Consider the following 55,066-nt stretch of genomic DNA (forward strand, 5'->3'; position numbering starts at 1 on the left):
CCGTACGATCCCGCGCCATCGTTCATCCTCGGCGGTCCGTCGTTCGACGGCAGGGTGCGGCCGACGGGCGCGGCGGGCCTCGGCTTCGTGCTCGACCCCACCGTCTTCCGATTCGAGAGGGACTGAGATGACAGACGCCCCCCGCAGCTCTGTGGACCGCAGCTCTGTGGACCGCAACGCCGTGCAGCGCAGCGTGGTCGTGACCGGCAGCGGAAAGGGCATCGGTCGCGCCATCGCCGAACGTCTCACCGCCGACGGGTGGATCGTGGTCGGGCTCGAGCGCTCTCCGGGATCCGGCACGGTCGAAGACGGCATCGTGGCCGAGGTCGTGCTCGGCGACGCCGCCGATCGCGTGGCGCACGAGCGTGCCGCCGCTGCCGCCCGCGCCCGAGCGCCCCTCGCCGGCTGGGTGAACAACGCCGGCATCACCAAGCGCACACCGCTGCACGAGCTCGATGAAGACACCGTGCGCGAGGTGCTCGACATCAACGGCTTCGGCTACATCTGGGGCTGCTCGACCGCGGTCTCGGCCTTCGTCGACCAGGGTGTACCGGGCGCGATCGTGAACATCGGCTCGATCCACGGCCGCGCGTCCTTCACAGACCACGCGGCCTACGAGTTCACCAAGGGCGGCATCGACGCCCTCACCCGCAGCGTGGCCGTGTCGTACGGGGCCCTCGGTATCCGCGCCAACACCGTCGCTCCTGGTGGCGTGCGCACCCCGCACCTCGAAGCCCAGATCGCGCGCGCGGCCGACCCCGAGGCCGAAGAGCGTGCGCTCGCGGAGGGGCCGCCGATGGGGCGCATCGCCCGCGCCGAAGAGGTGGCGTCCATCACGGCGTTCCTGCTGTCGGATGAGGCTCCGTACCTGTCGGGTCAGTCCATCGCGGTCGACGGGGCGTGGACGGCATCCTTCGGGGATATCGCGCTCGACCCGGGGTTGCGGGAGCGCTTCGACGCCTGAGGCACCTCGATAGGTGCAGGGGCACGCGAGCAGGCATCTCCGGTGCTCGGCACGGGCGGAGAACTCTGTCTCGGGCGGAAGATCTGCGCAGGATTCTCCTCCCGACACCGAGTCTTCCTCCCGTCGGGGTGTGCCCCTGACGCGAGGGTGGCGCTCGTCACCGCAGGTACGCGTCCACGAACAGCGCCCCGCGGATGGCCCGCAGCTCGTCGATGATCCGGGCGATGCTCTTCGCGCTCACCGACGACAGCGCCAGGTCGTGCGGACCGAGGGGTTCGAGCTTCCCGGTGCGGATGCGGATGACCTCCCAGCCCGCGGCACGGAGGGCGCGGTCTTTGCGCAGATCGGCATCTTGCCGCTTGCCGACGTGCTCGAGTCCGTGGCGACCGACGGTGTCGTATTCGAGTGCGACCCGCAGCTCCGGAAACACGATGTCGGGCCAGACCTCGGTGTGGCGGAAGAACGGGCGCGACACTTTCACGGCGTTCACGGACGGGTCGAAGGCGATTACCGCCCCGAGCTCCGTTCGCAGGCGGCCCTCGGTCGCGGATGCGGGCTTCGGGGCGCACTCGCTGACGAACGCGGAGCCTGCGGGAAGGTCGGGCGTCTTCGTGCAGAGCGCGGGGGCTGGGCGACGGGGTTTACGGGGGAGGGCGCGGGCTTCGCCGAGCACGACCGGCTGCGGACGGGCGAGCGCAGAGCACTCGGGGCACCATGCGGAGCGGCGCCGGACCTGTCCAGGACGCTCGCGCTGCTCGGTCGGGGTCGCCGCGAACCGGTGCCCGACCGCGCACTCCCAGCACAGGAGCACGTCGGCCGCGAGCGGGATCTGCGACAGCGCGATGCCGTGGTTCAGCTCGGGGTGGTACTGCCGGATCAGCTCCGGATATGCCGCCCACCCGGCACGGTAGGTGCCCACCTCATACGGGACAGCGCGACCGCGGGAGAACTGCCGTCGCGCCCACCACTGCATCACCGGTTCCGGCACGCGCCGACGATATCCGTGAGCACCGACACCGCAACCTCCCGGGCGAGAGGGCGAAGTCGCCACCCATCCCGGTGTCCCCGGTTCGTGCGACGATCCGCACGTCGACAGGAGAACGGGATGCGCGGGGAAGCGACGGTGCTGCACGCCGACCTCGATGCGTTCTACGCCTCTGTCGAGCAGCGTGATGCGCCCGAACTGCGCGGCCGACCCGTCATCGTGGGCGGCGGAGTCGTGCTGGCGGCGAGCTACGAGGCGAAGGCCCGCGGCGTCCGCACCGCGATGGGTGGCCGACAGGCGCGGGAGCTCTGCCCCGATGCCGTGGTCGTCCCGCCGCGCATGGAGGCGTACTCGGCCGCCAGCAAGAACGTGTTCGCGATCTTCCGCGACACCACCCCGCTCGTGGAGGGGCTGTCGATCGACGAGGCGTTCCTCGAGGTCGGGGGTCTGCGACGTATCGCCGGCAGCCCCGAGCAGATCGCGGCACGGCTGCGCGAACGCGTGCGTGACGAGGCGGGACTCGCGATCTCGGTCGGGGTCGCGCGCACCAAGTTCCTCGCCAAGGTCGCCAGTGCCGTGAGCAAGCCCGACGGGCTGCTGGTCGTCGAGCCCGAACGCGAGGAGGAGTTCCTGCTTCCCCTTCCCGTGGAGCGGCTGTGGGGTGTGGGGGTGGTCACGGCCGAGAAGCTGCACCGCTACGGCATCCGCACCGTCGGAGAGCTGGCCGAGCTCGAGGCCGCGACAGCCGAGCGCATGCTGGGCAAGGCCACGGGGGCGCACGTGCACGCGCTCGCTCGTCTGCGGGATCCGCGGCCGGTCGACACCACCCGGCGCCGCGGGTCGATCGGCTCGCAGCGTGCTCTCGGCACCCGTCCTCGCTCGCCCGAGGAACTCGACCTCATCCTCACCCAGATCGTCGACCGGCTCGGTCGCCGACTCCGCGATGGCGACCGTGTCTGCCGCACCGTCGTGCTGCGTCTGCGCTTCGGCGACTTCTCGAAGGCCACCCGCTCCCGCTCACTCCGCGCGCCGACCGACCGCACCGCCGTCCTGCTCACCCTCGCACGCACGCTGCTCGCCGCGGCGCAGAGCGAGATCACCGACCGCGGCATCACCTTGATCGGCATCTCGCTGTCGCAGCTCGACCGCGCCGATCGCGTGCAGCCCGAACTGCCGATCGACTGGGGCGATGAAGCCCGCCTCGACACCGTGCTCGACACCCTGCGCGACCGCTACGGTTCGACTTCGGTGTCGCGGGCGGCTCAGCTGGGTCGTGATCCGGGCTGGTCGTCCCCGATCCTGCCCGAGCACGAGTGAGCCGCACCGCGTGGGGAGGAGAACTCCCTGTCGGGAGGACTCTTCAGCAGGGAGTCTCCTCCCGACGGCGAGTTCTCCTCCCGGGAGGCCAACGGTTCGCTCTCGACGCCGGCTGTAGTGTGATCGCTATCCGGCACCCCCTCCCCGCAAGGAAGAAATGACCTTCGAGAACTACATCGCGATCGCAATCGGACTGGTCGCAGTCGGATGCGGGCCGTTGCTCGTCCGTCATCGAGCCAAGGTCTTCCGGGTCATCGCGGATACGAATCGCGCGTTCGGGGGCGCGGCGGGGCGCGAGGTGGGGAAACGGTCGAGCCCCTGGTGGATAGGTTTCTGCGGCGTGGGCCTCACCCTCATCGGCGTGGTCGCCGTTCTCGTCGGAATCTTCGCGCGGGAGTAGCCGACGATGAGTGCCTTTTCCCTTGCGAACCTTGCCGTCGGTGTTGCCGTCGTGCTCGTCGGTGCCGTGTTGCTCGTCTCGCGCGCGCGGGTGCTGCGCTTCGTCCGTGGGCGATTCGACAAGGTCTACCGCGAAGACCAGCTTTCCGAAGAGGAGATCGCGCGTCGGCTCCCGAAGATGAGCGCGGTAGTGGTGGTCGTCGCGTGCGGGTTCGCGGTCTTCGGGACTGCGCTGATCGTGATCGGCGCCGTCAGCACTCGCTGACGGAGGATTCGAATGCGCTTCCTCAAGGGCATCGGGATGTTGCTGCTCATCCTCGTGCGAGGGTGCGCGCTCTGGGTGATGTTCCCCTTCGCCTTCGTCGCGTGGCTCCTCGTGCATTCCTGGGCGCAGAAGGCATCAGTTCGGCAGGCGCTCTGCTGGTATCACGCTCACCTGCTCGTGCTGCTGCTGAACGGCCCCTTCCGCCCCTTCTTCGCAGCTGACGAGCGACCGCACTTCCGAGACGTGCCGAAGATGAGTGCGGTCGAACCGCACAAGATTCGGCTCATCGGCATGGACGTGGTCTCGCTGGCCGGGTAGGCGAATCGAGTGAGCCGCACCGCGTGGGGAGGAGAACTCCCTGTCGGGAGGACCCTTCAGCGTGGAATCTCCTCCCGACGGCGAGTTCTCCTCCCGGGAGGCTGCCGCGCCTCAAGCCTTGAGCATCGACGCCCGGGCGATCAGCCCCTCGACCACGTCGAACGTTGCGATGGTCTCGGTGGCGATGCCCGCGTTGATGACCTGCTCCTGTGCGACGACCCACCGGGTGCCGAACAGCACGCTGGTCTCGATGACGCACGACAGCTCGGGGTTCTGCAGCCGAGGCTCGTAGAACGCGCGGATGGCGGCCGATCCGACCACGGGTTCGGGCGCGACCCCGGTGATCACGGCATCCTCGGCATAGGTCGCGACGAACGCGTCCAGGTCGTGCGCGTTGAACGCGTCGAGCTGTGCCTGGACGGTGTCGAGTGCGGTGCGGTCGCGTGCGGTGCGGTCAGTCAATGCGAACTCCTCCGTTGACGTCGTAGGTGGCGCCGGTGATGAACCGGGCGCGCTCCGACGCGAGTGATGCGATGATCCAGGCGACGTCTTCCGGCTGTCCGAACGCGCCGAGCGGGATGCCGGCTTCGAGCTTCTCGCGCCCCGCGCCCTGCAGCTGGTCGGTGATCGCGCTCGCGACCGGTCCGGGGGTGACGGCGTTGACGCGGATGCCCTCGGACGCGAGGTGCCGCGCGAAGCTGCGGGTGATCGCGAGGATCGCGCCCTTGCTCGCGGCGTAGTGGATGCCGGTCTGCAGCGCGCCGACCTGGCCAGCGATCGAGGCGATGTTGATCACCGAGCGGTCGCCCTCGGCGGCCCGGAGCAGCGGGAGAGCGCCGCGAGTCAGGAAGAAGGTACCGCGAGCGTTGGTCTCGAGGACCATGTCCCACTCATCGAACTCGATGTCGTCGTACGGGGTGTACGGGCAGACGCCGCCATTGTTGACGAGCACGTGGAGCGATCCCCACGCGTCCGTGATCTCACCGACCAGCGCGTCGATCGACTCGCGCTCGCGCAGGTCGAGGCGCGACACGTGCACCTCGGGCGCCCCAGCCGCACGGCATTCGTCGGCGACGCGGAGGGCCTCCGCCTCGCGTCCGGCATACGTGATCCAGAGGGCGGCACCCTCGCGGGCGAGTTCGAGGGCGGCGGCCGTCCCGATACCGGAACTGGCCCCCGTGATCAGTGCGCGACGAGTCATGGGGTCGATGCTATAGCAAATCTTGCGCCTGTCGAGCAGGCGTGCCCAGAGCGCCGAGGCGAAAACGGAGACCACTCGCGTCGCCTGCGGCGTGTTGTAGCGAGGCGCGCCCGAGCCGGAGCAGTTCGTCTGGGTTTTCGCACGCGCCCCCGCGCCCCCGCGCCCCCGCGCCCCGCGCCCCGCGCCCCCGCGCCCTCGCGCCCCGAGCCCCGCGCCCCGCGCCTGGAGGGGTGCAGCCGCTTGCTAGATGCTATAGCATCGCATCCATGACCGCGCCATTCATCCTCGTCAGCGACTGCGACCTGCCGGGAACCGTCATCGAAGACACCCTCCGACAGGCGGGGCTGCGTGCCGAGCGCGCAGCTTCCGGCAGCCTCGACGACATCGCCGCTCACGGCTCCGACGCCGTGGGACTGGTCGTGCAGTGGGCGCAGATCACCCGCGAGGTGATGGACCGCATGCCGAACCTCCGCATCATCAGCCGCGTCGGCATCGGCTACGACATGGTCGACGTCGAGGCGGCCACCGCCCGCGGCATCGCCGTCGCGAACACCCCGAGCTACTGCATCGAAGAGGTCGCCGCGCACACCATCGCGATGATCATGACCCAGGGCCGCGGCCTCCCCGCCTACGACCGCGCCGTGCGCGCCGGCACGTGGAAGGCCGTCGACGCCCGCCCGCTCGCCGTGCGCCCCTCGGCCACCACGGTCTCGGTGCTCGGCTTCGGCCGCATCGGCTCGATGGTGGCCCGCGGTTGCCGCGCGCTGGGGTTCCGCGTGCTCGTCGCCGACCCGTACGCCTCCGGCGACGCGGTGCGCGAGGCCGACTGTGAACTCGTCGAGATCCCGGATGCCGTGGCGCGGGCCGACATCCTCACCCTCCACGTGCCGCTGAGCGACGACACCCGCCACCTGATCGATGCCGCTGCCCTCGCGACCATGAAGCCGGGAGCGGTCGTGGTGAACACCTGCCGGGGTCCGCTCATCGACGAGGAGGCGCTCGCCGCCTCACTCCGCTCCGGACACCTGGGAGCCGCCGCCCTCGACGTGTTCGCGGGGGAGCCGCTCGCCGCCGACTCCCCGCTGCGTGAGCTCGACAGCGTGCTGCTCACTCCGCACGCCGCCTGGTACTCGCCCGAGGCGCTGGCGGATCTTCCCGTGCACGCGGCCGAGAACATCATCCGGTACCTGGCCGGGGAATCCGTGCCGATCGTCAACCCGACCTCCGCCGACGCGCGCTGACCGAAGGATCGACGTGGAACTCCTGCGACTCGGCCCCACCGGCCACGAACGCCCCTACGTCCGTGAGGGCGGCGTCGTCTACGACCTCGCGCCCCTCACCACTGAGATCGACGGCGCCTTCCTCGCCGCCGACGGCATCGCTCGCGTGCGCGAAGCCCTCGGCCGCGGCGAGCTCCCCACCGCCGATGTCGACGGTCTGCGCATCGGCGCCCCGGTCGCCCGCCCGACCGCGGTGGTTTGCATCGGCCAGAACTACGCAGCCCACGCGGCCGAGTCCGGATCGGAGCCGCCCGGGCATCCGGTGATCTTCTTCAAGCACCCGAACACGGTCGTCGGGCCGAACGACGTCGTGCTGCTGCCACCCGGTGCCGAGAAGGTCGACTGGGAGGTCGAGCTGGCGATCGTGATCGGCAAGACGGCGCGCTACCTGTCGTCACCGGAGGCCGCACGCGATGTCATCGCCGGCTACACGGTCTCGAACGACGTGTCGGAGCGTGCCTACCAGCTCGACGTATCGGGCGGACAGTGGTCGAAGGGCAAGTGTTCCGAGACGTTCAACCCGCTCGGGCCGGCGCTCATCCCCGCCGACGAGGTCGATCCGCAGACGCTGCGGCTGCGGTCCTTCGTGAACGGCGAGCAGCGGCAGGACTCCTCGACTGCCGACATGATCTTCTCCGTGCTGCAGATCGTGCACGAGCTGAGCCACTACTTGGTGCTCGAGCCCGGCGACGTGATCAACACCGGCACCCCGCAGGGCGTCGCGCTGTCGGGCCGGTTCCCGTACCTGCAGGACGGCGATGAGATGACCATCGAGATCGAGGGGCTGGGACGCCAGCACCAGCGCACCGAGCGGGTGCACCTGCGCTGACCTGCGTCATCCACCCGGCGGCCTGTGTCCGGGGCACGGTTCCTTTCGCTGAGTGCACCGTGCCTCGGGCAGAGGTCGTCGGTGTTGCGGGGTCTCAGCCGGCGAACGGCGTGACGGGCATGCCGTGCACGCCCGGTCGCACGGCGAAGAGCGAACCCGCCTCGGTGCCGTGGTCGGGCGAGAGGTCCTGTGCCGACGTCGTGATGTAGAGCGTGCCGAGGTCGTCGTCACCGAACGTGCAGGCGGTCACCTTCGGCACCGGCAGCTCGATGCGCGCGATCACGGCGCCGGTCGCGTCGTAACCGTGCACAGCGCTCCCGTCCCACAGGGCCACCCAGACGCTGCCGTCGGATGCCACGGTGAGCCCGTCCGGCATTCCCTGCCCCTCGGGGAAGCGCACGAAGGCGCGGCGTCCTCGCAGCTCCCCCTCGACCACATCGAACACGTCGACGCGATGGGTCAGGGTGTCGACGTAGTAGGCCCGCCTGCCGTCGGGAGAGAAGCCGATGCCGTTCGACACCGTCGTCTGCGGCAGCACCGTCGTCACCGACAGGGAGGCGTCGATACGCAGGACGGTTCCGGCATCCGCTGTCGCGTCGTAGGCCATCGATCCGGCCAGCAGGCGACCGCGGGGGTCGCAGCACCCGTCGTTCATGCGCACACGGGGGTCGTCGCCCAGCGCGGCGACGGCCCTGGTTCCGCCGTCGACATCATCCGCGAGATAGAGCGTGCGGGCGCCGACGGCCACGAGCCCTCCGCTGGAACGGGGGCGGGCGAAGGCGAGGTACTCGTCGTCGATGTGCTGGCGGGTCACGCCGTCGGGGCGCAGCGTGAGCAGGTCGCCCGCGGTCCCGTCGACCCAGCGCAGTCCACCCCAGCCCGGCCACCAGACGGGGCCTTCGGCATGGTGCGCGACGGGTCCGGTGATGTTCTCCGGGGTCATGCGTCTTCGCGCGGCAGCGTCCGCGGTGGTGCCGGGCGCAGGGGATCGGTGATCGGCAACGGCTGGGCCTCCGCCGCGGGGGCGGGGGCCGCATCGGTCGATGCGTCGGGGGAGGTGCTCGCCGGAGCCGGCAGCTCCCGGGCCACCTGCTTCTCGAGTACCGTGACCGCATCGTCGGAGAGCAGGATGAGCCCATCGAGCTCTTCGCGCACACGCTTGTACGCGACGTTGCGCTCGGCCTGCGTCGCCGATTCGTCCACCGCGACCTTCAGGAGCTGCTGTGCGCGTTCGAGTCTCTTGCGCTCCGGCTCGGTGAAGGTGGAGTCGCGCAGACGCCGGGCATCCTTCTCGGCGATCTCGAACGCGACCGCGTAGTCGCCGACGGCCTGCAGGTACTCGGTGACCTGCTGCTCGGACACCTTGGCGTCGGCAGAGGAGGGACGCAACGCATCCGCCGTCTTCTTCGCGCGCAGGAACGCGGCGGTCAGAGGCTGGCGCCCGTCGCTCATGGCGGGGAAGGCGATGAGCTTCGCGACGTCGAGTTCGTAGTCGAGCCAGCGCGCGGTGATCTCATCGTGCTCGGTGAACAGGCGTGCGACCAGATCGTTCGGCGCGACGGATGCCGTGGTGTCGACGACCGAGGGGCCGCGTTTCGCCTGCCGGGTCAGCGCGCGCGCCTCGATCTCGGCGGTCTTCAGCTGCGCCTTGACCTTGAGCGTCTCGAGGCGTCGCTCGTGACGGCGCTTGGAGCCCCGCTCCCACGCCTTCGCCGCCCCGCCGGCCATTCCCATGATCGGGAAGATGAGCCACCAGAAGTTGCCCGCCCACTGGAAGAACTCTTGCATGATGCGTTCAGCCTACTTCTCGGCGGGCTCCCCGAGAGGGCGGCGGTACCGTTTACGCATGTGGGATGACGACGCGGACCGGTATGCCGTCGTGGTCGCTGCCGAAATCGCGCTCCTCTCCTCGGAGGTACGGACCGACGCAGACCGGGTACAGGCCCTGCTCGCCCCCGATTTCGCGGAGATCGGGGCATCGGGGCGGCGATGGCTGCGGACGGAAACCGTCGTCGAGCTTTCGAACGAGGACAGCAGGGCCGTGCCCGAGACCGCGGATTGGCTCTTCAACGAGCTGTCCCCCGGCATCGTCCTCGTGAACTATCGTCTGATCGCCGAGGGGCGGGAGAGCCGGCGGTCATCGATCTGGCAGCTGTCCGATTCCGGGCCCGTTCTGCGCTTTCATCAGGGGACGGTCATCCCCGGGTGACGGGTCAGTTCTTCGTGAGGTCCTGCGCGAACATCACCAGGATCCCGCTCGGGCCTCGGAGGTACGTGAGCTTGTACACGTCCTGGTAGTTCGCGACGCCGCGGAGCGGGTGGTAGCCGTGGCGGGCGGCGATCGCGAGCGACTCGTCGATGTCGTCGACCGAGAAGGCGATCCGGTGCATGCCGATCTCGTTCGGCAGGGTCGGTTCGGTCTCGATCGCGTCGGGGTGGATGTACTCGAACAGCTCGATCTGGCCGCGTCCGTCCGGAGTCTGCAGTACCGCGATCTTGGCGTGGTTGCCGTCGAGTCCGACCGCGGTCGCCGCCCACTCTCCGCTGACCTCGTCGCGGCCGAGCACCGTGAGGCCCAGGTCGGTGAAGAAGGAGATGGTGGCTTCCAGATCGCGGACGGCGATGCCGACGTTCTCGAGTGTGATGGGCATGGGTGGGATGCTACTCGCGATCGACCCTCGCGTCAGGGCTACCGTCCGAGCTTCTCGGCGCAGGAGACGCAGTACTCCGCGAAGGGGCGGGCTTCGAGGCGGCCGGCCGGGATCGGTCTTCCGCAGTTCGCGCAGAGGCCGTAGGTGCCGGTATCCAGCCGCGCCAGCGCCTCGTCGACCTGGTGCAGCTCGGATGCGGCTGCTTCTGCGAGCCCGGTCAGGCGAGACCACTCCGACGACAGGGTGACGCCCTCGGGGTCGTGCTCGTCGTCGTCGTTCGAGCCCGCGCGGTCGTGGGTGAGTTCATCGAGGGTCGCCGCCGTCGCCTGCACCCGCGCCTCGGCCTGGGCGCGCAGTGCGAGCAGGCGTTCCCGGGCTTCGGCAGTCATGCGCCCACTCTAGGCACGGCCTCTGACGTCGGGGTCGTGCTCCGTGCGGGGCACTGTGTCGGGGCTCCCTGTCGGGCGGAGAACTCCGTGTCGGGCGGAAGCTTCGCCCCGAACCCTCCTCCCAACACGGAGAACTCCGCCGGGCGAGGTGTCTCCGAGATCCCGATCAGGCGGATGTCTCCCGCGTCGGCACCGAGTCGGTCGTGGTCGGAACGGCCACGGCCTTCATGCCGGGGTGGTCGCGTTCGAGCGCCGCTCCCTCCATGTCGACGTTCGGCAGGATGCGGTCGAGCCAGCGCGGCAGCCACCAGGCCGAGCGTCCGAGCAGGTGCATGAGCGCGGGCATCAGCAGCATGCGCACCACGAACGCGTCGAGCAGCACGCCGAACGCGAGACCGAAGCCGATGGAGCGGATGATCGTCGACTCCGAGAAGATGAACCCGCCGAACACCGACACCATGATGAGGGCGGCGGCGATCACGACCGAGCGGCCGGCGCGGAAGCCCTGGGCGACGGCATCCCGCGCCGAGGCGCCGTGCACGTACGCCTCGCGCATGCCGGAGGCGAGGAACAGCTGGTAGTCCATCGCGAGTCCGAACAGGATGCCGACGAGGATCACGGGAAGGAAGCTGAGGATCGGCCCGGTGCTGTGCAGTCCGATGATCTCGGCGCCCCAGCCGAACTGGAACACCGCCACGATCAGGCCGTACGTCGCGAAGAGCGACAGCACGAACCCGCCGGTTGCGATGATGGGCACGAGCAGCGACCGGAACACCACGATCATGATGAGCAGCGAGAGCCCGACCACGACCACGAGGTAGAGCGGCAGGACTCCGGCCAGCGCCTCGGAGATGTCGATGTTGATCGCGGCCTGTCCGGCGACGCCCAGAGTGATGCCGTCGCCGATCGCGGGCATCGAGCGCAGGTCCTGCACGAGCTTCTCGGTCGAGGCGCTGTTCGGTCCCTCCTTCGGCACGACCTGGAACGCGAGCAGCGTGTTGTCGTCGGACGTCGCGATCGGCGCGACGGCCACCACGTCGTCCTGGTCGGCGATGGCCTGGGCGATCGTGACCTGCGTGGAGAGCAGGTCGTCGTCGCTGACGGCATCGTCGAGGGTCGCGGTGACCAGCAGGGGTCCGTTCGCGCCCTCGCCGAACTGCTCGTCGACGGTCTGGAACGCGCGGTAGCTGGTCGAGTCGCTCGGTTCGCTCGATCCGTCGGGCAGCCCGAGGCGCATCGACATGGCGGGGATGGCGATGATCAGCAGGGCGACCACGCTCACGAGCGCGGTGACGACGGCGCGGAGGGTCGACATGCGCTTCACGGGCTTGCCTGCCGCGTGCTCCTGGCCGATCGTTCCCCGCGCTCGTCGGCTGAGCAGGCGCGTGCCGACGAGGCCGAGGATGGCGGGGGCGAGGGTGATCGCGACGAGCACGGCCACCGCGACGCAGACCGCACCGACCGTGCCCATGAGGCCGAGGAAGGGCACGCCGGTCACGTTGAGGGCGAGCAGTGCGACGATCACGGTCGTGCCGGCGAACACGACGGCCGTGCCGGAGGTGCCCGTGGCGAGGCCGATGGATTCACGCACCGGCACCCCGGCGAGCAGCTGTTTGCGGTGTCGGTTGACGATGAACAGCGAGTAGTCGATGCCGACCGCGAGCCCGAGCATCACACCCAGCACCGGGGTCACCGAGGCCATGTTCACCACGCCGGAGAAGGCGAGGGATGCCGTGACGCCGACGCCCACACCGACGATGGCGGTGACGATCGGGAGGGCGGCGGCGATGAGGGAGCCGAGCATCACGATGAGGACGATCGCCGCGAATGCGAGGCCGACCGCCTCGCCGATGCCGAAGATCTCCGGGACGCCCTGTGCGATGTCGGTGCCGAACTCGACCTCGACACCGTCGACGGGGGAGGATGCGAAGTGGTCGATCGCGCCCTGCTTCACCTCTTCGGAGAGTTCGAGGCGCGGGTCGACGAACGAGATGTTGACGATGGCGGTCGATCCGTCTTCGGAGACCACGCCGATGCCGTCGGCCAGATCGAGGAGGGTCGAGCCCAGCTCCACCTGATCGGCGTTGTCGTCGAGGGTGATGCGCGACTGGTCGAGCTCGGCGTTCTGGGCCGCGACCTGCGCCAGCTGGGCGTTCACCGCGGCGATCTGCGCGTCGAGGGCGGCGAGCTGTGCGGACCCGGCGCCGGACTGCTCGGCCTGGGTGCGGGCCGCCGTGAGCTGTGTGAGCCCGGCTTCGAGCTGCGCGCGTCCGTCGTCGAGCTGGGTCTGGGCGGCATCCAGCTGCGCGCGGCCGTCGGTGATCTGGGTCTGGCCGTCGGCGAGCTGCTGCGCCTGCTCGTCCTGCTGCTTCTGCGCGTCGAACGGATCGATCACCCCGGCGACGCCGTCGAGATCCTCGGCGCTCGCGGCGAGGTCGGAGATCTCCTTCTTCTGGTCGTCGGTGAACGGAGACCCGTCTTCGGTCCGGTAGACCACCGTGCCGGTGCCGCCGGCCGTGTCGGGCAGCTTGTCGGCGAGCTCGTCGGTGACCGCGCCCGAGGCGGTGCCGGGGATGTCGAAGCTGTTGCTCAGCGTGCCGCCGAGGGTCAGGAAGGCTCCCACGCCGATACCGAGGATCAGGACCCACGAGACGATCACCGTCCACGTCTTGCGTGCAGCGAACGAACCCAGACGGTACAGCAGTGATGCCACAGTGGTCTCCTTCAGACTCGAAGATCATACGGCACGTCTCGTCTAGAGATCTGTGGCTATCCTGAATCCATGGTCAACGAGCACCGGAGCGGGCCCGTGCGCAGCACGGCGGCGCGCGAGGCGATCCTCGATGCGACCTCCCGACTGTTCCATGCGCAGGGGTACGACCGGCTCACGATCGAGGGCATCGCGAAGGAAGCCGGGGTCGGCAAGCAGACGATCTACCGCTGGTGGCCGTCGCGCGGCGCGCTGATCGCCGACTGTCTCGTGGACGGACGTCTCATCCCGGTGGACTTCGTCGTGCCCGACACGGGCGACCTGTTCGCCGACGTCGAGACGTGGTTGCAGTCGGTCTTCACGATCCTCGCGAGCACGCAGGGTCAGGCCCTGCTGCAGTCGCTGGTCGCGGCTGCCGCCGAAGATGCTGCGGTCGGTGCGCACCTCGGTGGAAGCCTGGGCGTCGAGCAGCACCTGTCTGAGCGCTTGAGGGGCGGGATCCGCGACGGTCAGCTGCCGGAGGATGCACCGATCGCGCAGATCGGTCGGGCGATCCTCGGCGCGATCATCGTGGAGTCGCTCGGACGGGAGAGCCACGGACCCGACGGGATCATCGAGCTGACGAGGTACCTCTTCACCCGCTGAGCGGCAGGTGCTGTCCCGTGTCTCAGCCGAGGAGCAGGGTCAGCACGGTCGCGCCGCCACCGCCGAGGATGAGCGCGATGATGACGGTCCAGGCGACGATGCGGATGCGCCGGTTGCGCTTCTCGCCAAGGTCGCCGTAGTCCTCGTCGTTCGGGTTCTGGCGGCTGACCTCGCTCATGCGCTGACCTGCTCCGTGACGGTCGGGCCGAAGTACGACGGGAGGGTGGCCTGCGAGCGCTCACGCAGCTCGGCGGCCGACACGGTGAAGACGCCCTGCACCTCGAGCTTCGCGCCCTCGCTGTCGGTCACGCCGATGCGCATCACCGGGTAGTCGCGTCCTTCGCAGAGGCCGCGGAACTTCACGTCATCCTCACGGGGCACGGTCACGATCACGCGGCCGGTCGACTCGGAGAACAGGGCGGTTGCGGCGTCCACTCCGTCGCGCTCGATGATCTCGTTCAACCAGACGCGAGCTCCGACGCCGAAGCGCATGACGCCCTCGGCGAGCGCCTGCGCGAGGCCTCCCTCGGAGAGGTCGTGCGCCGAGGAGATCAGCCATTCGTCGCGGGCTGCCGACAGCAGACCGGCGAGGCGCTTCTCGCCCGCGAGGTCGACCTTCGGGGGCAGACCGCCCAGGTGCTGGTGCACGACCTCTGCCCATGCCGAGCCGGAGAGCTCGGTCGAGGTGGTGCCGAGCAGGTAGATGTTCTGGCCCTCGTCCTGCCATCCGGAGGGGATGCGGCGCGAGACGTCGTCGATGATGCCGAGCACGCCGACCAGCGGGGTCGGGTGGATCGGCACGTCGCCGGTCTGGTTGTAGAACGAGACGTTGCCGCCGGTGACCGGGGTGCCCAGCTCGTAGCAGCCGTCGGCCAGGCCGTCGACCGTCTGGCCGAACTGCCACATGACCTCGGGGTTCTCGGGAGAGCCGAAGTTCAGGCAGTCGGTGATCGCGGTCGGCACGGCGCCGGTGACGGCGACGTTGCGGTACGCCTCGGCCAGGGCCAGCTGTGCGCCCGCGTACGGGTCGAGCTGGCAGTAGCGGCCGTTGGCATCGGTCGAGACCGCGAAGCCGAGACCCGATTCCTCGTCGACGCGGATCATGCCGGCGTCGTCGGGGAACGAGAGGGCCGTGTTACCGAGCACGTAGTAGTCGTACTGGTTGGTGATCCAGCTCGTGTCTGCGAGGTTCGGCGAGGCGACGAGGTTCAGGAACTGCTCGCGCAGCGTCTCCGGGTCGGTCGCGCGGGGCAGGTTCTCGGCGGCATCCGCCTGGAGGGCGTCGATCCACGTCGGGTAGGCGACCGGGCGGTCGTAGACGGGGCCGTCGACCGCGACCGTCGAGGGGTCGACGTCGACGATGCGTTCGCCCTGCCAGTCGATGATGAGGCGTCCGTCACCGGTGACCTCGCCGAGCACGGAGGTCTCGACCTCCCACTTGTTCACGACCTCGAGGAAGGCATCGAGCTTCTCGGGCGCGACGATCGCCATCATGCGCTCCTGCGACTCCGACATGAGGATCTCCTCGGCCGTGAGCGTGGGGTCGCGCAGCAGCACGTTGTCGAGCGAGACCTTCATGCCGCTGTTGCCGTTGGCCGCGAGCTCGCTGGTCGCGCACGAGATGCCGGCGGCACCGAGGTCCTGGATCGCCTCGACGAGCTCGCCGCGGTACAGCTCGAGGCAGCACTCGATGAGCACCTTCTCGGCGAACGGGTCGCCCACCTGCACCGCGGGGCGCTTGGTCGGGCCGGTCGAGTCGAAGGAGTCGGACGCGAGGATGCTCGCGCCGCCGATGCCGTCGCCACCCGTGCGCGCACCGAACAGGACGACCTTGTTGCCGACGCCGGTCGCGTTCGCGAGCTTGAGGTCTTCATGACGCAGCACGCCCACCGCGAGGGCGTTCACGAGCGGGTTGGCCTGGTAGACGGCGTCGAAGACCGTCTCGCCGCCGATGTTCGGGAGTCCTAGGCAGTTGCCGTAGAAGCTGATGCCGCTGGTCACGCCGTGCACGACGCGGGCGGTGTCGGGGTGGTCGACTGCACCGAAGCGCAGGGCGTCCATGACTGCGACCGGGCGGGCGCCCATCGAGATGATGTCGCGGACGATGCCGCCGACGCCGGTCGCCGCACCCTGGAAGGGCTCGATGAACGACGGGTGGTTGTGCGACTCGGCCTTGAAGGTGACGGCCCAGCCCTCGCCGACGTCGACGACGCCCGCGTTCTGGCCCATGCCCACCATCAGGCGTTCCTTCATCTCGTCGCTGACCTTCTGGCCGAAGCGGCGCAGGTAGTTCTTCGACGACTTGTAGGAGCAGTGCTCGCTCCACATGACGGAGTACATCGCCAGCTCGCCCGAGGTGGGGCGGCGTCCGAGGATCTCCTTGATGCGCGCGTACTCGTCGGGCTTGAGTCCGAGGGCCGCGTACGGCTGCTCCTTCTCGGGCGTCGCGATCGCGTTCTCGACGGAGTCGGGGACGTGCTGGTGGGAAGGTGCAGGGGCGGTGGTCACGCGCACTCCAAAGGAAGGGGCCGGCGGGGCAGGTCCAGTCTACCGGCGTGGGTGGGGCCGCTCTTCCGCGGGATGCGGAGTCAGAGTCGGTCGATGAGGACGGCGGCGATGTCTCTCCGCGTGTGAAGCACGCGGTGCACTCGTACAGCATCAGGGTCGTCGGTGTAGAAGACGAGGTACGGGTGGTTCCGAAGAGGGAAGGCGCGGATCTCGGGAATCTCCGTCACCACTTCGCAGCGCGCCGACCCGAGCGAGGGGTGCGCAGCGAGCCGACTCATCGCGTGCTGGAGTTGGCCGCGTCGGCGTGGTCGGCCGGCTTCGGCATGCTCACCGACCGCTTCGGCGTGACCTGGGTGCTCGACGTCGCCGGTTGAGCCTCGGTTCCGGGCGCTCCCGGGGGTCGCGTGCACAACTCAGGAGAAGTTCTGCAGATTCGGTTCTGAGAGGGGATTCGAGCCATCTGCGGGGCGAGTCTCCGGAGTTGTTCACGCCCCGGCCGGGGCCCCGTCGGCTGGCCGTCTCTCGGCGGGGCCCGGAATCGCGTCACGGATGGAAACGCGAAATGCGACGGCGCAGCGGTGTCCGTAGATTGGTCGGAGCCGTTGCGAATGGAGTCCCCGTGTCCGAGATCCGCGTCCTGCACGCGTCCTGTATCGACGCCGTCGGCTGAGCCCGGCGGAAACCCAGATCATGGCCACGGACCGTTCCTCGCGACCGTCGCATCCCTTCGATGCGCGCACCCGTCTCTTCCTCGATCGGCCGCAGAGTCGCAAGTGGAGTCTGCATCCCGGTCGCATCGGGGCGTGGGTGGCGGAGATGGATTTCGGGGTCGCTCCCGAGATCGCCGAGGCACTGCATCGCGCGATCGACGACGAGAATCTCGGCTACCTCTCCCCTCCTCAGGCCGCGGAGCTGGGGGAGGCGACGGCCGAGTGGATGCAGGATGAGTACGGCTGGGCGGTCGACCCCGAGCGTGTGCATCCGGTCTCGGACGTGATGGCGGCGCTCGGTGTCGCGGTGCAGGAGTATGCGCCCGCGGGGTCGCCCGTGATCGTGCCGACTCCGGCGTACATGCCGTTCCTGACATACCTGCCGGCGATCGGGCATCCGGTGATCGAGGTCCCCGGCGTCGAGATCGACGGACGCTGGCAGCACGATCTGCAGCGCATCGACGAGGCGTTCGCTGCAGGGGCGCGGACGCTCGTGCTCTGCAATCCGCACAACCCGACCGGCACGATCGTCGGACGTGAGGAGCTGGAGGCGATCGCCGAGATCGTCGAGCGGCACGGCGGGCGGGTTTTCGCGGACGAGATCCACGCGCCGCTGCGTTACGACGGTGCGCCGTTCGTGCCCTACGCGTCGGTGTCGGCGGCGACGGCCGCGCACACGGTCACGGGGACGAGCGCGTCGAAGGCGTGGAACATCCCGGGGCTGAAGACCGCGCAGCTGATCACCTCGAACGATGCTGACCAGCAGCTGTACAAGCGGTTCGGGTTCGCGGTGCAGCATGGCGCGGCGACCCTCGGCGTGGTGGCCTCGACGGCGGCGTATCGGGCGGGAAAGCCGTGGCTGACGGAGGTGATCGCGTACCTCGACGGATCGCGGCACGAGCTCGCGCGGCTGGTGGACGAGCATCTTCCCGGGGCTGTGTATCGCGTGCCCGAGGCGACGTACATCGGGTGGATCGACACCTCCACGCTGGGGATCCCTGAGCCGCCGGCCGAGTTCTTTCGTGAGCGGGCCGGGGTCGTGCTGACCGAGGGGCGGCTGCTCGGGCGTGGCGCCGAGGGTCATGTTCGGGTGGTCTTCGCGACACCGCGTCCGATCCTCGAAGAGTCGTTCGTGGCGATGGGTGATGCCGTGCGCCGGGCGGGTCTCAGGGTCTGAGCCGGGGGTGCTCGGGCGGCGCCGTGGATGCTGTCAAGCCCCTCTGTCGTGTCGGTGGTCTCACGTAGAAAGGGATACGAGAGAAGGGATCCCGCCATGGCTGCAGGCGACATCGAGACGTTCCACCGCAACGGCATCTGGTTCAACCGCATCGAAGGGGAATCGCAGACGTTGGGGAGCAGCTTCGAGAGCGAAGCCGAGGCGGTCAAGGTCGGTCGCAGCGCGGCGGTCGCACGTCAGGTCGAGCACACGGTGCGGACGGAAGAGGGCCCGTCGGCCGACTCCTCCGCGTACGACCTGCACCCGCGCGAGTTGATCGGTCGATGACGGTGGTGTCGGACTCCGACCCTCCTGCCCGGTCTGCGCGTCGGATGCAGTTGCAGGTATGTGTCAACGGCGCCCGTGATGCGGTCGAGCACCCGTGGCTGAGCGCGGATGCCTCGGTCGTGGCCGACGACGCCGCGCGTGCGGTGGCTGCGGGAGCGCAGGAGGTGCACGTGCACCCGAAGGATGCGGCGGGTCGTGACAGTCTCACCGCCGACGATGTCGCGCGGTGGGTGCGGGCAGTGCGGACCGCGATTCCCGGTGTGCCGGTCGGCGTGACCACGGGGGCGTGGGCCGAGCCCGATGTCGCGCGTCGTCTCACCGCGATCGAGTCGTGGACGGAGCTGCCCGATCACGCATCGGTCAATTGGCACGAGGCCGGTGCCGACGATGTGGCCGCCCTGCTGCTGAAGCGTGGAGTCGCGGTCGAGGCCGGTCTGTGGGACGCGGCCGGTTTCGAGGTGTGGAAGCGTTCGCCGGTGAGAGGTGAGTGCCTACGGGTGCTGATCGAGCTTCCCGATGAACCGACCGAGCTGCTGCGCGACCACGCCGAGGGGATGATCGCGCACGTCGAGCTCGAAGAGCCCGACCTGCCGATCCTGCTCCACGGCGAAGAGGGCTCGACGTGGCCCGTGTTCGACCTCGCTGTCGAGCTCGGGCTGGCCTCGCGCATCGGATTGGAAGACACTCTGCTGCTCCCCGACGGTGCGCCCGCGCCCGGGAACGCCGCGCTGGTGCGGGCGGCCGTGGCGCGGATGCGGGGAGTCTGACCGGGCAGGTGCACGGGGTGCGGCATCCTGGGGCGATGTTCTCCGACTCGCTCGTACCCTTCATCCTCATGAACCTCGCGTACATCCTCATCGGGATCCTCGTCTCCTGGCTGGTGATCTATTCGGCCGTGCGCGCGGCGCTGACATCGCACCGTCAGGCGATGGCGAGAGACGGGCGGCCCGGTCAGGTGTGACGGCCGCTCCGCATCCCGGCGACCTAGACTCCCGCCATGCCGTTTTCCGACTATGTCCGGTCGATCCGCGCGCGGATCGGTCAAGACCTGTTGCTGTTGCCGGGGGTGACCGCGGTGATCCGCGAGGGCGATCGTTTCCTTCTCGCGCGCACGGCGGGTTCGGAGGAATGGGGTCTGATCGGTGGTGGGGTCGAGCCGGGGGAGGATCCGGACGAGGCAATCGTCCGCGAAGTGCAGGAGGAGATCGGCGCCCGCATCCGCGTCACGGGGATCGTCGGCGCCTTCGGTGGCGAATCGCTCGTCGTGACGTATCCGAACGGGGATCGCGTGTCGTACGTGTCGACTGCGTTCGCGTGCGAACTGCTTGATCCGCCTGTGCCCGATCAAGACGAGGTCGTCGAGGTCGGATGGTTTACGCGCGCCGAAGTCGCAGAGCTGCCGCATCCGCTCTGGGTCGACCGGATGTTGGCCGGGGCCCACTAGGGCGTGCCATCAGAAGCGGTCTGTCGGAAGCAGGTCCGCGAGACCTTCCCGTCCCGCGGCGGTGAGCCGCACCGCGCGGGTGCTGGATGGAACGTGTTCGATCCATGCCTTGTTCTTGAACGTCGCGAGGAGCATGTCTGCGGCGAGCCCGGCCAGGTGTTCGCGGCGTTCGGTCCAGTCGAGGCACGGACGGGTGAGAGTGCGCTTCGGATGCTTCGGCAGGTCGATACCGAGCGACGTCAGCCAGGCTAGTCCCGGCGGGGTGAGTGAGAAATCCGACTCGATCAAGCCCTTCGCGTGCATACCGTCGGTGAGTGCGATGCCGAGTCTGCCCGCGAGGTGGCGGTAACAGGTACGAGCCTCCCTGATGGCGCGGTCACGGTGTTGGGCGTCGAGTGACTGCTTGGCGGGCCGCACGCGACCGGAGAATGCTGCGAGCGACTCGACCAGTTCAGCGGCGCGGGTGCCGGCGAGCCGGAGGTAGCGATGCCGTCCCTGCCGCATCTCCTCGACCAGCCCGGCGTCCAGCAGCCTGTCGGCGTGCTCGCTCGCTGACGACCGAGCGATGTCGGCGGTCTTGGACAGTTCAGTGAGCGTCCATGCCCTTCCATCGAGCATCAGGAGCAGCATCGACGCGCGGGCGTCGTTGGCGAAGACGGCGGCCGTCGCCGCCAGTTCCGGACTACTCGTTCCTTTCATCGCAAGAACTTTATCGCCGGCATTGTTCGGTCCAGCCCGAAACGTTCCCGCCACAGACTGGACCTCATGAACCCGACTCTGGCAATCGAACCCTCCGTGTTCTACTTCGGGACCCCCGTCGCCCTGCTCAGCACGCTGATGCCGGGAGACGAAACAGCGAACATCACTCCCATCTCCTCAGCCTGGGCTCTGGATGACACCTATGTCTTGGGGTTGAGCAATTCGGGCCGGGCGATGCGCAATCTCCGCGAGAACGGTGAGCTGGTCATCAACCTGCCCGACGCCGCGCTGTGGGAGTCGATCGAGAGGATCGCCGACACCACCGGGGTTGCCGAAGTCCCGCGCCACAAGCGGGAGAAGTACAGGTATGAGCCGGACAAGTGGACGCTCGGCAGATTCACTCCACGGCCGAGCGGGGTGGTTCTGCCCCCGCGGATCGCCGAATGCCCCGTTCAGATGGAGGCCCGGGTCACGAACATGACGCCGTTGGGTGAGGACGGAGACGCCACCATCGTCCACGCGAAGGTCCTGCGCACGCACGTGCATCGGGCGCTGACGGTGCCGGGAACCTCGCACATCGACCTGGACGCCTGGAACCCGGTGTATTACACGTTCCGGCACTACTTCTCGCAAGGCGAGAGGGTCGGGGTCAGCTTTCGCGCGGAACAGTGAATCGTTCGGTCCGGAATGTGCGACAGGTCGCGCGGATGGCCCGAGGCCCGATTCAACGTCTGCCGCCCCAGCCCGCCCAGTCGGGCCGGTCGACGATGCAGAAGCGGTTGCCTTCGGGATCTTCCATGATCACGTAGTCGGCGTCGGCCGGGCGGCCGTCCCAGTGCACCTCGCGTGCGCCCAGGTCGAGGAGCCGTCGCACTTCGGCGCTCTGGTCTTCCGCGTAGATGTCGAGGTGGATGCGCGGAGGCAGTATGCGCTCGGAGTGGTGGGCGTCGAGGGCGATGCAGGGAGCGTCGGCGTCGCGCGGCTTCAACACCACCCAGTCGTCGTCCGCCGGATCACGTTCGACGTAGTCCAGGGCTGCCTTCCAAAACGCGGACTGCGCAGGGAGGTCGTTCACGCGGATCACGACCGACACGAGCTTCAGCATGACGTCGAGTGTAGGTGGAGGGTGCCCAGGAGAGCTGGAATATCAGCATGCAAATGACCCATACAAATGCGTAATGACATCAAATGTGCGACTCTCTCCATATATTGCATCGCACAAGTATGATTGTAGGATCGTCGGCCCAGTCCGGTGGGGATGACTGACGCATACCCACGCCGAAGGGCGATCCGCGCTTCTCGGACGAATACCTGTCAACGCCCGATTTGCAGAAGAGCCTTCGAATACTCGACGTCAACCGCCAGCAGGTAGTCACGGGCTACGCGGGTACCGATCATCCCGGCCATTGGATTCAGATGTAGTTTCCGGCCAGCGACTACGATTCCGAACGTTTTCTCAATGTTGCGCCGCAGATCGATGCCGGCGGCTGTCCTAGATGTCTGAAGGGTCGTGAGGTGGCCGTCTCCGTGTGCGATCGCATTCCTTACATCGACGAGTTGATCAAACTTCTGGCTGACAGTTTCTGACGCTGGAGATACGCGGAACCCTCGTCTGAGAACCTCGATACGGCTGCTCCATGTATGGTGAAACCCCGAGCGTGAGCGCTCCACGACATAGGAGCCGAAGTCGGAGTTGGTGTGCGGGTGGGCTTCAATCAGGGCATCGATCATTTCGTCGATACGCATCTCAGCAATCGAAACGCTCGCGGAGATCGTTGCCGCCGCATGTGGAGCCGTTCCGGCTCCCTTGCCTATCCCTGTCAACTGACTGAGGCGATGTGCGGCGCGCTCGGTTGCGTGAGTGATATCCGAACTAATTCGCATATGCCGTGCCCCAGTCGTAGGCGCACCGAGCAAGACGGGATTCTCGGGCTAGAGAGGCTCCCACCTTTGACCGGGTGGTACCGTCAATCTTGCCCGCGGTCGCAACCAGCCCAAGTCGGCTCACGTCGGTGGCTTCGATAAACAGACGAGCAACGCGTTCGATGGTAAGCAGCCCTTTTGTGGCGAGCACCCAGGCCGCTTCGGCGCGCACAACCTCGAATTTGTCGTCTAGGCAGGTGGCTGCCCACTGGTAGAAGGCGTCGCTTTGAAATCCCGAGGCAGTATGGAGCTCTTCTGAGGTCCGCAGCAACCACAACCGTGACCACGGGCTGAGGCGATCAAGTCTGGTCAGTTCGCAGAGGGCATCCCAATTTTGGTCGGCCTCCTTGCGGCCGAGTAGATAGATAGCAATGACCGGGAGGCGGGCGGGCTCGCGCCGCACAATCTCCACGAGCCAGGCCGTATCGAGGCGGTCAGGCGCCTTCCGAAGTCCGCGAAGGGCCTGGCTCCCGAGGTACCCGTGCTTATATCGAGTGTCCCTGTCGCTCTCGAACCAGTCCTTCACGATACGGGTTAGTGCACTGAAGTCGACTTCTTCGTCTGTTGCGTCGGTTTCTTCGATCTCGAAGTCCTCATAGCCAACCTGAATCACCTCGATGGAGCGCAGCTCATCACGCGCGTCGCTTTTGTACTGGTCGAGCAGGTCAGTCCGTTCCTGTTCCTGCATCCGGATGGTTTCCGCTTTGCGAATGTGGGTTTTGCCGTCGCTCAGGGTTAGCCCGATTCGTCGCGCCTCTTCAACAGCGAATTCAATAGCCTCGTGTGCTGCCGCCCACGAGGCGGCAACGATTCGGAAATCGTCCGCGAACCTGTTGACGTCGTACCCAGCTCTAAGGATGCCCCGGTCCATTCTCTGGAGGTAAGTGTCTGCGAGCGAATGGCTTACATCGAGGGCTTGGGGGATTCCGAGCCCCCGTGAGTAGATGGCTCCCAGGAATTCGACGAGAGACTGGACGCTTTCAGCGTCAGCTCCCTGAAGCATAAGTTCGTCGGCGAGTAGATCGTGGGCAATGTACTCGTAGCAAGCCGCGATGTCCAGGTCGACGATTCGCTCCTCGACTGGTCGCTCAAGCTCAACACCGAAGCCCTTATGTGTTCCCAACCCTTGATCCCGTGATGATTCCGCGAGGCTCGGTCCGAGCTTGGAGACGAGGGCGTGGTACAGCGTGCGAGCCTCGGGGGAGAGTACCCCAATAGGTCGAGGTCCGTAGCTACTCTTCGGCATTGAAATTACTTCGACAGAGGGAATGAATCCACGCTCGGCCATCGCGGCGGTTTGTCTAAAAAGTTCGTCGGTCGCATCGCTGAGGGCACGTTCAGATATCAGAAGAGGCATCTGCAGGAGTGGCCTTTTCGCTGTTTCCCGGGCGGCGCCGGATAGGTCAAGGCCAGCGACAAACGTCTTGGAAAGCTGCACGTGTTTCTCCTTTGAACACTGCCAGCATAGGGTACGACTCACGCGCGAACTCCCGCGCTGCTCTTCGTAAGCTTGCCAATGGCCGCCCACCGCTTGCTGAAGACAGAGGGCAGTGCTCTTCTCGGTCGGTCAACGCTCCGTTCATCGATTCAGGCTGATGCGAGTTCGGTCGCAGAGCTCGAAGGAGTGCTGAGGGCTGCAACGTGTTGATCTCGCGGGTGCGGGCTTACTGCACCGACCATCCGCCGTCCGAGGCGAGGATGGCGCCGTTGATGTTCACGGCGTCGTCCGACAGCAGGAACGTGATCGAGGCCGCCAGGTGCTCGGCTGTCGCCACGGTCGGGATGGCCTGCTGGAACGGGGCGAGGCGGCCCGAGCCGTATTCGGACATGTGCGGGGGCATCGGGATGCCGGTGGCGACGCCGCCCGGGGCGACGGAGTTCACGCGGATGCCCTTCGGCCCGTACATGAAGGCCGCCGACTTGGTGACGCCGATGATGCCGTGCTTGCTGGCCGTGTAGGCGTTGCCCGAGGCGTTGCCGCGCAGGCCCGCCTCGCTCGAGACGTTGAGGATCGCGCCGCGCCCGGCCGCCTCCATGACGGGGATGACCGCGCGCATGAGCTTGAACGGAGCGGTCAGGTTGATCGCGATGACGCGGTCCCAGACGGCATCCGGGGTCTCGCCCGCGGGGGAGAAGTCATCGTTGATGCCGGCGACGTTCGCGAGGCCGTCGATGCGGTCGCCCGCGGCGGCGAGGACGGCGTCGATCGCATCCTGCTTCGTGAGGTCGCCCGCGACCGTGACGATGTCCGCATCCGGAAGCTCGGACTTCAGGGCGTCGAGCTTCTCGGCGGCGATGTCGCTGGCGATCACGCGTCCGCCTTCCCGGGCGATGCGGGAGGCGGTGGCCTTGCCGATACCGGAGGCGGCGCCCGTCACGATCACGGTCTTGCCGGCGAAGCGGCCGGAGGTGGGCTTCTCGGTCCAACCTTCGGAGGCGTCGTCTTCGGGGATCTCGCCGCCGTTGGCCGCGCGCACGAGGTCGTCGACGACCGACTGGGGAAGCTGGCCCTGGCTCATCGCGACGAGCTGCTGCAGGGGGAGTCCGAGCACGGGGGTGAGCAGCTCGGGGTCGGCGCCCGTCTTCTCGAAGAGTCCGCGGATGAGAGGCCCGCCGGTCGGGTCGTTCATCCAGTCGCCGATGGTGGAGTGTGCGGTGAGGGCCATGCTCTTTCTCCTTGTTCGGGTCCCGTGCAGGTTTCGCAACGGTGCGTCTACTTATATTCCAGTGTACGCCTGGGTACGCTCGAAAGGTGCCCCGTCCTCGAAGTGAGAAAGCCCGTCGATCCGTGCTGGAGGCGATGCGGCGTGCGCTCGCCGCAGACGGGTACGAGGCCGTGACGATCGAGGGTCTCGCCGCCGAAGCGGAGGTCTCGAAGCAGACGATCTATCGGTGGTGGCCGTCGAAGGCCGCGATCCTCGGAGAGGCGCTGCTCGAGGGGGTGCTGCCGGGAGCCGAGGTGTCGGTGCCGATGACGGCAGACCTCGGAGCGGATCTGCGGGCGTGGTTCTCGGCGATGAGTGCCGGACTGGCTCGCCCCGAGGGCGTGGCGCTGGCGCGGGCGCTGATCGAGGTGACCGCGGCCGATCCCGAGCTGGGGTTGGTGTTGAACGAGCGGCTGGCGGCGCCGATCCGTGAGTGGGTGGCCGAACGTGTGTCGCGCGGGCGTGCCGACGGGGACGTGCGGGCGGACGTGGATGCGGCCGCGATCGCGGATCAGTTCATCGCGATGGCGTCGTATTCTGCGCTGATCGGGCAGCCGTTGAGTACGGAACGCGTGGAGGAGACGGTGGTGCGGTTGCTGCGGGGGATTGCGGCGTAACTAGTCCGCGGCCGGGGTGAACCGGAGCACGCTCGTCTCACGCCTGTGGAACCCGACGGACTAGTACAGCCTCGCGAGCGCGGTGCCGAGCATGAGACGACCCCGCCACCCTGACGGGTAGCGGGGCCGAATGAGCAGAGCTGTAGGCCCTTGGTCACTCTTTTCGGAAGAGAATGCTCCCGAACCCGACGAGCATGAGACATGCGCCCAGCAAGCCAGTCAGAGCAGCGGGTGCGAGGTTTCCCGTCGTGTGCTCCGCGTCTGAGATGTAGCCCTCGGCAATCGCCATGACAATGGCGAGGACGATGACGGCGGCACCGACGAATCCCATGCTGGCCATTGCTCGTCTCGTTTGCGGCTTCACGATCGCTCCTACGGGTTGCATCCTGCGGCCAAGACGTTGCTGTAGCTTACGTCGGGCCGCCAGGCGTCGAGGTTCCACGGCGACTTGAACGGGGCGATGTCGACGTGGCATCGAAGCTGGTTGTAGAACTTGTTGCCCTCGTACTGCGCGCTCACCCAGAGCTTGTACTCCGCCCACCAGTTGGAGAACGGCGTGATCGCCCAGCCAGAGCGGGGGGTGACTCCAACGGTGGTGCCGTAGCTGCTCCAGCTGAGCTTCACGTCGGTGATGAGGTTTCCCCGGACAGCAGGGTCCGCAACGACCGGATACGCGAAGTCCGCGCTGTGCTCCACGACCTGCACTAGCGTGTTCCCCTGCTGCTCGTACCGGGTGGGCACGTCGCGACCGTTGGCGTCCTTCGCCCAGGCCGGATCGATCATCGCTGCCGGCTGGCCAGCCTCGTCAAGAACGGCGAAGAACCCGTCTCCTGCGTCGACGAGTTGGCCACCGTCCGCAACGGTGATCGGATACTCGTAGACCGTCGGGGCTGATGCGGTTTCGATGAGAGTCGTGATCTGGACTATCCCGTCTTTGCGAACCAGGGGGACGGTGGTGAATCCATCGGTGTTGTCGAAGTGGATGAGGCCGTCTGCATCAGCAACGCCACGCGCAGCCTCCGAAGCGTTGGGGAGCCCGACAGTCACGACGTCGCCGCCCTGATCCAGTGCGACGCCCGCGGAGGCGTCTCCTGGAATCGTGATGACCGTATCCCTCTCGGGGATATCCGCGATGTAGTCCTCGGTGTTCGCGCTCTCTTGCAGGGCGAGCACATCTGCGTGCTCTGTTCCAGGCGTGGCCGATTCGATGACCTCGAGTGTGCTGAGATCATCGATGGAGTCAGCTGCCATCGCGGAAGAGGCGGCACCAACGGACAAGGCTGCCGCTGCGACGGCGAGAAGAGCGGCACGCCCCGCCAGCGCGACAAGTGTCAGCCTGTGGACGCTTGTACCCTTTCCCGACCTGCTCATGATTTCGGCGATATTCATCATTGCTCCTTCGCTGATCATCCCGCCGACGTGTAAGACGTTACTTTGGGGGCGTGTCCCCTGTCTGTCCTCCTTTCGGTGGACAGGCCGTGACGGACAGCCGGGGCGTGCGAGGGTTGAAAGCTGGAGTCTGGGTCACGGGGAGTGAATCGAGGGCGAAAGACCTCACCAACTTGGGCGCGTCTGACAAAGGTCGACGGGCGCCGAATATGGTTGGCGGATGAGCCTCAGCTCCCCACGCGTCGTCGCGGTCCGGAATGGCCAAGTTCAGCCGAGTGGATCTTGGCTCTACGTCTGGCTCGACGTACAGGGCGGCGGGATCGCGTACGTGGGCGGCTCGGGATTCGACCCAGAGCTGCGCGCTTATATGCATGTCAAGAGTGAGACCCTCAGCTTGGACGCGTGCGAGCAACGGCGCCTCACTACGACGAGCGAGACTTCGACGTGCTCGCGTTTGGGCTGCCCGATGGCGTCGACCGGGGGGCTGCCGAGCAGGCGCTGATCGCGCATCTCGCCGAGGGCGGAACAGCGAGCGAACTGCGCGAGGTCACTGAACCAATCATTCGGGCGATAGAAGATCGCCGCGGGTAGGTAGGGCAAAAATCTGCAGCCTCGAGGTCACCTCGTTTGGGGTAGGCCGGACTCTCTGGTGAAGGCTAGGTCGATGCCGACGCGATGTCGTCAGCGTGCTGGGCATACGACAGCCGCTCGCGTTCTGTCGGGGCGGCGCGTGCGGCATCGCGAAACGCTGAGCTCGCTTCTTCGACGCGCTTGAGGCGCTGCAGGAGATCTCCCCGCACTGCTGAGTAGAGGTGGTGTCCTCCCAGCGAGCTCTCGAGCGCCTCCGCCAGCGCGAGGGCTTCGTGCGGTCGTCCCGCGTTCGCGACGGCGACCGCACGGTTCAGGCGAACGAACGGCGATGCATCCACCTGCTCCAGCACCCCGTAGAGGTCGGCGATGCGGGCGTGGTCGATCTCCATCCCCGGGGCGGGGCGGACGTACTCGGCCGCGACGGTGGCGCGGATGAGGTGCCGCCCGCCATGGATGCCCGCCCGTGCTGCCTTCTCGACGGCGTCGTCGAGAAGTCGCAGCCCCTCCTCGATCTCGGAGATATCCCACAGTCCACGGTCCTGTTCGTCGAACGGCACGGACAACCCGTCGGCGGTCGTGCGTGCCGCGCGGCGGGAGTGCTGAAGAAGAAGGAGGGAGAGCAGCCCCGTGAACTCGAGTCGAGCCGGGGAGTCCGAGGGGAGCAGCTGTCGGCACAGCCGAGCAAGCCGGATGGCCTCGGCGCCGGGGTCGGGCTGGAGTGTCGGATCGGAGTAGCCGATGGTGAACAGGGCGGACAGGACCTCGCAGACGCTCGCGCTCCGACTGTCGAGCTGCGCGGCGTCCGGAACGCGGTACGGGATGTTCGCGTGCGCGATCTTGGCCCGAGCCCGCACGAGTCTCTTCTCCATCGCCGCGGGGGCGACGGCGAAGATCCCGGCGAGCTGTTCGATCGACACGTTCAGGACGGTGCGGAGTGTCAACGCCGCGCGGGCTTCCAGGGTCAACGCGGGGTGGCAGGCGGTGAAGATCAGCTTCAGCCGCTCGTCCCCATGTGGGAATGCGTCGTCGGCCTCGTGGGCGTCGATGCCTTCGTGCGGCTCGTGCTCCAGGCGGGCCGCCGCCCGGCGCTCGGCGTCCGCATGTCGGACGAGGTCGATCGCGCGGCGGCGGGCGACGGTCGTGACCCAGGCGGCGGGGTTCGCCGGAACCCCGCCGCCTGGCCACCGCTCGACGGCTCGAGCCAGGGCGTCCTGCACGGCGTCTTCGGCGAGAGTCCAGTCGTGGACTGTGCCGATCACGCTCGCGACCACACGGCCGTACTCGATGGATGCCACGTGCCGGACGGCGGCCATGGCATCCGTAAGCGTGCCAGGCGGCTCTTCCAGTGTGGTCACATCGTCGACCCGAGCGGCCACACGGGGCGCACTTCCACCAGGCCGAACCGGGCCATCGGGTGCGCGGCGGCGATCTCGATCGCGGCGTCGAGGTCGTCGGCGTCGATCACGTCGAACCCGGCGATCCATTCGCGGCTCTCGGTAAACGGTCCGTCGGCCACGATCCGCTCGCCGGCGCGGACGCGCACGGTTGTGGCGTCTTCGACAGGCCGCAGGCGGTCGCCCAGAACGTAGGAGTCGCTGTCCTGCAGCGACGCCACCCACTCCCCGGCGTTGTCCTCGGCTTCGACATAGGGCTCAGCGGTCGGGTCTGTGCAGATGAAAAGTACGTAGCGCATGTGTGTTCTCCTCAAGGTCTTTCTACATCTACTTACCCAGACGACGGACGACCACCAGCGCACAGGACACTGATCCGGAAAATGATGGACCGCGCCGAAGTCGCTGTACTCCGACCGGGTGCGCCTCAGAAGTCCCCTTCGGCCACCTGGAAGCAGACCAGCCCGCGAGACCGCCACATCTCGACCACGCTGCGGCGGTCGTCGACCACGCCGATCACGGTGAAGTGCGGTTCGATGTGGGCGTCGTAGATCTCGGCCTTGACGATGTCGTCGGCGCGCTGGTCGCCGGTGCGGCGGAGCAGGAGGCGGTCGAAAGGGATCTCGTTGAACGTCAGCCAAGCCTCGGTGGCGCGGCGGGCGGTCTCGTCGCGGCCCGAGACCACGATGAGTGCGTCGACGTCGGGGTGCGCGGCGAAGGCTTGGGCGGCGACCACGACCGGGTGGTTCGGAGTGTCGATCGACACCTTGCGCATGTCGTAGGGCGAGCGGTCGCCGATGAGGGCGAGGGTGCCGTCGACGTCGAAGATCCAGGCGCGCGGGCGATCGGTGGGCATGGTGCGAGGGTAGTGGCTTCTTCGGTGGTGACGAGGTTCAGGACTCGTCGGAACGTCGTCGTTCACGCCGGGTGACGCCCACGAGCAACGCCGACGCACCGATGATGAGGGCGAGGGCTGCGAGCCAGAAGGCCCACACCAGGTTCTGGAACACCGGCAGGTTGGCGACCACCGGGAGCGCGGCGCTGATGAGGATCATCGCCACGACGGTGGCTCGCTCGCGCGACGTGCCGCGGGCGCGTTCAGCCGTCACGAGACCGTCTCGTTCGCTGTGTGCTGGCCGGCTGTGCCTGTTCTCGGCTGATCTCTGAGTTCTGCGATCTTCATCACTGCTCCTTCACTGACCATCCCCGCCGTCGTGTAAGACGTTACTCCTGCTGCGCACGCCGTCTGGCTTCGACCGGTCCGGCGGAGGGCGCGGCGGAAGCGGGGTTGGCAGGTGCGCTCAGGTGTATGGGGCGGGGGTCAGGGGGAAGGGGGTGAGGCGAGAGGCTTCGCTGCATCCGTCCGCCCATCCGCGAACCGCGCCTGGGCCCGGTCATGACGCTTACCGACGGGCACGAGCTCCGTGGCCTTCGGCAGCCCCATCGGCTTCGTCGAGACGTACACGCTCTCGGCGGTGTCGACGCGGAAGGTCTCGTGCCACACACCCACCGCTCCCGGAGCCTTGCGGGCTGCGCGGTTGAAGGCCGTCCAGGCGGGGCGGTGTTCCTGCGTCGGGTTGGACGCGTAGGCGTAGAGCTTGTCGACCGATGACCAGTACTGCACGACGTAGGGTCCGCCCGAGCCGAAGAGCAGGTGGTAGCCGAGCATGCCCGAGTCGGGGTCGGTGCTGAGCTCGCGCAGCATCCCCGGCATGGCGAAGAAGGCCGGCATCCACAGGTCGGGGCGCCACCAGCGGTTGATCTGCATCCCGATGTGGAACACGACGAGCTCGCCCTCGTGGCGGTGGGTCATGCGGCCCGTGATGACTTTCGACATGATGTCTCCTTGATTGGATAGCTTCACTATCCATAATGGATAGCGCTACTATCGAAGTCAAGAGGTGGCCATGAGAATTTCCGAACTGTCAGCCCAGACCGGCGTGACCGTGCCGACGATCAAGTACTACCTGCGCGAGGGTCTGCTGCCCGAGGGTGAGCGGTCGTCTGCGACTCAGGCCGCGTACGGGGAGAAGCACGTGGAGCGGCTGCGCGTGATTCGGGCATTGCTCGACGCGGGGGTGAGCATTGCCGAGACGCGGCGGGTGCTCGGGGCGCTGGACGATCCGCCGGCGAGTGCGCACGAGTTGCTGGGGGCGGCACATGCGGCGATCACTCCGGCGGTGGATGACTCGTTGGATCTGACTGACGCTGAGGCGCTCGTGGCGGGGCTCGGGTGGAAGCCGGGGATGTGCGACGAGGCGGTGCTGTATGCGGTCGCGCGGGCGCTGAAGGGTTTGGAGCGCGTCGGCTTCACCGTTCCGGATGCGGCGATGGACGAGTACCTCGCGAGCATGCGGCGGATCGCGGATGCGGAGATCGCGGGGGTGCCGGAGGAGTCTGCGGAGGCCGCGGTGCGGTACGTGGTGTTGGGGTCGGTGTTGGTGGAGCCGTTGTTGCTGGCCTTGCGGCGGGTGGCGCAGCAGGTGAGTTCGGGGGAGCGGTTTGGCGGGGCCTGAATCGCTGCACGATGCGACTGCGCCAACTTAGTTGGCACCGCCTCCGGGGGATGTCTGAAGCGTGCGACAGAATGGAGACATGTCCGATTCGCCCGTGCCCGCAAACGTAGACACGGCCGAGCTTCGGAAGGCCCGGGGCGCGTTCTTTACCCCGGACGCCATCACTCGCTTCATATCAGAGTGGGCGATTCGCGCCCCGAACGATGCGGTGTTGGAGCCATCGGCAGGCGACGCTGCCTTCCTCGTCCAGGCCGTTAGACGTCTTCAGAAGCTTAATGGTGGCGATGCCCCGAATGTACGCGTGGATGGCGTGGAGATCCACGCGGAAAGTGCTCGCGTCGCCCGAGCTCGGATCAAAGACGCTGGGGGAGATCCTCGGCTCATCGTCAACGACTTCTTCTTGGTGGACCCTGAACCTCGCTATTCCGCGGTGATTGGGAATCCTCCCTACATTCGTTACCAGGACTTCACTGGTGAAGCTCGCACGCGGTCGCGTGCCGCCGCTCTAAGAGCTGGCGTCGCGCTGACAGCGCTTGCATCAAGTTGGGCCGCCTTCACGGTCCACTCGGCCCTCTTCTTGCGGCCCGGCGGCAGGATGGGGCTCGTGCTGCCAGCAGAATTGCTCAGCGTGAATTACGCCGCAGCGGTCCGGCAGTTCCTTTTCGATCGCTTCCGCAGCGTTGAGCTCGTGCTGTTCGACGAGCAGGTCTTTTCTGAAGCCGAGGCTGATGTCGTCCTCCTCCTTGCCGACGGCTTTGACGAGGGCCCAACGGACCACGCCACCATCTACCAGGCACGAGACGCGGAAGCGCTCGCGTCACTCAACGGTCCTCTGAAGTGGACGCCCCTCGACCCCGCTGCAAAGTGGACCGGAGTTCTCGTAAACCCTGACGCGATCGAGCCACTACTCAGCCTGAAAGCGAGCGGCCTCTTCGCCAATCTCGAAGCTTGGGGTGACACCACCCTTGGCATGGTCACGGGTAACAACAGATTCTTCGCCCTCTCGCCCGATCGGGTGAAAGAACTGGGCCTTGAGCGCCGAGATCTCGTACGGCTATCGCCGCCGGGAAGCTCGCACCTGCGTGGGCTTGAGCTCACACGCGACGCGATGACGCGCCTTGGGCAGCAAGGTAAGTCGACCTGGCTGTTTCGCCCGACCGAAAGCCCATCCCACGCGGCGCGCGCCTATATTGAGGCCGGCCACCTTGCAGGCGTTGACGAAGCATACAAGTGCCGAGTGCGTAAGCCTTGGTATCGAGTTCCGCTCTTGCCGCCAGCGGACCTGTTGCTGACATGTATGAATGCCGATACGCCACGCCTGACGACAAACAGTGCTGGTGCGGGCCACCTGAACTCAGTTCACGGTGTCTACCTCAAGGAGAGTACGCGCGAGGTAGGGCGCGAACTCCTCCCCCTCGCGAGCTTGAACTCTGTCACGCTCCTTAGCGCAGAGATGGTGGGTCGGTCCTACGGCGGGGGCGTCCTCAAGTTGGAGCCACGAGAGGCAGATGTCTGGGGTATGCCATCCGCCCAACACATCGAGGCACGCGCCGATGATCTTCGCGGCATTCGACCGAAGGTAGCCCGGCTGCTGCGACAAGGGAGACTTGCCGATTCGGTGCAACTCGTGGATGAAGTTCTTCTTAGAGGGCCCGGCATGGTTTCCGAGGCGGACCTAAGTCGCGTGCGACAAGCCCACGCTGACATGACCTCAAGACGCATGGCGAGGGGACGTAGTGGCCACTGAATCAAGCGGGAAAGAGAAGGCGTGGTTCCTCTTCGATCGAATCGTTGCGGACGCAGCCCCGGGCGGCGTTTACACCAACCCATGGGTTCGTGAGGCCGACGGTCGGTTGCACTACGAGCCCGACTACGACACTTTGGTGCGGCTGCTTGGTGTCCCGCTCTACCTCGGAGTTGACACGCGGACGGGCGTGCCTGCGCTTTCGCTGGACGTGTGGTTGAGCTACGAACTTCGTCGAGCGGGATTCGACCCTGATGCGACCTGGCCGAGAGCTACCCATCCTCGGATTCTCCCGATGCCCGTCGCTAACCTGCTCAAAGCGGTTCCCGCGAAGGAGCGTGCCCTGCTCACTGCGCGTCTGACGAGGAGCGCTGCTGTGGCTGGAGTGACCTCAGCCAGCGCCAGCATCCTCGGGAAGAACTATCTCAAGCAGGTCGATGTCATCATGACTGATTGGGCCACCGGGCCTGAGCTCCTGATCTCAACGAAGAGGATGGACTCTTCATACGGGAAGAATGCCGCCAATCGTGTGGAGGAGTCCTACGGCGACGCAAAAAACTTGCGCCTCCGGCATCCCCTCGCGGCTCTTGGATTCGTGTTTGGGCTGCGTTCCGACATCTTGTACAAGGAGCCGGACACTGCCGAATGGCTGATAGACCTGCTCGGCAAGCTCGGGCGCGAGGATGACGCATACCACTCCACCTGTCTGGTGATGATTGAATATGCCGATTCGATCACTCCACCGGTGGACAGTGGCGAGGATGATGAAGATCCTCTTGTTGCGGCCGGGCTAGCAACCGACCAAGACGACCATGTTGAGATCTCGTATGTGCCACAGTCGGAAGTCGATCGCGCACTAGCGAACCTTCCGCCAGTAGGTATTCGCCATGATGCTGTCCCCGATCATCTAAGCCCATCGGTATTCCTCCCCAAGATGATTGAACGCGTGCTGGACACGACGCCGGTGAACCTGCATAAGGCGGCTCGCAAGAGGCGCATTGACGCCGGGTCGTCCGCAGCTCCCCTAGGGCGCGAACGGACATCGACCGCGCGAGCATGACCAGCGCGCGCTTGAGAGCCAGACCGGGGTCGGATAACGGCGGCCGTTAGCTCACCAAACGCACACCCGGCGGCTTCCGTGAGATCTACGCGCACGCCGATGGGATTCGCGAGGCAGTCCGTCGCTATAAGGACTAATGCGACAGGCGGTAGCAGCGCATCGGTTGGGAGTGGAAGTTAGCGGATTCCGCTTGCTCCGCGGTGGGGATCGGCCTCGAAACCCTCGTCAGCCCCGCCCGCCACTCACCTTCTTGAACCACACGCCAACCTGCGTTTGGAACAGCTCGCGCACCAGGTTGCTGTCGAGCGCACCGTCGACGCCTCGCAGTCGACCCTGCGTGAGCTCACCGCAGACCACCGCCCACGCGTACCCGATCGCCAGGGTGAAGGTGCTGGCGACGGTGCCCGAGATCGCACCGCCGATAATGGTTCCCGCTCCGGGGATGAACTTCAGGAGGCCGGCGACGGCGCTTCGTCCTGCCGCCGAGACGGCGACTGTTGCCGCGGTCGCTGCGATCGTGGCGGTCTCGACTCTGACGCCGTAGATCGCCGCGACCCTGGCCATCATCCCGAGCTGAATGGGGATGAGCACACCGGCGTCCGCAACGGGGATCGGAATAGCTCCGACCGTCAACGCCGCCGTGGCAGCCGCGCGGACAGCTGTTTGAGCTTGCTTGCGCTTTCTTGCCAGATCGACTTTCTGGGCGGCTGCGAACGCTGCTTCAACACCCTCGGGAGCAGCGCGAAACGTGGCATCCACGAGCTCCGTGAGCCCGTGCTGAACCTGGCCGGTGAACTCATCCGCCGTCGACATCACCAGGATCGGACGGCCTCCCACGATCGGCAGATCGAGCCCCGCGATGTGATCCGCCAGGGTCAGAGCGTCGGCGTGATACTCGCCGTTCCGCGACGGCACCTGCGTCAGGACGGCGACGACGGGCAGGCCGAGGTCGTGGAGCCGGCGGATGAACTCTGCTTCGGTGTCTTCGAACCTTCGGTCGGTCGCCCGGACGCAGTACCAGGCGACGTGGATCTGCTCGGAGAGCGGCCGTTGGCGCATCTTCTTCAGGTAGTCGCCGAGTTCGCGGATCAGCTCATCGGTGTCCTTGCCGATCTCGAGACCACGGGTGTCGAGCAGGCCCAGGAAGCCGGAACGATGGATGTAGAGATGCTCGTCCATCGTCACGGGCTCGCCGACGCCGGTGGGAGCGACCTCCTCGCCGAAGATCGCGTTGATCAGCGTCGACTTCCCGACACCCGTCTTGCCGAAGATGGCGAGGTTGAAGCGGCCGATCTCGTCCGCCTGCTCTTTCCACTGACTGCGGAACTCGTCTTCAGAGAAGGTCTCTCCCGTCATTGCGCACTCCCTCTGAGGTCGTAGCCCCGGTCCCCGAGGCGTCGCGCCCCTCGCTGGGGACTAGCGTATCGAGAGGTGGTAGCGCAGGCCCTGTCTCAGTCGCAGGCGATCCCGTCACCGTCGCGGTCGAGGTCGTACACATCCGGCCCGACCACCTGCAGCGGCCCGTGCACATACGCCGGCCCGTTCCCGCTCCCACCCGCGCAGTCCACATCCGACGCGATCGGCACGCACACCCCGGCATAGCTCGAGTGGCACTCGGCGGCGGGCTGCACCAGAGGCACGGGTGCGGGAGCAGGCTGTCGTGTCCCGTTCGACGTGACCTCATTCACCGGCGCGACGGTGACGACCTCGCCGAGGACTTCGCGCGACACTTCCACACCATCGACGTACGTCACGTGGTAGGTGGTGACCTTGGTTCCGTCGACACCGACTGTCGTGATGGCGGTCTGTCCGACGTCGAGCTGCGGATCGTCGGCCGTCGTCCGCTCGAAAGGAACCACCGTCGACTCTTCGACCTCCTCGAAGGTGGTGGGCTTGGGAGAGGGGGTCGGCTTCTCCGTCTGCGCGGAGACGAACGGCTTGGCGTCCGACGACGACCCCGAGCTCGTCGTGTCCGAACTCGGTCCGCCGAGGGCAGCGTTCGCTCCGGACCCCGCGAACATCAGAACGAACGCGATCCCCAGAGCAGCCCATGCCGCTCCGCGCGAGCGCACGCGAAAGAGCTTCGCCGAGCCACGCACGATCCCATAGATGGCGACGAAGAAGAGCACCAACCCGGCGAGCATCATGATCACGCCCAGGCTGCGGGTGAGGAGGAGGATCGCGAGCACCACCGCTCCCACTATGAGGACGACCTTCATCCGAGAGGACTTCACCTGGGCGGGAGCGGCATCGACGGGGGTCACGGCGACAGCCGCAGTCGGCGCCTGCCCCAGGGGTGCGGTGTGCACCGTCCATTGAGTGCCGTCCCACCAGCGCTGCTGCTGTGCGGGGTGCTCCGGGTCGGCGTACCAACCCTGGGGTGCTGCAGGCATCTTTGCCATCCTTCTGCTCAGGCTCTGGCCGAACACTACCGATATTCCAGCAAGCAGGGGAGAGTTCGATCGCGGGCGCCAGCACCCGCGCTCTTTCCTCTCTCCACCCGCTGCGCCATCATGAGACGACCACCCCCCAAGGAGGCCCTCATGTCGCTCGCACCGACCACGCCGGCAACGGCCGCCGCCACAGGCCTCCCTGGCATCGCGATCATCGCGGAGATCCGCCGCGTCCTGGTCACAGCACTGCTCGCCGTCTTCGTGTACTCCTCAGTCATGGTCGCCAGCAGGAGCTATTGCCCTGGTGGCTTCGACGGGAGCGGCGGCTTCATCGACTCGGAGGGACAGTCGACCGACCAGGCGCCCGTGTGCATCGATCTGGCGCTCCGTCCCAGCCCCCTGATCTACATCGGCATCGCCGCGATCGTGCTGATCACTCTCGGACGTGTGATGAAGGCGAGCGACGAACGCTCGGCCCTCAAGACACTGAACCGCGCGTCGATCGGAGTAGCGGCACTCGTGGTCCTCGCGATCGTCGTCTCCCTCGTCTGGTTCTTCCTGATCCCCATGGAGGAGTTCACCTCCGGCTCCTGGACGGTCTTCAGCCCGTTCCCCTTCGGCACCATCGACGTCACGACGACGCCGCTGACCGTCGAGTGACGCACCGCAAGGCCAGGAGAGTGCAGGGAACCGTCGGGCCAGGAGTGCGACACGCCCGGCGGTCGGCCTAGATTTGCCCGATCCCCGGGATCCGCGTAACTTATTACTTGTTCGCCCCAAACGGTTGAGCGGAGGTCCTCGGACCGGCTCCCGTCAAGCAGCTAACACCTCCCGAATCCCAGACACTCACTGAGTGAACAGGATGAAGGTGCTGATCCGTTCCCACGGTCAGGCCGAGAAAAACTCGGACTTGACAACGGAAACGAGATCGGTAAGATAGAGAAGTTGCCCTTCGGGCCTGGCTGTGATGGCTGGGTCGTGGGAGCATCCGATCCTTGAGAACTCAACAGCGTGCACTTGTCAAATGCCAAATTATCCTCGTCTAGCTTCGGCTAGTTGAGAATTCCTTTGGATCAAAGACCAACTCCTTCCGGGGGTTGGCAATGGATGAAGTCAGCAATGAATTTGTCTCTTTGGTCAGCATCAAACTCGCTGCGTCACCGTTTTCCCGGTGGGGTATGCATTTCTTTTTTACGGAGAGTTTGATCCTGGCTCAGGATGAACGCTGGCGGCGTGCTTAACACATGCAAGTCGAACGGTGAACACGGAGCTTGCTCTGTGGGATCAGTGGCGAACGGGTGAGTAACACGTGAGCAACCTGCCCCTGACTCTGGGATAAGCGCTGGAAACGGCGTCTAATACTGGATATGTGACGTGACCGCATGGTCTGCGTCTGGAAAGAATTTCGGTTGGGGATGGGCTCGCGGCCTATCAGCTTGTTGGTGAGGTAATGGCTCACCAAGGCGTCGACGGGTAGCCGGCCTGAGAGGGTGACCGGCCACACTGGGACTGAGACACGGCCCAGACTCCTACGGGAGGCAGCAGTGGGGAATATTGCACAATGGGCGCAAGCCTGATGCAGCAACGCCGCGTGAGGGACGACGGCCTTCGGGTTGTAAACCTCTTTTAGCAGGGAAGAAGCGAAAGTGACGGTACCTGCAGAAAAAGCGCCGGCTAACTACGTGCCAGCAGCCGCGGTAATACGTAGGGCGCAAGCGTTATCCGGAATTATTGGGCGTAAAGAGCTCGTAGGCGGTTTGTCGCGTCTGCTGTGAAATCCGGAGGCTCAACCTCCGGCCTGCAGTGGGTACGGGCAGACTAGAGTGCGGTAGGGGAGATTGGAATTCCTGGTGTAGCGGTGGAATGCGCAGATATCAGGAGGAACACCGATGGCGAAGGCAGATCTCTGGGCCGTAACTGACGCTGAGGAGCGAAAGGGTGGGGAGCAAACAGGCTTAGATACCCTGGTAGTCCACCCCGTAAACGTTGGGAACTAGTTGTGGGGTCCATTCCACGGATTCCGTGACGCAGCTAACGCATTAAGTTCCCCGCCTGGGGAGTACGGCCGCAAGGCTAAAACTCAAAGGAATTGACGGGGACCCGCACAAGCGGCGGAGCATGCGGATTAATTCGATGCAACGCGAAGAACCTTACCAAGGCTTGACATATACGAGAACGGGCCAGAAATGGTCAACTCTTTGGACACTCGTAAACAGGTGGTGCATGGTTGTCGTCAGCTCGTGTCGTGAGATGTTGGGTTAAGTCCCGCAACGAGCGCAACCCTCGTTCTATGTTGCCAGCACGTAATGGTGGGAACTCATGGGATACTGCCGGGGTCAACTCGGAGGAAGGTGGGGATGACGTCAAATCATCATGCCCCTTATGTCTTGGGCTTCACGCATGCTACAATGGCCGGTACAAAGGGCTGCAATACCGCGAGGTGGAGCGAATCCCAAAAAGCCGGTCCCAGTTCGGATTGAGGTCTGCAACTCGACCTCATGAAGTCGGAGTCGCTAGTAATCGCAGATCAGCAACGCTGCGGTGAATACGTTCCCGGGTCTTGTACACACCGCCCGTCAAGTCATGAAAGTCGGTAACACCTGAAGCCGGTGGCCTAACCCTTGTGGAGGGAGCCGTCGAAGGTGGGATCGGTAATTAGGACTAAGTCGTAACAAGGTAGCCGTACCGGAAGGTGCGGCTGGATCACCTCCTTTCTAAGGAGCATCTGACACTTTCGGGTGTCCAGAACCCAGATCGAGAACGTTCGTTTCTCGCTGGGAGCTCATGGGTGGAACATTTGACATGGTGCGAAGGATGTTGTTCTTCTCTAGTACGCCACTTCGGTGGTTGGAACGGGGAGGGTGGCGGATGTCGCACCTGCACGCTGTTGGGTCCTGAGGGACCGGATGCGGATCTTTCGGGATCTGGTCTGAACCTCTGGGCCTCTTTCTGTTTCCCCCGTGTGGGGTTGTGGATAGGGGCACCGCCCGTACTTTGAGAACTACACAGTGGACGCGAGCATCTTGCAGCTGGCTTCGGTCAGTTGCACAAGATGATCTTAAAGATCATTAGTCAATTTCAGATTCCATCTTCGGATGGGGTCGAGTTTTTGATTCAAACTCATGTGATTTCAAGTCTTTAAGAGCAAACGGTGGATGCCTTGGCATCTGGAGCCGAAGAAGGACGTAGCAATCTGCGATAAGCCTCGGGGAACTGATAAGCAAGTTTTGATCCGAGGGTGTCCGAATGGGGAAACCCCGCTGGGCGGCGTGCCGACCTAGTGACTCCCGCCTGAATATATAGGGCGGGTAGAGGGAACGTGGGGAAGTGAAACATCTCAGTACCCACAGGAAGAGAAAGCAACCGCGATTCCGTTAGTAGTGGCGAGCGAAACCGGAACAGGCTAAACCTAGCGTGTGTGATAGCCGGCAGGCGTTGCACGTTGGGGGTTGTGGGACTTTTCAGTCATCTCTGCCGAGGTGGCGGCGTTACAAGAAGGTATAGACGAACGGTCTTGAAAGGCCGGTCATAGAGGGTGCCAACCCCGTAGTCGAAATGCCTCTCTTGGCGCGAAGAGTATCCCAAGTAGCACGGGGCCCGTGAAATCCCGTGTGAATCTGTCAGGACCACCTGATAAGCCTAAATACTCCCAGATGACCGATAGCGGACAAGTACCGTGAGGGAAAGGTGAAAAGTACCCCGGGAGGGGAGTGAAATAGTACCTGAAACCGTTTGCTTACAAACCGTTGGAGCCTCCTTAGTAGGGGTGACAGCGTGCCTTTTGAAGAATGAGCCTGCGAGTTAGCGATATGTGGCGAGGTTAACCCGTGTGGGGTAGCCGTAGCGAAAGCGAGTCTGAATAGGGCGATTCAGTCGCATGTCCTAGACCCGAAGCGAAGTGATCTATCCATGGCCAGGTTGAAGCGACGGTAAGACGTCGTGGAGGACCGAACCCACTTAGGTTGAAAACTGAGGGGATGAGCTGTGGATAGGGGTGAAAGGCCAATCAAACTTCGTGATAGCTGGTTCTCTCCGAAATGCATTTAGGTGCAGCGTTGCGTGTTTCTTGCCGGAGGTAGAGCTACTGGATGGCCGATGGGCCCTACAAGGTTACTGACGTCAGCCAAACTCCGAATGCCGGTAAGTGAGAGCGCAGCAGTGAGACTGTGGGGGATAAGCTTCATAGTCGAGAGGGAAACAACCCAGACCACCAACTAAGGTCCCAAAGCGCGTGCTAAGTGGGAAAGGATGTGGAGTTGCCTTGACAACCAGGAGGTTGGCTTAGAAGCAGCCACCCTTGAAAGAGTGCGTAATAGCTCACTGGTCAAGTGATTCCGCGCCGACAATGTAACGGGGCTCAAGCACGCCACCGAAGTTGTGGCATTGACATTATTGGTAGGCCTTCGTGGTCCAGCCGTGTTGATGGGTAGGAGAGCGTCGTGTGGCCAGCGAAGCGGCGGTGTAAACCAGCCGTGGAGGCTACACGAGTGAGAATGCAGGCATGAGTAGCGAATGACGTGTGAGAAACACGTCCTCCGAAAGACCAAGGGTTCCAGGGTCAAGCTAATCTTCCCTGGGTAAGTCGGGACCTAAGGCGAGGCCGACAGGCGTAGTCGATGGACAACGGGTTGATATTCCCGTACCGGCGAAGAACCGCCCAAGCTAATCCAGTAGTGCTAAGTGTCTGAATCCCAGTGACTGATCCCTTCGGGGTGACGCTCTGGGCCTAGCGCACGACCCCATTCTGGTGCGGTTAGCGTATTAACAGGTGTGACGCAGGAAGGTAGCCCAAGCCAGGCGATGGTTGTCCTGGTGCAAGTGCGTAGGCCGAGTCGTAGGCAAATCCGCGATTCACATAGGCTGAGACACGATGCGGATAAAAAGTGGGTGATCCTATGCTGCCAAGAAAAGCATCGACGCGAGGTTCTAGCCGCCCGTACCCCAAACCGACTCAGGTGGTCAGGTAGAGAATACCAAGGAGATCGAGAGAATCGTGGTTAAGGAACTCGGCAAAATGCCCCCGTAACTTCGGGAGAAGGGGGGCCTTCGGCGTATAGGGATTTACTCCCGAAAGCGTTTGGAGGCCGCAGAGACTAGTGGGTAGCGACTGTTTACTAAAAACACAGGTCCGTGCCAAGTCGCAAGACGATGTATACGGACTGACGCCTGCCCGGTGCTGGAAGGTTAAGAGGACCGGTTAGCCGCAAGGCGAAGCTGAGAATTTAAGCCCCAGTAAACGGCGGTGGTAACTATAACCATCCTAAGGTAGCGAAATTCCTTGTCGGGTAAGTTCCGACCTGCACGAATGGCGTAACGACTTCCCAACTGTCTCAACCGCGAACTCGGCGAAATTGCATTACGAGTAAAGATGCTCGTTACGCGCAGCAGGACGGAAAGACCCCGTGACCTTTACTACAGCTTGGTATTGGTGTTCGGTGTGGCTTGTGTAGGATAGGTGGGAGACTTTGAAGCATGGACGCTAGTTCGTGTGGAGTCATTGTTGAAATACCACTCTGGTCACTCTGGATATCTAACTTCGAACCGTAATCCGGTTCAGGGACAGTGCCTGGTGGGTAGTTTAACTGGGGCGGTTGCCTCCCAAAAAGTAACGGAGGCGCCCAAAGGTTCCCTCAACCTGGTTGGCAATCAGGTGTCGAGTGTAAGTGCACAAGGGAGCTTGACTGTGAGACTGACAGGTCGAGCAGGGACGAAAGTCGGGACTAGTGATCCGGCAGTGGCTTGTGGAAGCGCTGTCGCTCAACGGATAAAAGGTACCTCGGGGATAACAGGCTGATCTTGCCCAAGAGTCCATATCGACGGCATGGTTTGGCACCTCGATGTCGGCTCGTCGCATCCTGGGGCTGGAGTAGGTCCCAAGGGTTGGGCTGTTCGCCCATTAAAGCGGTACGCGAGCTGGGTTTAGAACGTCGTGAGACAGTTCGGTCCCTATCCGCTGCGCGCGTAGGAAATTTGAGAGGATCTGACCCTAGTACGAGAGGACCGGGTTGGACGAACCTCTGGTGTGTCAGTTGTTCCGCCAGGAGCACCGCTGATTAGCTACGTTCGGGATGGATAACCGCTGAAAGCATCTAAGCGGGAAGCCGGCCTCAAGATGAGATTTCCATACCTTCGGGTGAGAGGCTCCCAGCCAGACTACTGGGTTGATAGGCCAGATGTGGAAGTGCAGTAATGCATGCAGCTGACTGGTACTAATAAGCCGATGACTTGATAACACACCGTTTGTTGGTGCTACGCGTCCACTGAGTGGTTCTCGATGTACGGTCGAGAACCGCATAACAACAATGACTTTGTTATGTGTTTGATTGAAACATCAATAGTGTTTCGGCGGCCATAGCGTGAGGGAAACGCCCGGTTACATTCCGAACCCGGAAGCTAAGCCTCACAGCGCCGATGGTACTGCAGGGGGGACCCTGTGGGAGAGTAGGACACCGCCGGACTCCTTTTAGACAAGAAGGCCACCCAATGCTGGGTGGCTTTCTTGCGTTGTGCTCGAGGAGAGCACGAAGAGCCATCCCTCGTGGGGTGGCTCTTCTGCGTTGACACGACCGTCGCAACGCAGTTCAGCGCTTCAGGCGTGCCTCGAGCATGGCCGCGCACTCCTGCACAGCGGCAGCGAGCAGGTCCTCATCCGGATCCGCACGGCCCCACGTCACCGCCACCGCGGCAACCGGCCAGCCGGCAGCATCGAGAACTGCGGCCCCCACACTGCGCAGCCCGTCCGCGATCTCACTGTTCTCCGTCGCATATCCCCTCGTCCGCACATCGCGGAGCAGTTCGCGCAGTTCGCGCGGCGTCCGAGGTCCGAGTCCCGTGCGATCGGGGAACGCCGAGACGTCCGGATAGAGCGCCCGCACCTGTTCGCGGGGGAGCGCCGCCAGCATCGCGCGGCCCGAAGCCGTGAGGTGCGCGGGAAGCCGCACACCCACATCCGTCACCAACGCCGGCCTCCGAGGTGCGCGTTCCTCGACGATGTACAGCACATCCCCACCGCTCATCACCGCCAGGTGCGCGCTCTCCCCCAACCGGTCCGAGAGCGCAGCCACCAGAGGACGGCCCCTTCGCGCCAAAGGCTGTTGGCGGGTGTAACCGCCGGCGAGCTCGAAAGCTGAGGTGCCGAGCCCCCAGCGTCTCTCCTCGCGCAGGTGCAGCACGAATCCGTGAGCGGCCAGGGTGGTGAGCAGGTGATAAACCGTGGACCGGGGCAGTTCGAGCTCGCGCGCGATCGCCGACGCCGCCACGGGCGCGGGCCGTCCGGCGAGATAGCTCAGGATGCGGAGCGTGTTCTCCGCCGCAGGCACCTGCGCGGTCGGCACTTCCGCCGCAGGCATCTGCGCGGTCGGCTGCTGCGCGGTCAGCGCTTCCACCGCCGGCACCTCCACCTCCGGCACCTGAGGGCTCTTCGCGTTGTCTGGGATCACAGACACAGCATTGCACGAACGGGTGTCCCCGGCCACACGTCGGGTGTGGAATCGAACCATGACTGAACTCGCCCCCGTGCTGGTCGGAGCGGCCCCGCTGTCTCCCGCCGATGTCGTCGCCGTCGTCCGTCGCAACGCACCAGTGCAGCTCGACGCGGATGCGCTCGCGCGCGTCGCCGACACCCGTCGCGTGATCGACGGTCTCGCGGCGGACCCGAACCCGCACTACGGCGTGTCCACCGGGTTCGGCGCTCTCGCGACCACCTTCATCGCCCCCGACCGTCGCATGCAGCTGCAGGCCAGCCTGATCCGCTCGCACGCCGCGGGCACCGGGGCCGAGGTCGAGCGCGAGGTCGTGCGCGGACTCCAGCTCCTGCGGCTGCAGACCCTCGCCTCCGGCCGCACCGGCGTGCGTCCGGTCGTCGTCGAGACCTACGCCGCGCTGCTCAACGAGGGCATCACGCCTGTCGTCCGCGAGTACGGCTCGCTCGGCTGCTCCGGCGACCTCGCACCTCTCGCCCACATCGCCCTGGCTGCGATGGGGGAGGGAGAGGTCCGCGATGCATCCGGCGCATTGCTCCCCGCCACCGAGGCCCTCGCCGCCGCCGGCATCGAGCCGCTCACCCTCGTCGAGAAGGAGGGGCTCGCGCTCATCAACGGCACCGACGGCATGCTCGGCATGCTGGTGCTCGCACTCCACGACCTCGAGACGCTCCTGCTCACCGCCGACCTCGCCGCGGCGATGTCGGTCGAGTCGCAGCTCGGCACCGACGCGGTGTTCGCGGCTGACCTGATGGCGCTTCGTGCGCAGACGGGTCAGGCCGAATCCGCCGCCAACCTGCGAGCATTCCTCGGTGACTCCCCCATGGTCGCGAGCCACAAGGGGCCCGACGACGGCCGGGTGCAGGATGCCTACTCGCTGCGCTGCTCGCCCCAGGTGCATGGCGCCGCGCGCGACACCCTCGCCCATGCGACACTGATCGCCGGACGCGAGCTCGCCAGTGTCATCGACAACCCCGTCATCACCCTCGACGGACGCATCGAGTCGAACGGCAACTTCCACGGGGCTCCGGTCGCCGCTGTGCTCGACTTCCTCGCGATCTCGGTCGCCGACGTCGCCTCGGTCTCCGAGCGTCGCACCGACCGCGCACTCGACCCGGCCCGCAGCCACGGACTCCCGCCGTTCCTCGCAGACGAGGTCGGTGTCGACTCCGGCCTCATGATCGCGCAGTACGCGGCCGCCGGAATCGTCTCCGAGCTCAAGCGCCTCGCGGTGCCGGCATCCGTCGACTCGATCCCCTCTTCCGCGATGCAGGAGGATCACGTCTCCATGGGATGGGCGGCCGCCCGCAAACTGCGCCGGGCGATCGACGGCCTCGGCCGCGTGCTCGCGATCGAGATCCTCACCGGCGCCCGCGCCCTCGACCTGCGCGCCCCGCTGCAGGCCGGACCCGCGACCGGAGCCGTGCGCGACCTGGTCCGCACCGTGGCCGACGGCCCCGGACCCGACCGCTTCCTCTCGCCGGAGATGGAAGCCGTCACCGCCCTCGTCCAGTCGGGCGACGTCGCCCGCATCGCAAAGGAGCACGCTCATGGCTGAGTCCACCGCATCCGACACCACCGCATCCGACACCTCCGCATCCGACGCTCCGGTCTCGGGATCCCGCGTCGTCCGGGCCGCCCGGGGCAACCAGCGCACCGCGAAGAGCTGGGGCGCGGAAGCCGCCAAGCGCATGCTGATGAATAACCTCGACCCCGAGGTGGCCGAGCACCCCGAAGACCTGGTGGTCTACGGCGGCACCGGCAAGGCCGCCCGCAGCTGGGACGCATACGACGCGATCGTGCGCACCCTCGACGAGCTCGAGCCCGACGAGACCCTGCTGGTGCAGTCGGGCAAGCCGGTCGGCGTCTTCCGCACGCACGAGTGGGCACCGCGTGTACTCATCGCCAACTCGAACCTGGTGGGCGACTGGGCGACCTGGCCGGAGTTCCGCAAGCTCGAAGAGCTCGGCCTCATCATGTACGGGCAGATGACCGCCGGATCCTGGATCTACATCGGCACGCAGGGCATCCTGCAGGGCACCTACGAGACGTTCGCCGCCGTCGCCCGCTCGCTCGGCCGCGACTCGCTCCGTGGCACGCTCACCCTCACGGGCGGAGCCGGCGGGATGGGCGGTGCCCAGCCGCTGGCCGTCACCATGAACGACGGGGCGGTGCTGATCGTCGACGTCGACGAGTCCCGTCTCATCCGGCGCGTGGAGCACGGCTACCTCGACGAGTACACGACCGACCTCGACGCGGCCGTCGCCCGCGTGGTCGCCGCCAAGGAGGCGGGCGACGCCCTCTCGGTCGGCGTGGTCGGCAACGCGGCCGAGGTGTTCCCCGAGCTGCGGCGTCGCGGTGTGCCGATCGACATCGTGACCGACCAGACCAGCGCCCACGACCCGCTCGCCTACCTCCCGCTCGGCATCGCCGTGGCGGACTGGAAGGCGGAAGCCGAGCGCGACCCCGAGGAGTTCACCCGCCGCTCGCGTGCGTCGATGGCCGCTCACGTCGAGGCGATGGTGGCGTTCCAGGATGCGGGGGCCGCGGTGTTCGACTACGGCAACTCGATCCGTGCCGAAGCGCAGCTGGGCGGTTTCGCCCGCGCGTTCGAGTTCCCCGGATTCGTGCCGGCGTACATTCGCCCGCAGTTCGAGGAAGGACGCGGACCGTTCCGCTGGGCAGCGCTCTCCGGCGACCCGGAAGACATCTACAAGACCGACCGCGCGATCGCCGAGCTCTTCCCCGAAGATGCCGCCCTGCACCGCTGGCTCGAGAAGGCCGGCGAGAAGGTGCACTTCGAGGGGCTGCCCGCCCGCATCTGCTGGCTCGGCTACAAGGAGCGCCACCTCGCCGGACTCAAGTTCAACGAGATGGTCGCGTCGGGCGAGCTGTCAGCTCCGATCGTGATCGGGCGCGACCACCTCGACTCCGGCTCCGTGGCATCGCCGTACCGCGAGACCGAGGCGATGAAGGACGGCTCCGACGCGATCGCCGACTGGCCGCTGCTGAACGCGCTGCTCAACACGGCCTCCGGCGCCTCGTGGGTGTCGCTGCACCACGGCGGCGGTGTCGGCATCGGCCGCTCCATCCACGCCGGTCAGGTCACCGTCGCCGACGGCACGGAACTCGCGGCCGAGAAGCTGGAGCGCGTGCTGACGAACGACCCGGGTACCGGCGTGATGCGTCACGTCGACGCCGGCTATGAGCACGCCCGCGAGGTCGCCCGCGAGCGCGGCCTCAAGGTCCCGATGCTCTGACAGGCTCAGGACATGGCAACGCTCATCACGAACATCGCGGAACTGACCACGAACGTCGCCACCGGCGACGACATCACCGGCACCCTCACCGATGCCGCGGTGCTGATCGAGCGCGGGCGGATCGCCTGGGTCGGTGCCGCCGCAGAGGCGCCGGAAGCCGATGAGGTCGTGGACGCCGGGGAGTGTGCGATGATCCCCGGATTCGTCGACAGCCACAGCCACCTCGTCTTCGGGGGCGACCGCGCGGCCGAGTTCGAGGCGCGCATGGCGGGGCAGAAGTACGCCGCCGGCGGCATCCGCTCCACCGTCGCCGCCACCCGCGCCGCGAGCGATGACGAGCTGCGCGCACGTCTGCGGGGCTTCCTCGACGAGATGCTCGCACAGGGCACCACGACGGTCGAGATCAAGAGCGGCTACGGGCTGAGCGTCGCCGACGAGGAGCGCCTGGTGCGCCTGGCCGCCGAGGTGACGCCCGAGGTGACATTCCTCGGGGCGCACGTCGTCCCGGCGGAGTACGCCGACCGCGCCGACGAGTACGTCGATCTGGTCACGGGTCCCATGCTCGACGCCTGCGCTGCGCACGCGAAGTGGATCGACGTCTTCTGCGAGACCGGTGCGTTCACGGTGGCGCAGTCGCGGCGCGTGCTGGAGGCGGGCATCGCGCGCGGACTCGCGCCCCGCGTGCACGCGAGCCAGCTCGGCCCGGGCGAGGGCGTGCGTCTGGCCGTCGAGCTCGGCGCGGCATCCATCGACCACGGCACGTACCTGACGGATGCCGACATCGATGCCCTCGCCGGATCCGACACCGTGCTCACGCTGCTGCCGGGAGTCGAGTTCTCGACGCGGCAGCCGTATCCGGACGCGCGCCGTCTGATCGACGCGGGAGTGACCGTGGCGCTGGCGTGCGACACGAACCCGGGCTCGAGCTTCACCTCATCGATGCCGTTCTGCATCGCGGTCGCCGTGCGCGACATGGGGATGACCCCGGCCGAAGCCGTGTGGGCGGCGACCGCCGGCGGCGCGAAGGCGCTGCGTCGGGACGACATCGGCGTGATCGCGCCCGGTGCCAGGGCCGACCTCGTGATGCTGGACGCACCGACGCGCATCCACCTCGCCTACCGTCCGGGAGTGCCGCTCGTGCGCACCGTCTGGAAGGACGGCCGGACGATCGGCTGAGGCCGAACCCCCGCCGACCGCCCAACCGCCGACCGCCCAACCGCCGAACGCTCAGCCGATCGACCCGCTCAGCCGATCGACCCGCTTCAGCTCAGAGCCTGCGCGACGACGACCGCGGCTGCGGCCGACCATGCCTGCGGGCGGCAGGCCGCGGGATAGGGAAGGGGCGCGCCACCGGGAACGAGGGCATCGCCCGCGTGCAGCTCGGGAACGCGGTACTCGAAGCCCTCCGCGAGGTCGAGCAGCTGCTCGGCGACCATCCGCGCGTCGGTGTCGAGCCCGGCGCGCATCATGCCGTGCACGGCGATCGCGGTGTCATGTGCCCAGACGCTGCCGCCGTGATAGCTCAGCGGCCAGTAGCCGGCGGCTTCGGTCGACATCGTGCGGATGCCGTAGCCGCTCGACATGCTCGGTGCGGTCAGCAGCGCCGCACAGGCCTGTTCCTCCTCCGGGTCGAGGATGCCCGTGCCGATCAGGTGTCCGATGTTGCTCGTGAGGGTGTCGACAGGGGCGCCGTGCGCGTCGAGGGCGATGGCCGGGTAGCGGCCCTCGGGCGTGGTCACCCAGTAGGCGGCGCGGAAGCGTGAGCGAAGATCTGCGGCCCACGTACGGAGCTCGGCCGCGCCGGGTTCACCGAACGTGTCGAGCAGGTCGGCACCACGGATGGCGGCTTCGTAGGCGTAGCCCTGCACCTCGCTCAGGGCGATGGGGCCCTCGGCCAGGCGCCCGTCGCGCCACTGGATCGAGTCGCCAGAGTCCTTCCACCCCTGGTTCGCGAGGCCGTGGCCCGACTCGTCCGCATAGTCGATGAAGCCGCTGCCCGACGCGTCGCCGTGCACCGTCATCCAGGTGAGCGCCGCCCGAAGAGCCGGGAGCAATGCCCGCACCTCGCGCTCGGACATCCCCTCGGCATGGGCGTCGGCGAGCAGGCAGACCCAGAGCGGAGTCGCGTCGACGGTGCCGTAGTACAGCGGCGGCAGATGCACGCCCTCGTTGGGCAGCGAGAGGGCGCCGCTCCGCAGCTCGTGCGCGATCTTGCCCGGAGCCTCGGCCGTCGACGCATCGTGCGCGGTGCCCTGCAGGCGCGCCAGCACGCGCAGGGTGGAGGCCGCCATGTCGGGGTCGATCGCGAGCGCGAGCCGTGCGGCCCAGAGCGAGTCCCGTCCGAACAGCGTGAAGAACCAGGGCGCTCCGGCGGCGTAGAACGCGTCCTCCGGGTGCGCGGGCAGGGCGAGGCGGAGCGCGGAAAGATCCGCGGTTGCCTGCTCCATCCAGCGCGCCGCGCGCGAGTCGGCGGGAACGGTCGGCTGCGGCGCGCGCGACGGCAGCGCGGCGGTGACGACGAGGGAGGGGTCGTCGAGGTCAACCGTCCAGACCACGGCGGCAGAGCCTCGCGGTGGGACCACCACATCCCACCGCAGCACCAAGGCGTCTCCGTCCTCGGCCACCGTGGCCTCGGGGGCGGTGAGCGCGAACGACGCCTCTCCCGCGCGGCAGACGGATCCGTCCCAGGTCCAGGCCGCATCGGCGGCGAGCCCGGCCTTGACCTGCTGCATCGGCGCGAAGTCCGGGACCATGCGCACGGTGAGGGTCATCGGAACCGGGGTGCCGAGGTGCGACGCGACCGTGATCCGCTCGGAGAAGGCACCGGCGGCGACCCGCCGGTCGCGATCCATCCGCACCTTCGGATCGGCCGATTCGTCGTCGAGCCCGCGGAGCAGATCCGTCAGGAGCGCCTGCTGCGGCACCGGCGACGTGCATCCGATGGATTCGAGCGCGGTGCCGTCGACCGTGGTCTCGATGCTCCGGATGTGTCGCACGTCGCCGTGGTAGATGCCGTGGATCGGAGCGGTGCCCATGCGGCCGACATCGTCGGACCATGCCTGGGTCGGTGCCTCGAGCATGATCACGGCGTCGTCCAGCAGCGGCTGGAGGGGCGGGGTGGGGGTCATTCCTTGACGGCTCCTTCTGTGGAGTTCATGATGCGGCGCTGGAAGACGAAGAACATCACGGCGACGGGGATCGTCATGATGAGTGCGGCCGCCAGCTTGAGCGGGTACTGGGTGCCCTGGCTGAGTCCGCCGCTGGCCAGGGATGCGACGCCCTTGGTCAGGGTCGTCAGGGCGGGGTCGTTGGTGGACACGATGAAGTGGCTGAGCTCGTTCCAGGAGCCCTGGAACGACAGGATCACAATCGTCACGAGCGCCGGCGTCGCCATCGGCAGCACCACCGACCAGAACAGCCGGAACGTGCCGGCACCGTCGATGCGGGCCTGCTCCTCGACCGACTCGGGGATCGACTCGAAGAAGTTCTTCATGATGAACACCCCTGCCGCGTCGACGAGCAGCGGCAGGATCATCCCGGCATACGAGTTGAAGATGCCGAGCTGGTTGATCACGAGGAACTTGGGGATCAGCAGCACGACGGTCGGCACCGACATCACGGCGACCAGGGCGGCGAAGACGACACCCCGCCCGCGGAAGCGGAGTCGAGCCAGTGCGTACCCGGCGAGCGAGTTGAAGAACACGCGCCCGGCCGTGACGAAGATCGTCACGATCGCGCTGTTCACGAACCACGAGGGGAAGTCGGAGTTGCGGAACAGGCGCTCGTACGCGGCGAACGTCCACACGTCGGGGATGAGCGTGATCCCACTGGACGCGGCATCCTCATCGGTCTTGAAGCTCGTCGCGACCTGGATCAGGAAGGGATAGATGTAGATGACCGCGAGGATGATCAGCAGCGCGTAGAGCGCGATCTGCCAGGTCAGCTGCTTCGACGAGAGCCGCCTCATGACGAGGCTCCCTTCGACGAGGAAGATGACGCGTACGAGGACGAGGACGCGTACGCGCGGATGCGACGCTTCGAGACCGGCCGATCACGCAGCACCCATCGCTGCAGGAGCGTGAAGATCACGATGATGACGAACAGGATGAACGCGATAGCCGCTCCCTGCCCCCACTCCTGGTTCTGGAACGCGGTCTGGTACGAGAGGTAGGCCGGGGTGAGCGTGGTCTTGCTCGGTGCTCCCCTGGTGCCCGTGTAGATCTGGTCGAACACCTGCCAGCAGCCGATGAGGCCGAGGGTGAGCACGGTGAACAGGGTCGGGCGCAGCTGGGGCAACGTGATGCGCCAGAACCGCTGCCAGCCGTTCGCGCCGTCCATCATGGCGGCCTCGTCGACGTCGGCGCCGAGGTTCTGAAGACCGGCGAGGAAGATGAGCATGAACGTTCCGGAGGTCGTGAAGATCGCCATCAGGATGTACGCGCTCATCGCGACGGAGGGGCCGGCGAGCCATTCCCACCACGACACTCCGAGCGCGCCGCCCTGGGTGAGGGCCGATGGGCCGGCATCGACGCCGACCGTGCCGAGCGCCAGATGCAGGATGCCGCGTGGGTCGTTGAACCAGTTGGGGCCGTTGATGCCGAACCAGGAGAGCACATCGTTGACGGCTCCGCTCGAGGTGAAGAGGAACATCCACAGCACGGTGATCGCGACGGTGCTGGTCACGGAGGGGAAGTAATAGGCGGTGCGGAAGAATCCCCGGCCACGGAGCATGGCGCGGTTCACGAGGATCGCGAGGAACAGTGCGAGCGCGGTCTGCAGCGGGACGACGAGCAGCACGTACCAGGCGTTGTTGCGCAGCGACGTGCCGAAATCCTTGGTCGCGAGACCGCCGTCGGTGAGGACGGCGGCGAAGTTGTCGGCGCCGACGAACGAGACCGAGCCGGAGAGCGGGCTGCCGCGACCGCCCCAGTCCGAGACGCTCACCCAGAGCGCCATGAGGACGGGGATGAGGAGGAAGACGCCGAGGATCACGATCACCGGCGCCGTGAACAGCCATCCGGCTGCCGCCTCGCCGCGGCGGAGCCCGGAGGCCCTGCCGCGGCGAGGCGCTGCCTTGATCGCCATGGCTACTTGACGACCGCTTCGAGGTTCGACTGGACGGAGTCGAGGATCGTCTTCGGGTCGGACGTCTTCAGCGACTCGAGCTGCGAGTTGAAGTCGGCGATGACGTCGGCGGTCCCGGCCTGGTTCGGCGGGAACTGCGCGTACTCCGCGCCTGCGAGGAACGGCTCCAGCTCGGGGTTCGCCGAGGTCCAGTCCGCGGCGGCGGACTTGATGGACGGCATCGGACCGAATGCCTTCGAGAAGGCGAGCTGGCTGTCGGCGCTCGTCAGGTACTCGACCAGGTCGAGGGCGGCCTGCTGGTTCGGGCTGTCGGCAGCCATGCCCCAGCAGTTCGTGAACTGCAGCGTGCCCTTGCCGCCGGCGCCCTCGGGAAGCTCGGCGACCGTGTACTGCAGGCTGCTGTAGTCGTTCGAGAGCGCTCCGGTGATCCAGTTGCCCTCGATCACCATGGCGGCGGACTGCTTGCCGAGCGCTTCGCCGCCCCATCCGGCCCCGACATCCTTGGCGTACGCGAACGTGCCGTCGACGAGGTGCGACTTCACGTAGTCCAGGGCCTCGACGTTGGCGGCATCGTCGGCGATGACCGTGCCGTCGTCGACGAGACCGCCGCCCGCCTGTGCCATGAAGACACCCACGCGCTGGTACTCGGCGCCGAAGGCGAGACCGACGTGATCCGCGGTCGTGAGCTTCTGCGCCACCGCGGCGAGGTCGTCCCAGGTCTTCGGGAGGTCGGCGTCGGTGAGCCCGGCGTCGGTCCACATCTGCGTGTTGATGATGAGCGACAGGGTGGAGAAGTCCTTGGGCGCGCAGTAGAACGTGCCGTCGACCGTGAAGTTCTCGACGAGCGACGGGTAGAAGTCGTCCTTGTTGGCGAGTTCGTCGCCGTAGGCCTTGAGCGATCCGTTGGCCGCGTAGCCCGAAGCCTGGTCGGCGGAGAGGTAGAACAGGTCGGCCGGGTCGCCGGCGGCGAAGCCCTGCGACAGCTCCTGGTCGAGGTTGGTCGCGGTCTGCACCTTCGCCTTGATGCCGGATTCGGCCGACCAGGCGTCGACGGCGGACTGCACAGCGGCTGTCTCCGCGTCACCGGACGAGCCGATCAGGACGGTGAGCGCGTCGTCGGAAGAGGTGAGCCCCTCGTCGTCCGCCTTCTGGTCGTCTCCGGCGAAACCGGAGCCGCAGCCGGTGAGCACGAGCGCGCTGGTGAGCAGCACTGCCCCGGTGCCGAAGACTGCGCGAGTGGTGTGCCGTGTCATGGTCTCTCTCCTTTGATGAGTCACTGCGGGCGACGGCCTCGGGAGGACCGTGCGGGTTCGTCGCAGAAATTTGAACGATCAAACTCTGCGTGGAATAGGCTAAGCGGGAGTCGCGGGAAGTGTCAACCCGGGCGTGAACGAGGAGGTGCGATGGCGAAGGCGCCGACCGTCGAAGACGTCGCCGAGCGCGCGGGCGTCTCCCGGCAGACGGTCTCGAACGTGCTCAACACTCCCGACATCGTCCGCCCGGCGACCAGGGAACGCGTCATCGCGGCGATCCACGAGCTCGGCTATCGACGTCACGCGGCTGCGCGACAGCTGCGGTTGCGGCGCAGCTCGACGATCGGCATCCGCCTCGATCCGTACCTCGGCGGGATCTCCGGCGTCGTCCTCGACCGCTTCGTGCACGCGATCACCGAGCGCGCGAGCGAGCGGGGGATGCGGATGCTCGTCTATGCCGCACGCACGCGGGAAGAAGAAATCCAGAGACTGTCGGAGCTCTGGGAGGGGTCGGAGATCGATGCTGCGATCATCACCGGCACTTCGCGCGACGATCCGCGCGTGCGCAGCCTCGATCAGGACGGGCTGCCTTTCATCTCGTTCGGTCGGCCGTGGGGGGAGGACGACATCGCCGACCCGCGCCACCTCTGGGTCGATGTCGACGGCGCCGCGGGAACGCGCGCCGCGACCGAGCACGCGCTGACCCACGGCAGCAGCGTCGCGTTCCTCGGATGGCCGACGGGATCGGGCACGGGTGACGACCGGGAGCGCGGCTGGCGCGAGGCGATGGCCGCGGCAGGAGTCCAGGGCGCGCGGTTGACGGCGGAGGAGGGGGTTCCG

55 protein-coding genes, 3 rRNA genes and 1 pseudogene (2 of these 59 running past the window's edge) are annotated in these 55,066 nt (G+C 66.4%); 29 read left to right on the top strand and 30 right to left on the bottom strand.

The genetic code is table 11. The features are described from left to right. On the top strand, positions 1–126 hold the 3' portion of the coding sequence (locus MST3598_RS01255) for an enolase C-terminal domain-like protein (protein WP_029258881.1). 951 nt of this gene lie to the left of the window's left edge; only the last 126 of its 1,077 coding nucleotides appear in the window; its start codon lies off the left edge, out of view; it ends in the stop codon at positions 124–126. Position 127: 1 nt separating this feature from the next. After that, entirely contained in the window at positions 128–964 is an 837-nt protein-coding gene (locus MST3598_RS01260) for an SDR family NAD(P)-dependent oxidoreductase (protein ID WP_029258882.1), read from the top strand. A 157-nt stretch (positions 965–1,121) separates the two neighbouring features. On the opposite strand, the gene MST3598_RS01265 is transcribed toward MST3598_RS01260, so the two are convergent. Beyond that, positions 1,122–1,937 carry a zinc-ribbon domain-containing protein gene (locus tag MST3598_RS01265; protein WP_051670979.1) on the bottom strand — a complete coding sequence of 272 codons (816 nt, stop codon included), beginning with the start codon at positions 1,935–1,937 and terminating at the stop codon, positions 1,122–1,124. A 132-nt stretch (positions 1,938–2,069) separates the two neighbouring features. Here MST3598_RS01265 and dinB point away from each other — a divergent pair, with 132 nt between their 5' ends. The 4 genes from dinB to MST3598_RS01285 all read left to right on the top strand — a co-directional run bounded on the left by dinB (position 2,070) and on the right by MST3598_RS01285 (position 4,248). Then, a complete protein-coding gene (dinB, locus tag MST3598_RS01270) occupies positions 2,070–3,266 on the top strand; it encodes a DNA polymerase IV (protein WP_029258884.1) in 1,197 nt (398 codons plus the stop codon). Positions 3,267–3,423: 157 nt separating this feature from the next. Further along, on the top strand, positions 3,424–3,666 hold the full coding sequence (locus MST3598_RS01275; RefSeq protein WP_029258229.1) for a hypothetical protein: 243 nt from the start codon (positions 3,424–3,426) through the stop codon (positions 3,664–3,666). 6 nt (positions 3,667–3,672) lie between these two features. Then, on the top strand, positions 3,673–3,930 hold the full coding sequence (locus MST3598_RS01280; RefSeq protein ID WP_029258228.1) for a hypothetical protein: 258 nt from the start codon (positions 3,673–3,675) through the stop codon (positions 3,928–3,930). A gap of 12 nt (positions 3,931–3,942) precedes the next feature. Then, a complete protein-coding gene (locus MST3598_RS01285) occupies positions 3,943–4,248 on the top strand; it encodes a hypothetical protein (RefSeq protein WP_029258227.1) in 306 nt (101 codons plus the stop codon). Between the two features lie 111 nt (positions 4,249–4,359). On the opposite strand, the gene MST3598_RS01290 is transcribed toward MST3598_RS01285, so the two are convergent. Further along, complete coding sequence (locus tag MST3598_RS01290) at positions 4,360–4,710, bottom strand: nuclear transport factor 2 family protein (RefSeq protein ID WP_029258200.1); 351 nt, start codon at positions 4,708–4,710, stop codon at positions 4,360–4,362. Then, entirely contained in the window at positions 4,703–5,449 is a 747-nt protein-coding gene (locus MST3598_RS01295; RefSeq protein ID WP_021200239.1) for an SDR family NAD(P)-dependent oxidoreductase, read from the bottom strand. Before MST3598_RS01295 ends, MST3598_RS01290 begins: the two co-directional genes overlap by 8 nt. A gap of 266 nt (positions 5,450–5,715) precedes the next feature. Between MST3598_RS01295 and MST3598_RS01300 the strand changes: the two genes are divergently transcribed. Together MST3598_RS01300 and MST3598_RS01305 are read left to right on the top strand one after the other, a co-directional pair. Continuing rightward, positions 5,716–6,690 (top strand): C-terminal binding protein, encoded by a 975-nt coding sequence (locus MST3598_RS01300; protein ID WP_029259402.1) that lies wholly within the window; start codon positions 5,716–5,718, stop codon positions 6,688–6,690. Positions 6,691–6,703: 13 nt separating this feature from the next. Beyond that, positions 6,704–7,558, top strand: coding sequence for a fumarylacetoacetate hydrolase family protein (locus tag MST3598_RS01305; protein ID WP_029259403.1), 855 nt, complete (start codon positions 6,704–6,706; stop codon positions 7,556–7,558). A 94-nt stretch (positions 7,559–7,652) separates the two neighbouring features. Here MST3598_RS01305 and MST3598_RS01310 read toward each other — a convergent pair whose 3' ends face one another. Together MST3598_RS01310 and MST3598_RS01315 are read right to left on the bottom strand one after the other, a co-directional pair. Next, the gene (locus tag MST3598_RS01310) at positions 7,653–8,501 is read right to left on the bottom strand and encodes an SMP-30/gluconolactonase/LRE family protein (RefSeq protein WP_029259404.1); all 849 of its coding nucleotides are present in this window, start codon (positions 8,499–8,501) and stop codon (positions 7,653–7,655) included. After that, positions 8,498–9,346 carry a hypothetical protein gene (locus MST3598_RS01315; protein WP_029259405.1) on the bottom strand — a complete coding sequence of 283 codons (849 nt, stop codon included), beginning with the start codon at positions 9,344–9,346 and terminating at the stop codon, positions 8,498–8,500. Before MST3598_RS01315 ends, MST3598_RS01310 begins: the two co-directional genes overlap by 4 nt. Between MST3598_RS01315 and MST3598_RS01320 the strand changes: the two genes are divergently transcribed. After that, positions 9,345–9,767, top strand: a complete 423-nt coding sequence (locus MST3598_RS01320; protein ID WP_051667876.1) for a nuclear transport factor 2 family protein — start codon at positions 9,345–9,347, stop codon at positions 9,765–9,767. The genes MST3598_RS01315 and MST3598_RS01320 overlap by 2 nt on opposite strands. A gap of 4 nt (positions 9,768–9,771) precedes the next feature. Here the strand turns inward: MST3598_RS01320 and MST3598_RS01325 are convergent, their stop codons facing one another. From MST3598_RS01325 to MST3598_RS01335, 3 genes are all read right to left on the bottom strand, one after another. Further along, positions 9,772–10,209, bottom strand: a complete 438-nt coding sequence (locus MST3598_RS01325) for a VOC family protein (RefSeq protein ID WP_029259406.1) — start codon at positions 10,207–10,209, stop codon at positions 9,772–9,774. A 38-nt stretch (positions 10,210–10,247) separates the two neighbouring features. After that, positions 10,248–10,598, bottom strand: a complete 351-nt coding sequence (locus MST3598_RS01330) for a TraR/DksA family transcriptional regulator (RefSeq protein WP_029259407.1) — start codon at positions 10,596–10,598, stop codon at positions 10,248–10,250. 166 nt (positions 10,599–10,764) lie between these two features. Continuing rightward, a complete protein-coding gene (locus tag MST3598_RS01335; RefSeq protein ID WP_029259408.1) occupies positions 10,765–13,311 on the bottom strand; it encodes an MMPL family transporter in 2,547 nt (848 codons plus the stop codon). 69 nt (positions 13,312–13,380) lie between these two features. On the opposite strand from MST3598_RS01335, the gene MST3598_RS01340 reads away from it, so the two are divergent. After that, positions 13,381–13,953, top strand: coding sequence for a TetR/AcrR family transcriptional regulator (locus tag MST3598_RS01340; protein WP_029259409.1), 573 nt, complete (start codon positions 13,381–13,383; stop codon positions 13,951–13,953). A gap of 22 nt (positions 13,954–13,975) precedes the next feature. Here MST3598_RS01340 and MST3598_RS18495 read toward each other — a convergent pair whose 3' ends face one another. The 3 genes from MST3598_RS18495 to MST3598_RS01350 form a co-directional block, all read right to left on the bottom strand. After that, entirely contained in the window at positions 13,976–14,131 is a 156-nt protein-coding gene (locus MST3598_RS18495) for a hypothetical protein (protein WP_021200249.1), read from the bottom strand. Further along, on the bottom strand, positions 14,128–16,461 hold the full coding sequence (purL, locus tag MST3598_RS01345) for a phosphoribosylformylglycinamidine synthase subunit PurL (RefSeq protein WP_021200250.1): 2,334 nt from the start codon (positions 16,459–16,461) through the stop codon (positions 14,128–14,130). The genes MST3598_RS18495 and purL overlap by 4 nt, the downstream gene beginning before the upstream one ends. 80 nt (positions 16,462–16,541) lie before the next feature. After that, entirely contained in the window at positions 16,542–16,739 is a 198-nt protein-coding gene (locus MST3598_RS01350; protein WP_081860126.1) for a type II toxin-antitoxin system RelE/ParE family toxin, read from the bottom strand. 12 nt (positions 16,740–16,751) lie between these two features. Between MST3598_RS01350 and MST3598_RS01355 the strand changes: the two are divergent. The 6 genes and pseudogenes from MST3598_RS01355 to MST3598_RS01375 form a co-directional block, all read left to right on the top strand. Next, a pseudogene (locus tag MST3598_RS01355) lies at positions 16,752–16,835 on the top strand (VOC family protein); the annotation flags it as partial. A 316-nt stretch (positions 16,836–17,151) separates the two neighbouring features. Then, on the top strand, positions 17,152–18,348 hold the full coding sequence (locus MST3598_RS01360) for a MalY/PatB family protein (protein ID WP_029259411.1): 1,197 nt from the start codon (positions 17,152–17,154) through the stop codon (positions 18,346–18,348). Positions 18,349–18,444: 96 nt separating this feature from the next. Continuing rightward, the gene (locus MST3598_RS01365; RefSeq protein ID WP_021200253.1) at positions 18,445–18,675 is read left to right on the top strand and encodes a DUF2188 domain-containing protein; all 231 of its coding nucleotides are present in this window, start codon (positions 18,445–18,447) and stop codon (positions 18,673–18,675) included. Further along, positions 18,672–19,442, top strand: a complete 771-nt coding sequence (locus MST3598_RS01370) for a 3-keto-5-aminohexanoate cleavage protein (protein ID WP_231479837.1) — start codon at positions 18,672–18,674, stop codon at positions 19,440–19,442. Before MST3598_RS01365 ends, MST3598_RS01370 begins: the two co-directional genes overlap by 4 nt. Before the next feature lie 35 nt (positions 19,443–19,477). Further along, a complete protein-coding gene (locus tag MST3598_RS18345; protein WP_021200255.1) occupies positions 19,478–19,636 on the top strand; it encodes a hypothetical protein in 159 nt (52 codons plus the stop codon). A 36-nt stretch (positions 19,637–19,672) separates the two neighbouring features. Next, on the top strand, positions 19,673–20,119 hold the full coding sequence (locus MST3598_RS01375; protein ID WP_029259413.1) for an NUDIX domain-containing protein: 447 nt from the start codon (positions 19,673–19,675) through the stop codon (positions 20,117–20,119). A gap of 9 nt (positions 20,120–20,128) precedes the next feature. Here MST3598_RS01375 and MST3598_RS01380 read toward each other — a convergent pair whose 3' ends face one another. After that, complete coding sequence (locus MST3598_RS01380; RefSeq protein ID WP_197024847.1) at positions 20,129–20,872, bottom strand: ArsR/SmtB family transcription factor; 744 nt, start codon at positions 20,870–20,872, stop codon at positions 20,129–20,131. Positions 20,873–20,884: 12 nt separating this feature from the next. Here MST3598_RS01380 and MST3598_RS01385 point away from each other — a divergent pair, with 12 nt between their 5' ends. Further along, positions 20,885–21,490: a flavin reductase family protein gene (locus MST3598_RS01385; RefSeq protein ID WP_029259415.1), complete on the top strand. Its 606-nt coding sequence runs from the start codon at positions 20,885–20,887 to the stop codon at positions 21,488–21,490. Positions 21,491–21,542: 52 nt separating this feature from the next. On the opposite strand, the gene MST3598_RS01390 is transcribed toward MST3598_RS01385, so the two are convergent. The 4 genes from MST3598_RS01390 to MST3598_RS01405 form a co-directional block, all read right to left on the bottom strand. Further along, positions 21,543–21,923, bottom strand: coding sequence for a VOC family protein (locus tag MST3598_RS01390; RefSeq protein ID WP_029259416.1), 381 nt, complete (start codon positions 21,921–21,923; stop codon positions 21,543–21,545). Between the two features lie 209 nt (positions 21,924–22,132). Next, entirely contained in the window at positions 22,133–22,564 is a 432-nt protein-coding gene (locus MST3598_RS01395) for a hypothetical protein (RefSeq protein WP_029259417.1), read from the bottom strand. Between the two features lie 127 nt (positions 22,565–22,691). After that, on the bottom strand, positions 22,692–24,179 hold the full coding sequence (locus tag MST3598_RS01400) for a reverse transcriptase domain-containing protein (RefSeq protein ID WP_029259418.1): 1,488 nt from the start codon (positions 24,177–24,179) through the stop codon (positions 22,692–22,694). Between the two features lie 226 nt (positions 24,180–24,405). After that, positions 24,406–25,407 carry an SDR family NAD(P)-dependent oxidoreductase gene (locus MST3598_RS01405; RefSeq protein ID WP_021200262.1) on the bottom strand — a complete coding sequence of 334 codons (1,002 nt, stop codon included), beginning with the start codon at positions 25,405–25,407 and terminating at the stop codon, positions 24,406–24,408. Between the two features lie 86 nt (positions 25,408–25,493). On the opposite strand from MST3598_RS01405, the gene MST3598_RS01410 reads away from it, so the two are divergent. After that, positions 25,494–26,063 (top strand): TetR/AcrR family transcriptional regulator, encoded by a 570-nt coding sequence (locus MST3598_RS01410; RefSeq protein WP_231494449.1) that lies wholly within the window; start codon positions 25,494–25,496, stop codon positions 26,061–26,063. Positions 26,064–26,217: 154 nt separating this feature from the next. Here the strand turns inward: MST3598_RS01410 and MST3598_RS01415 are convergent, their stop codons facing one another. From MST3598_RS01415 to MST3598_RS01450, 7 genes are all read right to left on the bottom strand, one after another. Beyond that, complete coding sequence (locus MST3598_RS01415; RefSeq protein WP_029259420.1) at positions 26,218–26,403, bottom strand: hypothetical protein; 186 nt, start codon at positions 26,401–26,403, stop codon at positions 26,218–26,220. A gap of 32 nt (positions 26,404–26,435) precedes the next feature. After that, complete coding sequence (locus MST3598_RS01420; RefSeq protein ID WP_157749843.1) at positions 26,436–27,452, bottom strand: DUF2599 domain-containing protein; 1,017 nt, start codon at positions 27,450–27,452, stop codon at positions 26,436–26,438. 656 nt (positions 27,453–28,108) lie between these two features. Next, positions 28,109–29,398 (bottom strand): RNA polymerase sigma factor, encoded by a 1,290-nt coding sequence (locus MST3598_RS01430; RefSeq protein WP_157749844.1) that lies wholly within the window; start codon positions 29,396–29,398, stop codon positions 28,109–28,111. Further along, complete coding sequence (locus MST3598_RS01435; protein WP_029259424.1) at positions 29,395–29,736, bottom strand: YciI family protein; 342 nt, start codon at positions 29,734–29,736, stop codon at positions 29,395–29,397. The genes MST3598_RS01430 and MST3598_RS01435 overlap by 4 nt, the downstream gene beginning before the upstream one ends. A 125-nt stretch (positions 29,737–29,861) precedes the next feature. Then, positions 29,862–30,290, bottom strand: a complete 429-nt coding sequence (locus tag MST3598_RS01440; RefSeq protein ID WP_029259425.1) for a phosphatase domain-containing protein — start codon at positions 30,288–30,290, stop codon at positions 29,862–29,864. A 37-nt stretch (positions 30,291–30,327) separates the two neighbouring features. Then, complete coding sequence (locus MST3598_RS01445) at positions 30,328–30,543, bottom strand: hypothetical protein (RefSeq protein WP_029259426.1); 216 nt, start codon at positions 30,541–30,543, stop codon at positions 30,328–30,330. A gap of 212 nt (positions 30,544–30,755) precedes the next feature. Beyond that, on the bottom strand, positions 30,756–31,271 hold the full coding sequence (locus MST3598_RS01450; protein WP_029259427.1) for a DUF4188 domain-containing protein: 516 nt from the start codon (positions 31,269–31,271) through the stop codon (positions 30,756–30,758). A 70-nt stretch (positions 31,272–31,341) separates the two neighbouring features. Between MST3598_RS01450 and MST3598_RS01455 the strand changes: the two genes are divergently transcribed. The 3 genes from MST3598_RS01455 to MST3598_RS01465 all read left to right on the top strand — a co-directional run bounded on the left by MST3598_RS01455 (position 31,342) and on the right by MST3598_RS01465 (position 34,754). After that, positions 31,342–31,950 (top strand): MerR family transcriptional regulator, encoded by a 609-nt coding sequence (locus tag MST3598_RS01455; RefSeq protein ID WP_029259428.1) that lies wholly within the window; start codon positions 31,342–31,344, stop codon positions 31,948–31,950. Positions 31,951–32,029: 79 nt separating this feature from the next. Next, the gene (locus MST3598_RS01460; protein WP_029259429.1) at positions 32,030–33,697 is read left to right on the top strand and encodes an HsdM family class I SAM-dependent methyltransferase; all 1,668 of its coding nucleotides are present in this window, start codon (positions 32,030–32,032) and stop codon (positions 33,695–33,697) included. Continuing rightward, the gene (locus tag MST3598_RS01465; RefSeq protein ID WP_051671067.1) at positions 33,687–34,754 is read left to right on the top strand and encodes a hypothetical protein; all 1,068 of its coding nucleotides are present in this window, start codon (positions 33,687–33,689) and stop codon (positions 34,752–34,754) included. Before MST3598_RS01460 ends, MST3598_RS01465 begins: the two co-directional genes overlap by 11 nt. Positions 34,755–34,979: 225 nt before the next feature. Here MST3598_RS01465 and MST3598_RS01470 read toward each other — a convergent pair whose 3' ends face one another. Both MST3598_RS01470 and MST3598_RS01475 read right to left on the bottom strand, forming a co-directional pair. Next, a complete protein-coding gene (locus tag MST3598_RS01470; RefSeq protein ID WP_051671069.1) occupies positions 34,980–36,110 on the bottom strand; it encodes a GTPase family protein in 1,131 nt (376 codons plus the stop codon). 95 nt (positions 36,111–36,205) lie between these two features. Further along, on the bottom strand, positions 36,206–37,147 hold the full coding sequence (locus tag MST3598_RS01475; protein ID WP_197024848.1) for a G5 domain-containing protein: 942 nt from the start codon (positions 37,145–37,147) through the stop codon (positions 36,206–36,208). A 150-nt stretch (positions 37,148–37,297) separates the two neighbouring features. Here MST3598_RS01475 and MST3598_RS01480 point away from each other — a divergent pair, with 150 nt between their 5' ends. The 4 genes from MST3598_RS01480 to rrf all read left to right on the top strand — a co-directional run bounded on the left by MST3598_RS01480 (position 37,298) and on the right by rrf (position 43,605). Beyond that, positions 37,298–37,807 carry a hypothetical protein gene (locus tag MST3598_RS01480; RefSeq protein WP_029259433.1) on the top strand — a complete coding sequence of 170 codons (510 nt, stop codon included), beginning with the start codon at positions 37,298–37,300 and terminating at the stop codon, positions 37,805–37,807. A 530-nt stretch (positions 37,808–38,337) separates the two neighbouring features. Next, positions 38,338–39,861, top strand: a 16S ribosomal RNA gene (locus tag MST3598_RS01485). A 414-nt stretch (positions 39,862–40,275) separates the two neighbouring features. Next, a 23S ribosomal RNA gene (locus MST3598_RS01490) occupies positions 40,276–43,380 on the top strand. A 108-nt stretch (positions 43,381–43,488) separates the two neighbouring features. Then, a 5S ribosomal RNA gene (rrf, locus tag MST3598_RS01495) occupies positions 43,489–43,605 on the top strand. The 16S, 23S and 5S rRNA genes sit together here, the layout of an rRNA operon. Positions 43,606–43,728: 123 nt before the next feature. Here rrf and MST3598_RS01500 read toward each other — a convergent pair. Further along, entirely contained in the window at positions 43,729–44,496 is a 768-nt protein-coding gene (locus MST3598_RS01500; protein WP_029260163.1) for an IclR family transcriptional regulator, read from the bottom strand. 148 nt (positions 44,497–44,644) lie between these two features. Here MST3598_RS01500 and hutH point away from each other — a divergent pair, with 148 nt between their 5' ends. The 3 genes from hutH to hutI are packed head-to-tail and all read left to right on the top strand — an operon-like array spanning position 44,645 to position 49,064. Further along, complete coding sequence (gene hutH, locus MST3598_RS01505; RefSeq protein ID WP_029260162.1) at positions 44,645–46,186, top strand: histidine ammonia-lyase; 1,542 nt, start codon at positions 44,645–44,647, stop codon at positions 46,184–46,186. Continuing rightward, positions 46,179–47,888 (top strand): urocanate hydratase, encoded by a 1,710-nt coding sequence (hutU, locus tag MST3598_RS01510; RefSeq protein ID WP_029260161.1) that lies wholly within the window; start codon positions 46,179–46,181, stop codon positions 47,886–47,888. Before hutH ends, hutU begins: the two co-directional genes overlap by 8 nt. Positions 47,889–47,900: 12 nt before the next feature. Beyond that, positions 47,901–49,064 carry an imidazolonepropionase gene (gene hutI, locus MST3598_RS01515; protein ID WP_029260160.1) on the top strand — a complete coding sequence of 388 codons (1,164 nt, stop codon included), beginning with the start codon at positions 47,901–47,903 and terminating at the stop codon, positions 49,062–49,064. 86 nt (positions 49,065–49,150) lie between these two features. Here hutI and MST3598_RS01520 read toward each other — a convergent pair whose 3' ends face one another. Genes MST3598_RS01520 through MST3598_RS01535 form a run of 4 tightly spaced genes read right to left on the bottom strand, consistent with a single transcriptional unit; the run spans position 49,151 to position 54,226 of the window. Next, positions 49,151–51,016: a glycogen debranching N-terminal domain-containing protein gene (locus MST3598_RS01520; RefSeq protein WP_029260159.1), complete on the bottom strand. Its 1,866-nt coding sequence runs from the start codon at positions 51,014–51,016 to the stop codon at positions 49,151–49,153. Then, positions 51,013–51,855, bottom strand: coding sequence for a carbohydrate ABC transporter permease (locus MST3598_RS01525; RefSeq protein ID WP_021198443.1), 843 nt, complete (start codon positions 51,853–51,855; stop codon positions 51,013–51,015). Before MST3598_RS01525 ends, MST3598_RS01520 begins: the two co-directional genes overlap by 4 nt. Beyond that, positions 51,852–52,973, bottom strand: coding sequence for a carbohydrate ABC transporter permease (locus tag MST3598_RS01530; RefSeq protein WP_029260158.1), 1,122 nt, complete (start codon positions 52,971–52,973; stop codon positions 51,852–51,854). The genes MST3598_RS01525 and MST3598_RS01530 overlap by 4 nt, the downstream gene beginning before the upstream one ends. A 2-nt stretch (positions 52,974–52,975) precedes the next feature. After that, complete coding sequence (locus tag MST3598_RS01535; RefSeq protein WP_029260157.1) at positions 52,976–54,226, bottom strand: sugar ABC transporter substrate-binding protein; 1,251 nt, start codon at positions 54,224–54,226, stop codon at positions 52,976–52,978. 150 nt (positions 54,227–54,376) lie between these two features. Between MST3598_RS01535 and MST3598_RS01540 the strand changes: the two genes are divergently transcribed. Further along, positions 54,377–55,066, top strand: partial view of a LacI family DNA-binding transcriptional regulator gene (locus tag MST3598_RS01540; RefSeq protein WP_029260156.1) — the 5' portion only. Its footprint extends 315 nt past the window's final position; only the first 690 of its 1,005 coding nucleotides appear in the window; its start codon is at positions 54,377–54,379; its stop codon lies beyond the right edge, outside the window.

The organism is Microbacterium sp. TPU 3598, assembly GCF_002356155.1.
In the GTDB taxonomy this organism is placed as follows: Bacteria; Actinomycetota; Actinomycetes; order Actinomycetales; family Microbacteriaceae; genus Microbacterium; species Microbacterium maritypicum_A.

Bases quoted from the DNA above. Each gene is read 5' to 3' on its own strand.
- MST3598_RS01455 (WP_029259428.1), top strand. From the start codon at position 31,342: ATGAGAATTTCCGAACTGTCAGCCCAGACCGGCGTGACCGTGCCGACG.
- MST3598_RS01275 (WP_029258229.1), top strand. From the start codon at position 3,424: ATGACCTTCGAGAACTACATCGCGATCGCAATCGGACTGGTCGCAGTC.
- MST3598_RS01460 (WP_029259429.1), top strand. From the start codon at position 32,030: ATGTCCGATTCGCCCGTGCCCGCAAACGTAGACACGGCCGAGCTTCGG.
- hutH (WP_029260162.1), top strand. From the start codon at position 44,645: ATGACTGAACTCGCCCCCGTGCTGGTCGGAGCGGCCCCGCTGTCTCCC.
- MST3598_RS01475 (WP_197024848.1), bottom strand. From the start codon at position 37,147: ATGCCTGCAGCACCCCAGGGTTGGTACGCCGACCCGGAGCACCCCGCA.
- MST3598_RS01280 (WP_029258228.1), top strand. From the start codon at position 3,673: ATGAGTGCCTTTTCCCTTGCGAACCTTGCCGTCGGTGTTGCCGTCGTG.
- dinB (WP_029258884.1), top strand. From the start codon at position 2,070: ATGCGCGGGGAAGCGACGGTGCTGCACGCCGACCTCGATGCGTTCTAC.
- MST3598_RS01295 (WP_021200239.1), bottom strand. From the start codon at position 5,449: ATGACTCGTCGCGCACTGATCACGGGGGCCAGTTCCGGTATCGGGACG.
- MST3598_RS01315 (WP_029259405.1), bottom strand. From the start codon at position 9,346: ATGCAAGAGTTCTTCCAGTGGGCGGGCAACTTCTGGTGGCTCATCTTC.
- MST3598_RS01480 (WP_029259433.1), top strand. From the start codon at position 37,298: ATGTCGCTCGCACCGACCACGCCGGCAACGGCCGCCGCCACAGGCCTC.
- MST3598_RS01285 (WP_029258227.1), top strand. From the start codon at position 3,943: ATGCGCTTCCTCAAGGGCATCGGGATGTTGCTGCTCATCCTCGTGCGA.
- MST3598_RS01375 (WP_029259413.1), top strand. From the start codon at position 19,673: ATGCCGTTTTCCGACTATGTCCGGTCGATCCGCGCGCGGATCGGTCAA.
- MST3598_RS01340 (WP_029259409.1), top strand. From the start codon at position 13,381: ATGGTCAACGAGCACCGGAGCGGGCCCGTGCGCAGCACGGCGGCGCGC.
- MST3598_RS01265 (WP_051670979.1), bottom strand. From the start codon at position 1,937: ATGCAGTGGTGGGCGCGACGGCAGTTCTCCCGCGGTCGCGCTGTCCCG.
- MST3598_RS01330 (WP_029259407.1), bottom strand. From the start codon at position 10,598: ATGACTGCCGAAGCCCGGGAACGCCTGCTCGCACTGCGCGCCCAGGCC.
- MST3598_RS01385 (WP_029259415.1), top strand. From the start codon at position 20,885: ATGAACCCGACTCTGGCAATCGAACCCTCCGTGTTCTACTTCGGGACC.
- MST3598_RS01350 (WP_081860126.1), bottom strand. From the start codon at position 16,739: ATGAGTCGGCTCGCTGCGCACCCCTCGCTCGGGTCGGCGCGCTGCGAA.
- MST3598_RS01365 (WP_021200253.1), top strand. From the start codon at position 18,445: ATGGCTGCAGGCGACATCGAGACGTTCCACCGCAACGGCATCTGGTTC.
- MST3598_RS01500 (WP_029260163.1), bottom strand. From the start codon at position 44,496: ATGCCTGCGGCGGAAGTGCCGACCGCGCAGGTGCCTGCGGCGGAGAAC.
- MST3598_RS01440 (WP_029259425.1), bottom strand. From the start codon at position 30,290: ATGCCCACCGATCGCCCGCGCGCCTGGATCTTCGACGTCGACGGCACC.
- hutI (WP_029260160.1), top strand. From the start codon at position 47,901: ATGGCAACGCTCATCACGAACATCGCGGAACTGACCACGAACGTCGCC.
- MST3598_RS01320 (WP_051667876.1), top strand. From the start codon at position 9,345: ATGATGCGTTCAGCCTACTTCTCGGCGGGCTCCCCGAGAGGGCGGCGG.
- MST3598_RS18495 (WP_021200249.1), bottom strand. From the start codon at position 14,131: ATGAGCGAGGTCAGCCGCCAGAACCCGAACGACGAGGACTACGGCGAC.
- MST3598_RS01300 (WP_029259402.1), top strand. From the start codon at position 5,716: ATGACCGCGCCATTCATCCTCGTCAGCGACTGCGACCTGCCGGGAACC.
- MST3598_RS01420 (WP_157749843.1), bottom strand. From the start codon at position 27,452: ATGAATATCGCCGAAATCATGAGCAGGTCGGGAAAGGGTACAAGCGTC.
- MST3598_RS01260 (WP_029258882.1), top strand. From the start codon at position 128: ATGACAGACGCCCCCCGCAGCTCTGTGGACCGCAGCTCTGTGGACCGC.
- MST3598_RS01415 (WP_029259420.1), bottom strand. From the start codon at position 26,403: ATGGCCAGCATGGGATTCGTCGGTGCCGCCGTCATCGTCCTCGCCATT.
- MST3598_RS01405 (WP_021200262.1), bottom strand. From the start codon at position 25,407: ATGGCCCTCACCGCACACTCCACCATCGGCGACTGGATGAACGACCCG.
- MST3598_RS01390 (WP_029259416.1), bottom strand. From the start codon at position 21,923: ATGCTGAAGCTCGTGTCGGTCGTGATCCGCGTGAACGACCTCCCTGCG.
- MST3598_RS01525 (WP_021198443.1), bottom strand. From the start codon at position 51,855: ATGAGGCGGCTCTCGTCGAAGCAGCTGACCTGGCAGATCGCGCTCTAC.
- hutU (WP_029260161.1), top strand. From the start codon at position 46,179: ATGGCTGAGTCCACCGCATCCGACACCACCGCATCCGACACCTCCGCA.
- MST3598_RS01325 (WP_029259406.1), bottom strand. From the start codon at position 10,209: ATGCCCATCACACTCGAGAACGTCGGCATCGCCGTCCGCGATCTGGAA.
- MST3598_RS01360 (WP_029259411.1), top strand. From the start codon at position 17,152: ATGGCCACGGACCGTTCCTCGCGACCGTCGCATCCCTTCGATGCGCGC.
- MST3598_RS01395 (WP_029259417.1), bottom strand. From the start codon at position 22,564: ATGCGTATCGACGAAATGATCGATGCCCTGATTGAAGCCCACCCGCAC.
- MST3598_RS01535 (WP_029260157.1), bottom strand. From the start codon at position 54,226: ATGACACGGCACACCACTCGCGCAGTCTTCGGCACCGGGGCAGTGCTG.
- MST3598_RS01370 (WP_231479837.1), top strand. From the start codon at position 18,672: ATGACGGTGGTGTCGGACTCCGACCCTCCTGCCCGGTCTGCGCGTCGG.
- MST3598_RS01470 (WP_051671069.1), bottom strand. From the start codon at position 36,110: ATGACGGGAGAGACCTTCTCTGAAGACGAGTTCCGCAGTCAGTGGAAA.
- MST3598_RS01450 (WP_029259427.1), bottom strand. From the start codon at position 31,271: ATGTCGAAAGTCATCACGGGCCGCATGACCCACCGCCACGAGGGCGAG.
- MST3598_RS01310 (WP_029259404.1), bottom strand. From the start codon at position 8,501: ATGACCCCGGAGAACATCACCGGACCCGTCGCGCACCATGCCGAAGGC.
- MST3598_RS18345 (WP_021200255.1), top strand. From the start codon at position 19,478: ATGTTCTCCGACTCGCTCGTACCCTTCATCCTCATGAACCTCGCGTAC.
- MST3598_RS01520 (WP_029260159.1), bottom strand. From the start codon at position 51,016: ATGACCCCCACCCCGCCCCTCCAGCCGCTGCTGGACGACGCCGTGATC.
- MST3598_RS01435 (WP_029259424.1), bottom strand. From the start codon at position 29,736: ATGCGCTACGTACTTTTCATCTGCACAGACCCGACCGCTGAGCCCTAT.
- MST3598_RS01530 (WP_029260158.1), bottom strand. From the start codon at position 52,973: ATGGCGATCAAGGCAGCGCCTCGCCGCGGCAGGGCCTCCGGGCTCCGC.